Genomic DNA, 55699 nt, shown 5'->3' with positions numbered 1-55699 from the left:
TGCAGGTCGTGCAGGGGCGTCTGTTCGCTTGGCAACGGCAAGGTCGATGAAAAAGCCCCAAGATTGGCGCCAGTGGGCGCTGGTAACCCTCGGTCTGTTGGTGGTGGCGCTGATTCTGCTGGTGCCGCTGGCATTGATTTTCAGCAAGGCGCTGGCTGGCGGGCTCGACCTGCTGTGGAGCAACCTCGGCGAGGACTACATGCTCCACGCCATCGGCCTGACCCTGCTGGTGGCAGCGATCACCGTGCCGCTGAACCTGTGCTTCGGCATCTGCCTGGCCTGGTGCGTGACCCACTACGATTTTCGCGGGCGCAAGCTGCTGACGACGCTGATCGACATCCCTTATGCGGTGTCGCCGGTGGTTGCCGGTCTCTGCTACCTGGTGGTCTACGGCCTGGAAAGCTTTATCGGCCGCTGGTTCTACGATAACGGCATGCAGCTGATGTTCGCCTGGCCGGGCATCGTCATGGTCACGGTGTTCGTCACCGCGCCTTACGTGGCGCGCATTCTGATTCCGGTGATGCAGGCCCAGGGTCAGGACGAGGAAACCGCCGCCATGTGCCTGGGCGCCAGCGGCTGGCAGATCTTCCGCCGCATCAGCCTGCCGAAGATCAAATGGGCGCTGCTCTACGGTGTGGTGGTGACCAATGCCCGCGCGGTCGGTGAATTCGGCGCGGTGTCGGTGGTGTCCGGCACCATCATCAACCAGACCCTGACCCTGCCGCTGCTGGTCGACCAGCTCAACAACGACTACAAGCCCGCCGCCGCCTTCACCGCGGCAGGTCTGCTGGCCTGCATGGCGCTGCTCACGCTGTTCCTCAAGACCTTCATGGAGTGGCGCCAGCGTCGCCTGCTGCAGCGCGCCGAGGCGTGACCTGCGCCTGAATAGCGTAGAGTCTCGSGGSKGAAGCCGCTCCTACAGTTGCATCTGTGCTCCGTAGGAGCGGCTTCAGCCGCGATGTTCTTCCGACGCCGCTATCTGCACCTGATTGCGCCCGCTGTGCTTGGCGGCGTATAGCGCCTTGTCCGCACGCTCACGCAGTTGCTCGGCGTCGCTGTTGACGTCGGTGCCCGCGATACCGGCGCTGAGGCTCACGGAAAACTCTCCGCCGTCTGCGATGAAACGCAGCTCGGCGAAGCGCTGGCGAATCTCGTCGACGATCAAACGTGCTTGCTCCGGCGTGCAGTCCGGCAATACGGCGAGAAATTCCTCGCCGCCGTAGCGGCCCAGGCTGTCGACCCGGCGCAGACGTTGGCGCAGCAGGTTGGCCAGGGCGCGGATGACGTTGTCACCGGCCGCATGACCATGCTCGTCGTTCACACGTTTGAAGTGGTCGATATCCAGCATCACTACGCTGGCGCGGTCGCCGCTGCGCAGGGCGCGCTCCAGTTCGATGGCCACTTGTTCTTTGATGTCGGCGTGCTTGAGCAGGCCGGTGAGGCTGTCGCGGGCCAGGGCGTCGGAAAGCAGGCGTGCGCGCTGGGCGCGGGAGAACACGGTAGCTACTAGAGCATTGTCGGAAATCGGTTTGGTGACGAAGTCGTCGCCGGCCTTGATCAGCGCGTTCATCTGTTTGCCGATATCGGTTTCCGCCGACAGGTAGATGATCGGGATGCGCAGCCAGTCATCATTGCAGCGGATGATCTGCGCCAGTTCGGGGCCGGTGCAATGCGGCATGTTTACGTCGAGCAGCACCACCTCGGGGTTGAAATCGCGCAGGTGGGTGAAGATCCGCGCCGGTTCGCTGAGTATCTCCACCAGCATGCCGGCATCGCGCAGCACCAGACTGTAGCGGCTGGCCAGGTCCTGGTCGTCGTCGGCGATCAGCACGCGGTAGGGTTCGCCGTGCTGTTGCGAGAAGCAGCGTTCGAGGCGGCTTTCCAGCTGCGGGATGTCCACCGGCTTGCTGAACAGGCCCATGGCGCCGGCCCGCACCGCATGCAGCTGGGTAGCGAAGTCATCCTGCTGGTCGGTGAGCACCAGCAGCGGCAGTGGTTCGTCCAGGCGTTCGCGCAACTGGTGGGCGTAATCCAGACCGCAACTGGCTTCGCCGGGCAGTTTGGCGTCGATGATCAGCGCATCGGGCAGGTGCTGCTGCAGCGCGGCGTCGAGCCCTGCGGTGGAATTGAAATGCTCGGCGCGGTAACCGAAGTTGCTCAGCGTCTGGCGCATGTTCTCGCCAACCGCGGCTTCGCCTTCGAGGATGTAGATGGTGCGGCTGCCGTCTTCCTGGCGCGGCAGCTTGCGCGCTTTGCCTACCGGTTCAGTGATGGCCCCCGCGCTGGTCGACTGCTCGCCGAGTGCCTGCAAGGCAGTGACGAACTCGTTGAGGCTCTGCTGTTGGCGCAGCAGGCGCTCCATCCAGCGCTCGGCATGCTGCTCCAGCTCACGTGCCTGCTGGCCAAGCTGGCTGAAGCCGAAGGTGCCGGCACTGCCAGCCAGGCGGTGCAGCTGATGCCGCAGCTCCTGCAGCAGACGCGTGCGCTCGGCTTCATCGGCGTCCAGCAGTTGTCTTGCCTGTTGCGCCAGCTGGGGCAGTTCCTGGCTAAGGCGCTCACTGAATTGCTGACCAAGCTGTTGCAAGTGTTGTTGCAGCGCCTGCGGGATGGCGCTGCCTTCGTGTTTATCCATTGCTCTGGTTCCAGATCTGCCGTACCTGAGCGGCGAGCTGCATCGGGTCGAATGGTTTGATGATCACGCCATGGGCGCCGAGGCTGTGGTAGTGGGCGACCTCGTCAGGCTGCACCTTGGCGGTCATGAAGGCCACCGGAATGCGTGCGGTATCGACCAGTTGGCCAATCAGCTCCAGGGTCTTGGGCCCATCCATGCCGGGCATCATCACGTCGAGCAGAATGAAATCCGGCGCGAAGCCCTGCACTTGGTCGAGCGCCTCCTGGCCACTGGCACAGCTCAATACCTGAAAGCCGCCGACGGCCTCCAGCGCGACCTTGGCCACGGCCTGGATCGAGGGATCGTCCTCGACATGCAGGATGCGTTTGAGCTCAGTCATCACGGTCTCCCCGGCCGTTGGCTGCTATCTGCAGTGTGGTACAGCTTTGTTAGCCTTGCGTAGGCTTCATGTCTCGCTTTCATCGACGCGCGGCAGCTCGAACCAGAAGGTCGCGCCCTGGCCAGGCACCGAGTTGAAGCCGATACGCCCGTGCATGCGCTCGATGATTTCCTTGCAAATCGCCAGACCCAGGCCGGTGCCGCCTTTCTGCCGGGTATCGCCGGCGTCGGCCTGAGAGAACTTGGCGAAGATGCGCGAATGGAATGCCGCGGGGATACCCGGGCCATGATCGCGCACGTTGACTCGCAGCTTGTCAGCCATTGTCTCCAGGCTGACCTGCACCACGGCCCCAGCCGGTGAGAACTTGGCGGCATTGGACAGCAGATTGGCCAGCACCTGAGCCAGGCGCTGAGTATCGACCCGGACTTCGACATAATGCTCTGCATGCAGTTCGAGGCGTACCTGATGCTGGTCGGCATACGGCTGGTTATGCAGCAGTGCCAGTTCCAGCAGTGGTTTGAGTGGCCTGCGCTGGAGGTCGAAATGCATCTTGCCGGCGACCAGCTTTTCCATGTCCAGCAGGTCATTGATCAGCGCGCTCAGGCGCTGGCTGTTGGCCTCGGCGATGCTCAGCATGTGCGCCATGGCCTGCGGCACGGCGCCGAGTGCGCCACCGTTGATCAGGCCCAGCGAGCCGGCGATGGCGGTCAGCGGTGTGCGCAGTTCGTGGCTGACGGTGGAGACGAACTCGTTCTTCATCTGCTCGATGCGTTTGCGTTCGGCGATGTCACGAATCACCGCGATGAAGCGCACCTGGCCCTGGTGGCTGATCTGCGACATCGCCAGTTCCAGCGGGAAGCGTTCGCCACCCAGGCGCAGGCCTTCCATCTCGCGAATCTGATCGCTGGCGCAGCCGTGGCGCAGGGTGTCACTGGCCATGCCTGGAATCAGCGTGGCGATGTCGCGCCCAGCGACCTCGGTCTGGCTGTAGGCAAAGATGCGTTCGGCCGCGTGATTGAAGGTTTCGATAAGGCCCTCCTCGTCGAGAGTGACGATGGCATCGATGACGTTGTCGAGCAGGGTGCGCAGGTAATGCTCGCGTTCGCGAATCGCTCGCTCGGCGGCAACCCGGTCGCTGAAGTCTTGGATCTGCGCGACCAGATGCACGGGCTGGCCTTGGGCGTTGCGCACCAGAGCGCTGCTGAGCAGTACCCAGAGCACCTGGCCCTGTTTGTCCAGATAGCGCTTTTCCATCTGGTAGGCGCTGATGCGCCCGGCCAGCAGGTCGTCGACGTTGCGCAGGTCCGCACCGAGGTCGTCGGGGTGGGTGATGCGCTGAAAATCGAGGGCGAGCATTTCCTCGCGGCTGTAGCCGAGCATGCGGCACAGCTCGTCGTTGACTTCCAGCCAGCGTCCGTCGATGGCTACCAGCGCCATGCCCTGTGGTGCGGTGGCAAAGGCGCTGCTGAACAGCTGCTGGCTCAGGCGCAGGTCGTCTTCCATGACCTTGCGCTCGCTGATGTCCCAGATGAAACCGTCGACCCAGACCAGGCGCCCCTGGGCGTCGTGCTCGCCGCGACCTTTCTCGCGAACCCAGACGCTGTGGCCATCGGCGTGACGCAGGCGGTAGGTCAGCTCGAAGGTTTCCTGGCGAGCGATGCTGTCGTTGGCGAGGTAGGTGATCGGCAGGTCGTCGGGATGGACGATGCTGGAGAAGCTGCGCACGCGATTGTCGATGAAGTCGCTGGGCGGGTAGCCAGTCAGGCTGAGAATCTCGTCGCTGACGTAACGCATGCTCCAGTCGCTGTCGTTGGCGCAGCGATAGACCACGCCGGGCAGGTTGGCGACCAGGCCACGGAAGCGACTTTCGCTCTGCTGCAGTGCGCGAGTGGCCTGCTGCAGGGCGCTGATGTCGCTGGCGATGCCGAGAAAACCGGTGATCTGTCCGCTGGCGTCGAAGATGGCGTTGGTGGTGAGGTTGACCAGGCGCTGGCCGCCATCCTTGTGCAGATACGTCCATTGGCGGGTTTCCGACTCGCCATTACGTACGTTGTGAGTGAAGACCTGGAAGCCGCTGACCGGATGCTCGCAACTGATGCTGAGCTGCTGGGCCCGAGCGTCGATTTCGCTGGGCAGATGGAAGCGTTCGGGCGTCATCTGGCCGATCACGGCGTCGCTGCTATAGCCCAGCAGGCGCTCTGCGCCAGAGTTGAAGAGGGTGACCAGGCCGTTCGGATCGGTGGCGATGATGGCAACGCCGCTGGCCGAATCCAGCACGGTCTGCAGGAACGCTCGCGCCTCGATCACCGCATCCTCGCGCTGCCGCGCTGCGCTGATGTCCGTGTGGGTGCCATACATCAGCAGCGGTCTGCCTTGCTCGTCGCGGCTGGAGAGGCGGCCGCGCACCTGTACCCACAGCCAGCGCCCGTCTCGGTGCTGCATGCGTATCTGCCGGTCGTAGAAGGCTAACTCGCCAGCGAAGTGGCGTCGCAGCATGCGTTCGCTAGGCTCGCGATCATCCGGGTGACAGAAGCGCTTCCAGGTTTCGACACTGGTGGGCTGCAGTTCCTCGAGGTGGTAGCCGAGCATCTGCGCCCAGCGCTCGTTGAACACGGTGGCGCCGCTCTGCACATTCCACTCCCAGGTGCCGACGTCGGTGCCTTCGATGATGCTGGCAAGGCGTTCGAGCAGGTTTTGCCGTGCCTGTTGCTGCTGCTCGCGCTCCAGGGTGGCGCCGACCCAGCGGGCGAACAGGCGCAGGAATTCGCGTTCGTTCTCGTCGAACTGACGGTCACGGGCTTGCTGGTCGCAGAAGGCCAGGGTACCGACTCTGCGGCCATCGACCCAGATCGCCGTACCGATATAGCTTTCCAGGGCGAAGCGGGCGTAGCAGGCATGCTCCCGATAAGGTGAGCTGGCCATGCGCTCGATACTGAGAATGTCGTCCTGGGCGTAGGTCAGGCTGCAATAGGTTTCGTCTAGGGCGAAGGTCTGGCCGTCCTCGAGCTGCGTGTCAGGACAGACCTGGACCAGGACGCGGTAGTGATCGGCGTCGATCATGCCGATCACGCCGAGCGGCATGTCGAAGTAGTTGGCCCCCATGCGCAGCGCTTCGCGCAGTTGTTCCTTGCCGCTCAGGCTCGATAGTGCAGAAATCTCGTTGAGTGCGTGCAGCGCGCTCTGCTGGCGTTGCATCAGGCGCTGGGTACTGCGACGTGTCGCGCGTAGCAGGATCATCAGCAAGGCTTCGGCGCCGCACCAGGCGAGCAGCCATTTGACTACCAGCCAGCGTTTGTCGCGTTCATGCACGGCATAGAGTTCGCTGACGTCACGCCAGGTCAGCACCGTGGCCATGGCCGCAGAGCCGGGCTGTGGCGAGGTCGCCATTGACAGCTGGCTGAGCAGGTAGTGTTGCCCGCCATCCTCCAGCAGACGCTGGCTGTTACCCTCGCTGGGAGAGGGTAGAAGATCCGCTCGTAGCCAGATCTGCGCCTGTGGACGTGTCTGCTGGACCAGACGCCACGCAGGCACTTGATCGGCTTGCATGCCGGCCTCGGCCGCAGCATTGAGTAGTAGCGCGATGCCAGCGCCGAGCTCCCGATCCAGTTGCGGCAGATCCTCGAGCACATCCATCGCCACGCTGATGGCGCCGACCTGGCGTTGACCGTTTTGCGTATCGATCAGCAGCGGCGCCGCGGCACGGATGCCGATACTGTTGTTAGCAAGGTTCAGTTCTGCACGACTGTCGCCCGTACGCAGGGCTTGCAGCAATAACGGGCGCATGGCCTCCTGGGTGTCACCAAAACGCTGCGGCTCGTGTACCCGCAGCAGGATGCGTGCGTCGTCTTGCAGATGGACGTAGAGGCGAAACGGCCGGTGCACCTGCATGTTGCGCCAGCGCGGTGCCAGGCGGGTGTAGAGCTGGTTGCGGATGCGGGTCAGGTCGCCTTGGTCATCCATGGGCAGGACCGACGCCTGACGCACCAGCTCGGCTACCCAGGCGTCGGCGGCGATGGCCTCGGCCAGCAACTGCGCACGCTCGCGCAGGCCGTGCTGAACGCTTTGCAGTGCCAGACGTTGCGCCTCGGCCTGCTTGTTCATCTGCAATTGCCACAGCGCCTCACGCTCGTGCAGTGCCTGGCGCCCGAGGAAGGCGAAGAACAGCGCAAGACACAGACTGCCGCCGACCACGATCCAGCGAATGGCAATCGGCCGCGAATTGCTGGTCATCGTGCGCCTGTCCGCGCCAGGCCAGCGAGACGCCTTAGGCGCTCGATTTCCGGCGCTTCGGCGCCCAGCAGTTCGGCACTGGCCAGGCGCATGACCACCGTGTCACGTCGTGTATTGCCAGGGGGTAGGGCGTAGCAGGCACCGATCAACTCGCGCAGTGCGATAGGCAGGCGCCAGTGCGCCTTGAGTCGATTGGCCAGTTGGCTGCTATGACGTTGTAGGGCGGTGTCCAGAGTTTGCTCGTCCAGCTCTCGGCCGGTACTGCGCCAGCGTTGCGCCTGATCCAGCAGGGCCAGTTCGCCCATACGCTGTAGCAGTGCGGCGCTGTGCAGCGGCGCCGGATCAACCCGGCTGCTACGCGCCAGCTCAGCAATACGCTGGCGCAGGCGCAGGGCATGGACGAAATGCGCATCGCCCTGGCGCTGCAGCTCGGGGTCGCTCAGTACCGCCTGCGGCCGAAGCGCGAGGCCTTGAATCAGATTGATTGCAGTGGCCTGACCGAGGCGTTGCACCGCTTCGTTGAGGGTCACGCAGGGCTGCCCGGCGCTGTTGTAGTTGCCACTGTTGGCCGCTGCGATCAAGCGCGCGTGAACGGCTGGGTCGTTCTGCCAGAGGTCGCCGAGCTGCTGCAGATTGTCGAAGGGTTGAGGCACATCGCGCAGACGCTGGTACAGGGATTCACGCAGTGGCAGTTCGAGAGCGTCATCGGTCAGGCTTGCAAGTTGCTGGAGAAAATCCCCGACGGTGTCGATTTCACCGGCGATGATCTGGGCATTCGCCAATAGCGGCTGGAGGCTGGCGACTACCTTGGGCACCTGAAAGGGTTTGCTGATGAAGGCGCTGATATTCAACGGGCGTATGGCTAGCACGCTGTCGCGGTCGGCGCGCGCTGTGACCATGACTAGCGGGATATCCTGGCTGCGTTGACGCACCGCTTCCAGCAACTGGATGCCGTTACCGTCGGGCAGGTGCCAGTCGCTGATGACCAACTGGGCCGGCTGCCGCTTCCAGGCTGCAAGGGCATCGACGACGCGACTCTGACAGTCGACCTTGGCACTCGGGCACAGGCTGAGGACGATCTGTTTGAGCAGGTCGGCTATCCAGGGATCGTCTTCGAGAATCAGCACGCGCATGCTCAGTTCCTGGTGCTGGGGTGGCTGTCCTGTGTTTCGCCTGGGGTGTTGGCGTCAACGGGGTTGACGGGCACCGGCTGTGGGCGACCGAAGTGATAGCCCTGACCATAGTTGCAGCCTAGCTCACGCAGAAAGTCGGCCTGGGCTGGTTGTTCGATACCTTCGGCAAGGACCTTGAGGCCCAGGCTTTTGCCCAGTGCGATCACGGCACGAGCGATGGCGGCGTCTTCAGCGTCGTTGGGCAGGCCGCGCACGAAGCTCTGATCGAGCTTGAGCTTGTCCACGGGCAGACGCTTGAGGCGCGCCAGAGAGCTATAACCGGTTCCGAAGTCGTCGATGGCCAGGCGTACGCCCAGGGCACGCAGGCTGATGAGCAGTTTCTGCGCTGCATCCGGGTCTTCCATGATCGCGCTCTCGGTGACCTCCAGCTCCAGCTGCTCAGGCGGCAGGCCTGTTTCTGCCAGTACCTGTGCCACTTTCATATCGAGTTCACCGCGACTGAACAGGCGGCTGGAGACGTTCACCGCAACGAAGCTCAGTGCACGACCTTCGGCGTTCCAGCGCATCATCTGGCGGCAGGCCTGCTCCAGAACCCAGGCGTCGATGGCGCCGATCATGCCGTTGTCCTCGGCAATCGGGATGAATTCGCCTGGGGGAATCAGCCCGCGTTGCGGGTGTTGCCAGCGTACCAGCGCCTCCATGCCTACCTGGCGGCCGTCACGCAGGTCGTGTAGCGGCTGGTAGTACACGCGCAGCTCGTCGTTGTCCAACGCATGGCGCAGGCTGCTGGCCAGTTCCACGCGTTGCCGGGCGTAGTCGGTCAGCTCCTGCACGTAGAAGGCATAGCCTTCGCGACCGCTGCTCTTGGCCTTGAACAGCGCCGAGTCGGCGTTACGCAGGATTTGCTCGACGCTGTCGGCATCTTCGGGGAACAGACTGATGCCGATGCTGGCGCCGATGTAGAGCTCGTGGCCGCCGAGACGAAAGGATGTTTCCAGGCTGCGCAGCAGGCTTTGTGCAAGTTCGGCTGCCTGGGCTGCGTCGGCGCAGTTTTCGCTGAGTAGCCCGAACTCGTCGCCGCCTAGCCGGGCCAGGGTGGTGCCAGTGGGTAAACCTTGCTGCAAACGCTCGCCGACGGCCTTGAGCAACAGATCGCCGACGTTGTGGCCGAGGCTTTCATTGATGTGCTTGAAGTGGTCCAGATCTATCAGCAGTACTGCGCCGCGAAGCTCCTCGACCTTGCTGCGCTCCAGCGCATGAGCGACGCGCTCGGTGAACAGCAGGCGGTTGGGCAGGTTGCTCAGCGGGTCGTGGTGGGCCAGGTAGTCCAGCTCGCGTTGCGAGCGCTTGAGTGCGGTGATGTCGGAGAACACCGCCACATAGTGGCTGACGCGCCCCTGTTCATCGTGAATAACGCGGATGCACTGCCACTGCGGATAAATCTCCCCACTTTTGCGCCGGTTCCATACCTCGCCACTCCAGCCTCCACAGTTCTGCAGCGCGTGCCACAGGCTCTGATAGAAGGCTGTGTCATGGCGGCCGGACTTGAGCAGGCTAGGGTGCTGGCCGAGGATTTCCTCGCTGCTGTAGCCGGTGATGCGGCTGAAGGCCGGGTTGACGTGCACGATGCTCTGTTCGGCATCGGTGACCAGTACCCCTTCCTGAGTCGCATCGAACACCGCAGCGGCCTGGCGCAGGCTATCGTCGGTGGCGCGTTGCTGGGTGATGTCGCTGGCGATGCCAATGAAGCGCTGCGGTTGGCCGTTTTCATCACGCAGCAGGCGGCCGCGCGAGTGAATCCAGCGATAGCTGCCGTCGGCGTGGCGCAGGCGGTAGATGTTTTCGTAGGGCTGCTCGCTCAAATCGGCGTTGAGCGCATGCAGCGCGCGCTCCACGTCATCCGGATGCAGGCGCGCGGCCCAATCTTCGCGGGTATTGCCCAGGGTTTGCGGGGTGAGGCCCAGCAGCCTGGCATAGCCCTCGGAGAAGAACACTCGGCGGCTGCTCACGTCCCAATCCCACAAGCCGTCGCGCGTGGCATCCAGCGCCAGGCGCAGGCGTTCCTCGTTGCCGGCCAACTCCAGGCGTGCGCGTCGATGTTGTTGCGCATGACGGTGTAGCACCAGATAAAGCAGTGAGCTGGTGAGCGCGACGAAGAACAGGCCCTTGAAAGATTGCAGGCGCTCCTGTTGCGCCATGGACAGGCCGAGGGCGGTCAGCAGTTGGTCGCTCAGCAGTATCCAGAGGCAGGCCAGCAACAGATAGCCCAGAGTCAGACGCAAGGCGTCGGTGTCGATACGCATGGGTAGGCTACTACGCTCCCTGTAAATGCGGGTCAGTATAGATGGGGGTGGGACTGAAACATTCTCATCTAAAAGACCAACTGGTTTTCTGGCATGGGTCAGGGATAATGTGATCAGGTTTGTCCTTGTAGGACAAACCGCGTTCCCCCTTCAAGAGGCAACAGCGCCCATGTGGTACAACGGTTTACTCGACCTGTCGGTCTGGCAGCTGGTGGCTGCGACTTTGCTGATGACACACGTGACCATCGTCAGCGTGACTGTCTATCTGCACCGCTACTCTGCGCACCGTGCACTGGAACTGCACCCCGCGCTCAAGCATTTCTTCCGTTTCTGGCTGTGGTTGACCACGGGCCAGAACACCCGCGAGTGGACCGCGATTCACCGTAAACATCACGCCAAGTGCGAAACCGTCGACGACCCGCATAGCCCGGTCATCAAAGGGCTGAGCACCGTGCTGCGTAAAGGTGCCGAACTCTATCAGGAAGAGGCGAAGAACCAGGAAACGCTGCGCATCTACGGCAAGAACTGCCCGGATGACTGGATCGAGCGCAATGTCTACAGCCGCTACCCGATTGGTGGCGTGACATTGATGGCGATCATCGACCTGGCGCTGTTCGGCGTACTCGGCATGACTGTCTGGGCGATCCAGATGATGTGGATTCCGGTATGGGCTGCAGGTGTCATCAACGGTCTTGGTCATGCTATCGGCTATCGCAACTTCGAATGCCGCGACGCTGCCACCAATCTGGTGCCCTGGGGCATCCTGATCGGCGGTGAGGAGCTGCACAACAACCATCACACTTACCCTAACAGCGCCAAGCTGTCAGTGAAGAAGTGGGAGTTCGACATGGGTTGGGTCTGGATCAAGCTGTTCAGCTTCCTCGGCCTGGCGAAGGTGCAGCGCGTGGCGCCGATTGCGCATCGGGTCGAGGGTAAGGCGAGTCTGGACATGGACACTGCCATGGCCATCCTCAACAACCGTTTCCAGATCATGGCGCAATACCGCAAGTTGGTGATCGTGCCGTTGGTCAAGCAGGAAGTGGCCAAGGCTGACGAGTCCGTTCGTCACCTTTTCCGTCGGGCAAAACGCCTCTTGTCGCGTGAGCCTAGCCTGTTGGAAGAGCAGCATCATGCGCATATCGCCGATATGCTGGCGCAGAGTCAGGCTCTCAAGGTGATCTACGAGAAGCGCCTGGCGCTGCAGCAAATCTGGGTCAAGACCAGCAGTAACGGCCACGACATGCTCGAAGCCATGAAACAGTGGGTCCACGAGGCCGAGGCCAGCGGCATTCAGTCGCTGCGTGAGTTCGCCGAACAGCTCAAGACCTACTCGCTGCGACCGTCCAGCGCGACTGCCTGACCGCCGCTCGCGACAAGCAAAGGCCCGCCGAACTGGCGGGCCTTTTTGTTTGTCCAACGGCTCGCACTATGCTCAATTTCAATGCGAGGCGAAGGACGGATGGCCGCTGTAATGGACGATCAGGGCAAGGCTGTTTCCGAGTTGGAAGAACTGACCTTGGCTCTACTGCACAGCCGTGCCGAAGTAGAGCGTCTCGGTGTTCGCGAGCAGCTGTTCAGTAGCTTGCTTGGCAGCGTCAATGCCGTGCTCTGGGCCTTCGACTGGAGCGAGCAGCGGATGATTTATGTCAGTCCTGCTTATGAGCGAATCTTTGGCCGTTCTGCCGCGCTACTGTTGGCCGACTATGGCGAGTGGCGCAACAGCATCTATCCCGACGATATCGACTACGCCGCCGAAAGCCTGGCCAAGGTATTGGAAACTGGCGCGGTGGAGTCGCGCGAGTACCGCATCATTCGCGCCGATGGCCAATTGCGCTGGCTCAGCGACAAGTGTTTCGTCAGCCCCCAACTGGGCACCGAGCAGGGGCATGTGATCGTCGGTATTGCCGAAGACATCACCGAGAAGAAGCGCCTGGAGGGCGAGTTACATCGCCTGGCAACCACCGATGTGCTGACCCAGAGCAGCAACCGCCGGCACTTCTTCGAGTGCGCCCGCCGTGAGTTCGAGCACGCGCGCAAGTTCGGCAGCCCGCTGGCCTTCCTGCTGCTCGATCTCGATGACTTCAAGAAGATCAATGACCAGTACGGCCACCAGATCGGCGACGAGGTGTTGCGGCGCCTGGCGCAGTGCGGCAGCAACACTTTGAGGCGCGGCGATCTGTTCGGGCGTATCGGTGGTGAGGAGTTCGCGGCGCTGTTCCCCGGTTGTGAGCAGGATGTGGCATTGCAGGTGGCTGAACGGCTGCAGCGCGAGGTGCAACGCCTCGGTTTCCAGCATGAAGGTCGGCACTTCGGCATTACAGTCAGTCAGGGCCTGACCAGCCTGCTGGCCACTGATGTCAGTCTCGACGCGCTCTATGCACGTGCCGATGCCGCGATGTACATGGCCAAGCGCCAAGGCAAGAATCAGATCGTGCTAGGGTGATGGTTGGCGATTTTCCGCCTGAGAGCTGGTTGTCATGGGCGGAAAATTGCCGATCATCTACTGTCATCGGTTAGCCACCGACTCGTCGAAAAAATGTAACCTACTGTTCTAGAAGCCTTGCGCGTCGACTTTGCCAAGCTGGCGCGCTATCTGCATAGGCCCCGCAAGATGCCGGCTAGGATGTCGGCGCACAATAACAACGACGAGAGCACTCACCATGCGCCACTCTGCCCGCCTCATTCCGGCCGTCCCGCTGCGTTCGCCGTTGTTTCGTTCTTCCTGAATTTTTCATGCGCCCATTCGAGCCCGGCTTTGCCGTGCCATGGCTCATGGGTGTGTGTGCCCTATTCGTTCTGGCCTGCCTCTTCGTGCCGAAGTCTGCGCCGGACGATGCGTCACCTTAAACACACTGGAGAGAAACATAATGAGAAAGACCTCCCTGGCACTGGCCGTAGCCGCCAGCACCCTGGGCCTGAGCCAAGTAGCGTCCGCCGACCTGATCGGTGACACCAAGGTCAGCCTGGAAGCGCGTAACTTCTATTTCAACCGTGATTTCCGTGAAGGTGCAGGTCAGTCCAAGCAAGAAGAGTGGGCGCAGGGTTTCATTCTGCGTATGAACTCTGGCTTCACTGAAGGCACCGTTGGTTTTGGTGCTGATGCCATTGGCATGTATGGCTTCAAGCTGGACTCGGGTGATGGCACCGCAGGCAGTGGTCTGCTGGTCCCTGACCGCTCTTCGGGTGGTTCTCAGGACAATTACTCTGGCCTCGCTGTAGCGGCCAAAGCCAAGGTTTCCAACAGCACTCTGCGTGTTGGTCATATGCAGTTCAAAAACCAGGCGATCGGCTCCAGCGACAGCCGTTTGCTTCCGCAGATTTTCCGTGGCGGTAACTTGGTTTCTCAGGAGATCGAAGGTCTGACACTGGACGCTGGTTATTTGGATGAGGTGAATAACCGCAACTCGCAAGATTATGAAGACATGACGCTGAACACCTACTCGTTCAGTGGCATTCAGTTCAAGGGCGTGAACCAGAGCAACGAGTTCATCTTCGCGGGCGGTAACTACAAGCTGACCAACGACCTGACTGCTGGTTACTACTATTCCAACCTGGAAGACATGTACAAGCAGCACTCCTTCAATCTCGTGCATGTGCTGCCCTTGGGCGACAAGCAGAGCTTGAAAACTGATCTGCGTTACGCGCGCTCCACCGATGATGGCCAAAGTAACGTCGATAACAAAGCCTTCGGTGCCATGGTTACCTATGCGCTGAGTGGTCACTCGTTCGGTATCGGTTACCAGCAGATGGACGGCGATACTGGCTTTGCCTATGTCGGTGGTACCGATCCGTTCCTGGTCAACTACGTTCAGATCGGTAACTTCGCTGCCAAGGACGAGAAGTCTTGGCAGGCTCGTTACGACTTTAACTTCGCTTCCATTGGCATCCCTGGCCTGACCTTCATGACCCGCTACCTGACCGGTGACAACATCGATCGTGGTGCTGGTGTTTCCGAGGGGCGCGAATGGGAACGCAACACAGACATCGCTTATGTCTTCCAAGAAGGTGCTTTGAAAAACCTTGGTGTTCGCTGGCGTAACGCTACTATGCGAAACAACTTCAGCCGTAATATCGACGAAAACCGCCTGATCGTCAGCTACACCCTGCCGCTGATGTAAGGCGAGAGGTTTTGGGAGGCCTGCCAAGGCCTGAGTCCCGAAAGCCAATCAAAAATGCCCGCATCCTATGGATGCGGGCATTTTTTATGGACGGCTGGTGACGGCTCAGCGTGGGGTGTCAGCTGGTGCTGCCGAAGTCGCGAGAATGGCGCTGGCCAGCGCCATGTCGTCGGCTTCCTGCAACTGCGGGTTGGCGCTGCGCAGTTGCTGCATCGCGGCTTCCAGGTGCGGGCCGCGGATTTCGCCGTTACTGGCGACGAAGCTGCTCGCGTCCTCTTCGGCCGCGGCGACCAGCTTGCGATCCTTGAAGGTCAGGTAGGTCGAGGCGGTGGTTGCGCCCGACGAAAGAATGTCGCGCAGCATGCCATCGGCTGCTGCGGTCTGGGCGATCAGAAAGGCACTGAACGCCAGTGCGGCACGGCTCGTTACACGCATAATGAAACTCCTTAGGGGTGGCTCCTCTCCTAGGAGTCGCGCAAGCCGCTGGTGGTTCCTTACAGGCGATGGCCGGTTGCCAGGCCGATCAGTTGCTGAGCTTGCGCATTCGTTGCTGATGACGCCACCAGAGCAATGCCGAGAGTATTGCCAGTGCGCCGAACAGCAGAAATTGCCAAACCCAGGGTAGCTCCGGGAACAGATAAGTCAGTGCACCGACCGCGACGGCCACCAGGCCGATCCATAGCAAGTAGCCTCCGGCGCCGAACACCTCGAGAATCAGCAGCAGGGTGGCCAGGGCCAGCCAGTCCCAGAACGACAGATGTTGCAGGTAGGTGATCATGGGAAGACGCGGCTACCCATACTCAGACTGTTCGCTGATCGCCGTTCGGTGTGCATCGCATAGACTCCATTGCCCGATCAATCAATCTAAGCACAGTCGCCCGGGCTCTGCCGCCGACCCCTTCGCAAGGTGGGCAGATGCCAGGCCATACGTGGGAGCCAGGGCATGTTTACGCGTTCACTGATGGCGTTTTTGCTTGCCGCTCTGTTGCTGGCCGGACAGGGCGCGGTGGCCGGTGAGCTCCTGAATGCCCTGCACCGTGCTGCGCCGCAGTTGGAGCAGCGTGCGTTGCAAGGAGCACTACAGGCGCTGCGGTGCGCCGAGCGCGAAGGTGCGGGTGAAGGCAGGCGGTTAGCCGTGATCGATTACTCGCGCTCTTCGCTGGAGCGGCGCCTATGGGTTTTCGATCTGACGCACGGGCGTCTGCTGCAGCGTGAGTTCGTTGCCCATGGTCGCCAGTCTGGTGAATTGTTTGCCGAGCATTTCTCCAATCAGCCTGGCAGTAATCAGTCCAGCCTCGGTCTGTTTCGTGGCGCTGAAAGCTACAAGGGGCGGCATGGGCATTCGCTGCGCCTCGATGGTCTGGAGCCCGGCTTCAATGATCAGGCGCGTGCCCGTGCGCTGGTGATCCATGGTGCTGATTACGTGGCGCCGACATGGGCGCAGAAATATGGGCGCATGGGGCGCAGCCTGGGCTGTCCGGCGGTGCAGCAGGAGGTGATTGGTGTGCTGGTGGATCAGCTCAAGGACGGCCAGTACCTGTTCGCCTGGCATCCTCAGATAAGCGATGAGCGCTATCGCGATTGCGCGAGCGTCAGCGTTGCTCGCTCTGTGGAGTGACGCGTAACACTTCCTCGATGGTGGTCAGCCCAGCAGCGACCTTCTGCGCGCCGGACAGGCGCAGGCTGCGCATGCCGTCCTTGAACGCGGCGCGGCGCAGGGCGGCAAGGTCGGTGTCAGCGTTGATCAGTGGCTTGATGGCATCGTTGATCAGCATGATCTCGTAGACGCCGGCGCGGCCGCGGTAGCCGGTTTCGCGGCATTCCAGGCAGCCGACGGCGTGATGCGCCTGGCTTGGCGGCGGCGAGCTCCAGGGCCGGGTCAGACCGTTCCAGGTGTCTTCGTCCAGTTGCACGGGCGCCTTGCAGTGCGGGCACAGGGTACGCACCAGGCGCTGGGCCATGACGCCGAGGATGGTGGCCTTGAGCAGGTAGTGCGGCACGCCCAGTTCGAGCAGGCGAGTGATGGCGCTGGGTGCATCGTTGGTGTGCAGGGTGGACAGCACCAGGTGGCCGGTCAGCGCTGCCTGGATGGCCATCTCCGCGGTTTCCAGGTCGCGGATCTCGCCGACCATGATGATGTCCGGGTCCTGGCGCATCAGCGCGCGCACACCGCTGGCGAAGTTCAGATCGATGTTGTGCTGCACCTGCATCTGGTTGAAGGCACCTTCGATCATCTCGATCGGGTCTTCGATGGTGCAGACGTTCACCTCCTCGGTCGCCAGCTGCTTGAGGGTGGTATAGAGCGTGGTGGTCTTGCCCGAGCCGGTGGGGCCGGTAACCAGGATGATGCCGTTGGGCTGGCTGGTCATGCTGGCCCAGCGGCGCAGGTCCTCCGGGGAAAACCCGAGTTGATCCGGGCTTTTCAGCAGTACTTCCGGATCGAAGATACGCATCACCATCTTCTCGCCGAAGGCGGTCGGCAGGGTCGATAGGCGCAACTCCACTTCGTTGCCATCCGGGGTCTTGGTCTTGACTCGGCCATCCTGCGGTTTGCGCTTCTCGGCGATGTTCATGCGGCCGAGGTTCTTCAGGCGGCTGACCACTGCCATGGTGACCTGCGCGGGGAACTGGTAGACGGTGTGCAGCACGCCGTCGATGCGAAAGCGCACGGTGCCCTGTTCACGGCGCGGCTCGATATGAATGTCGCTGGCGCGTTGCTGGAAGGCGTACTGGAACAGCCAGTCGACGATGTTGACGATGTGCGCATCGTTGGCGTCCGGCTCCTGGTCCTGGGCGCCGAGGCTGAGCAGTTGTTCGAAGTTGCCGACGCCGCTGACCTTCTGGTCGGTGGCGGTGGCGCCGCTGACCGAGCGGGCCAGGCGATAGAACTCGGTGGTGAAGCGCTGAATGTCGCTGGGGTTGGCTACCACGCGCTTGATCGGGCGCTTGAGCACGTGCACCAGGTTGGCTTCCCAGCTATGCACCAGCGGCTGGCTGCTGGCGATGGTGACGCTTTCGCTGTCCACTGCCACTGCGAGGATCTTGTGACGCTGGGCGAAGGCGTAGGACATCAGCGGGGTGATGGCCGGCACGTCGATCTTCAGCGGATCGATGCGCAAGTAAGGTTGCCCGGCGAAGTTGGCCAGCCAGGTGGTGAGGGTTTCCAGGTCGAGTTTCTTGCCCGGCCTTTGCTGATCGTCCACCTGCTGCGCGGCCAGAAACTCCAGTGGATGCTGGGCGTTGTTCAGTGAGCTGCGGCGGATCGCCAGGCACTGCTCAGCTACATCCTGATCCACCCGGCCCTGGGCCACCAGCTCGCGTAGCAGGTCGCCAAGATCCAGTACACGGTCGGGGGCAGTGGCGGTGAAGGCGGACATGCGGGCTCCTCGGGGTCGGCCTGAACAAGGGTAGCAGGTCGTTCTTCAACGACCTTTTAGCCGAGCTAGGATGCCCGAAAAGTGCCACCAGGGCGAAGTGCCCGACGTGATCGATTGCCCGCTTCAGGCCACCTCCGTCACCAGGTTGTGATCCAGGTGCTGCCAGGTGACCTCCCATACGCACACCAGGCCGCGCAGTTTCTGCGCGAGCACGCCGGCTCGATGCAGCGAGATACCGGGCAGGCGCAGACTGATATGCAGGTCATCTTGCAGGCGCTGCATGTGAAGGGCTTCGGGGAGCAACTGCAATTGCGCGAACAGGCCGAGTAGCCGGCACATGACGTCGGCCTCGGCGTCGGTGCGCAGTTGGTATTCGACACAAGCATCGGGGCGATCCTGCCAGGGATCGCGGCGATTATGGGCGGACGGAAATGGCGTGGTATCAGGCATGGCGGCAGCTCAGGCAGGTTTTGCCTAAGTTTCCGCCTTATTTCGGCAAAAGTTCTGCCTGGTTTGCTGTGTTGATGGCGTTTATGTGGATAGACTTACCTGAATAAGTGGCTGGTGAGGAATTTTTATGTCCATTGCGCTGGATGCCTACGATCAACGCATTCTTGCTTTGCTACAGGAGGATGCAGGCCTCTCCACGGCGGAGATCGCCGAGCGCATCGGCCTGTCGCAGTCGCCCTGCTGGCGTCGTATCCAGCGGCTCAAGGAGGAGGGGGTGATCCGCAAGCAGGTGACCCTGCTCGATCGCAAGCGCATCGGCCTGCATACGCAGGTGTTCGCCCAGGTCAAACTCAACGCCCACGGACGCTCCAACCTGACCGAGTTCGCCGAAGCCATGCGCGAGTTTCCCGAGGTGCTGGAGTGTCACGTGCTGATGGGCGCGGTGGACTTCATGCTGCGCATCGTCACCCGCGATATCGAGGCCTATGAGCGCTTCTTCTTCGAGAAGCTGTCGCTGGTACCAGGGATCCAGGAGGTGAACTCGATCGTGGCGTTATCGGAGATCAAGTCCACCACCAGCCTGCCGCTCACTTAAGGCTTGATCACCACTGGCGGCGATTGCTCGACGTTGCGCCTGCTGGGTGGCGTGAGCCCCATGGACACATAGATGCTGGTCAGTTGATCGACGCCCATGTCGGCAGGGCGTATCCATTCTTCTGGTACGTAGAGCAGGCCGCCACCGACCGGAATCGGTGCGGTGGGGATGAGGATGGCGCAGTAGGGGCGTCCCTCCAGTTCGACGCTTTCCGAACTCGGGCGCAGGGCGAGCACCGCTGCGCCGTCGCCGCCGAAGAAGCACCAGACCGGCGCCATGGTGGTGATATCGGGGTTCTTGCTCTTGTCCAGGAGGCCAACGAATCGATCAGCCAGGTTGTAGAAATTGCCGATCAGCGGGGTACGCCGCAGGGTGCGGTCGATCAGCCAGGACAGCGGGCGGCGCAAGCCCAGTTGTACCGCCAGGCCCAGTGGGTAGAGGCTGGCCAGCAGCACCAGACTGCCCAGCATGTAGGCCAGATAACTGTTGCTGGAGAAGGGCTGGCCGAGGGCTGCGAACAGTTGGCCGATCAGGGTCGAAGGTCCGACCAGGCGATTAAGCAGGCTGAATATCCAGGCAAGCAATGCCAGGGTCAGTGCCAGCGGCAGTAGCGCGAGTAGACCCGTCAGCCAGGTGGTAACGACGGATTTCAGGCTGCGTCTGAGCATGTAACGGTTTCCTTGACGATCTTGGCGGTGACTTTACGCCAGGCACGGCAATTCTGTGCAGTCTTGCCCGTGTGCGTGGTCGGCGAAATGGCTACAGCACTTTTCGTCAGATTGTTTCGAACAAAAAAAGCCCGGCACTAAGGCCGGGCGTAGTGGGTACACAAGGTACCGAAGTAGTAGCGTTTGGTCGAACCGTTACATGCCAAGCATATTTGGCAAGGCCAGGGACACCGCAGGTACATAGGTGATGATCACCAGGAAGCTGAGCAGCAGCATCAGCCACGGCATCGCCGCGCGGATCACTGCCGTCAGTGGCATCCCCGTCACCGCCGAGGTGACGAACAGGTTCAGCCCCACTGGCGGCGTGATCAAGCCGATCTCCATGTTCACCACCATGATGATGCCCAGGTGGATCGGGTCGATGCCCAGCTGCATGGCGATCGGGAACAGGATCGGCGCCAGGATCAGGATGATCGCCGACGGCTCCATGAAGGCACCGGCCACCAGCAGCACGATGTTCACCACCAGTAGGAACTGCCACGGCTGCAGACCCAGCTCCACCACCCAGGCGGTGATCTGCTGCGGAATCTGCTCGGTGGTCAGCACGTGAGCGAAGAGCATGGCGTTGGCGATGATGAACATCAGCATGATGGTCAGCTTGCCGGACTCCAGCAGCACCTTCGGGCACTCGCGGATGGTCAGGTCCTTGTACACGAACAGGGCAACGAAGCCGGCGTACACCGCCGCCACGGCCGCGGCCTCGGTCGGGGTGAACATGCCGGTGTAGATACCGCCGAGGATGATCACCATCAGCAGCAGGCCCCAGAACGCCTCACGGGCGGAACGCAGCCACTCGCGGAAGCTGGCACGCGGCAGGGCCGGTAGCTTCTTGATGCGCGCGACGATGTAGATCGCGATCATCAGCACCAGGCCGAGCATGATGCCGGGGATCACACCGGCCATGAACAGCTTGCCCACCGACTGCTCGGTAGCAGCGGCGTACACCACCATCACGATCGACGGCGGAATCAGGATGCCCAGCGTACCGGCGTTACACACGATGCCGGCGCCGAAGGCCTGCGGGTAACCGGAACGCACCATGCCGGCGATGGCGATGGAGCCGACCGCAGCTACTGTCGCCGGCGAGGAGCCGGACAGCGCAGCGAACAGCATGCACGCCAGTACCGCACCGATGGCCAGGCCGCCACGGATGTGGCCGACGCAGGCGTTGGCGAAGTCGATCAGGCGACGTGCCACGCCACCGGTGGTCATGAACGCACCGGAGAGCAGGAAGAACGGAATCGCCAACAGGGTGTAGTGCTCGGAGGTCTCGAACAGCTTGATCGCCAGCGAGCGCACCGAGTCCGGGCTGAACAGCATGATGGTGATCGAACCGGCCAGACCGAGCGACGCAGCGATCGGCACGCCGATGAACATCAGCAGGAACAGCAGCAGGAAGAGGAACAGAACGGTCATTGCTTGGGCTCCTCGTGCTCATTGATTTTCAGCGCATCGGCGGCTTCGTCAGCCAGGCCGAGGCCGGTCTGCTCGTTGCGCAGGATACGGACGAGGATTTCCAGGAAGCGGATGAACACCATGGCGTAGCCGAACGGCACGATCATGCCGATGTGCCATTGCTGGATGCCGTAGTGGCCGAGGTCTTCGGCGCCGATACCGGCCTTGAACAGGGTGCTGACCCAGTCGAAGCTGCCGACGGCGATCAGGCCGGCGTAGCCCAGGCAGGCCGAGCAGGCGATCACACCGATCACGCGCTGCACACCGCGCGGGGCGAGTTTGACCAGAGCGTCGACACCGATGTGGCCGGCGGTGCGCACGCCATAGGCCAGGCCGAAGAAGATCAGCCAGCCGAACAGCGCTTTGGTCAGCGCATTGCTCCAGGTCATCGCCTGGGCCATGTCGAGAATGGCGTCGCCGATAGCGAGCAGGGTCTCGTTACCGCCGAAGGTGTCACCCAGCCAATAGAACAGGGTGTAGAAGTTGTTGAGGATCACGTAGACGAAAGTGATCAGCGTCATGGTCGCCAGGAGGAAAGCGATAAAGCCTTCCTCGAAGTGCTCCCAGACGCGCCGCAAGGCGTTCATGGTCGGTTCTCCCGAATGGAAAGGGCGTAGGGTGGGACGGCAGCCGGCCCACCGGTAACTACGTTGATCGACGCCCTTCGCAGGCGTCGTGGTGGGTCAGAGCGACGCTCTGCCCACCCTACGGCTCTCCGGCCTTATTACTGGTTGGCAGCTTGCGCGGCCTTGATCAGGTCAGCGCCGATCTCGCCTTCGAACTTCTTCCATACCGGCTGCATGGCATCGCGCCATTGGCCGCGCTGCTCAGGCGTCAGGGTCAGGATTTCGGTGGTACCGCCTTCGGCGATGCGCTGCTTGTCGCCTTCGTTGAGGGCGTCAGCCTGCTTGTTCACCTCGACGGTGACTTCGGCGATGATCTTGTCCAGCTCTTCGCGTACGTCAGCCGGCAGACCGTCCCAGAACTTGGTGTTGGTGATCAGCATGTAGTCCAGCAGGCCATGGTTGGACTCGGTGATGTACTTCTGAACTTCGTGCATCTTCTGGCTGTAGATGTTCGAGTACGGGTTCTCGGCACCGTTGACCACGCCAGTCTGCAGGCCTTGGTATACCTCGGCGAAGCTCATTTTGCGCGGGTTGGCGCGCACGGCCTTGAACTGCTCTTCCAGTACGGCGGAAGCCTGTACGCGGAACTTCAGACCACGGGCGTCTTTCGGCTCCAGCAGCGCCTTGTTGGCCGACAGCTGCTTCAGACCGTTGTGCCAGTAAGCCAGGCCGGTGATGCCCTTGTCGGTCATGGAGGTCAGCAGTTTCTGGCCTTCCGGACCTTTCTGGAAGCGATCAACAGCTGCCATGTCGTCGAACAGGAACGGCAGGTCGAATACCTGCAGCTGCTTGGTGTAATGCTCGAACTTGGCCAGGGACGGGGCGATGAGCTGAACGTCGCCGAGCAGCAGCGCTTCCATTTCCTTGCCGTCGCCGAACAGCGAGGAGTTCGGGTAGACCTCGACCTTGACCTTGCCAGCCAGACGCTCTTCAGCCAGTTGCTTGAACAGCACTGCACCCTGACCTTTCGGGGTGTGCTCGGCAACCACGTGGGAGAACTTGATGACGATCGGGTCGGCAGCGTGAACTACGCCAGCGATGGACAGGGACAGGGCGCAAGCCAGCGCCTTGGCAGTCAGTTTGAACATGCGGATGCTTCCTCTTGTTGTGTTTATCGCATTTGCGCCGGGGCGCAGCTGACGAACGGACAAGAGCAAGTCTAGGCGGCTTGGAGGAAAACGCCGGTGGCATTAGCGAGGCCTGGACTTGTACTTGTGGGTTCGCTTGACGTTAGCCTAGAGCAACCCTTGTGCCAGTCTGCGATATGCCGACCTTGCGTGCCGTGCAAAGGCCCATGGCTGCGGGCTTCTATGCTTCTCTACCGGCCCTCTGATCGGCGTATGAGCCCGCCAGCGTCAGGTATGGATGGCTGAAAATGGCGGTTTGCCGCCAGTCAGTCGAAGTCCTCTGGCGAGCTTCCGCCAGCGCCTGAGAAATTCAACCCATGTTTGCGCAGTTTGTCGTGCAGCGTCTTGCGTGGCACGCCCAGCGCTTCGGCCAGGCTGCGCAGCGAGCCGTGCGGGCGGCTCAGCTCGGCAGCGATCAGGGCGCGTTCGAAGGCTTCGACTTGTTCGCTGAGCCCGCCGTTGACCGGCGGCAGGTTTGGCGCGTTGCTGTCGAGAGCCAATTCCAGGCCCAGGGCGAAGCGCTCGGCGGCGTTCTGCAACTCACGCACGTTGCCTGGCCATGGATGACGCAGCAGCAAGGCGCGCTGTCCCGGCTGTAGCTCTCGCGGCGCCAAGGCGTGGCGGGCGGCCGCCCCATCGGCGAAGTGCTGGAACAGCAGCAGGGCGTCCTCGCCGCGCTCGCGCAGCGGTGGGATGGACAACGGTGCGACGTTGAGGCGGTAGTAGAGGTCGGCGCGGAAACGCCCGGCATCGGCGGCCTGACGCAGATCTTCCTTGGTGGCGGCGATCACGCGGATATCCAGCGGGATCAGTTGATTACCACCGAGGCGCTCGACCACGCGCTCCTGCAGCAGGCGCAGCAGCTTGACCTGCACATCCATGCTCATGCTCTCGATCTCGTCGAGGAAAAGGGTGCCGCCGTTGGCGAACTCGAACTTGCCGATGCGCCGTTTCTGCGCGCCGGTGAAGGCGCCGGCCTCATGGCCGAACAGCTCGCTTTCCACCACCGACTCGGCCAGTGCACCGGCGTTGATGGCGACGAAGGGGCCTTCGCGGCGGTTGGACAGGTCGTGCAGAGCGCGTGCGACCACCTCTTTGCCGGCTCCGGTCTCGCCGAGAATCAGTACGTCGGTGGCGATGCTGGCAAGTGCACCGATCTGTTCGCGTAGGCGCTGCATGGCCGGCGATTGGCCAACCAGGCGGCTGGACAGTTGCTGGCGGTCATTGAGCGCCATGCGCAGGCTGCGGTTGTCCAGCACCAGGCGGCGCAGCTCCAGCGCACGGCGTACGCTGTCGAGCAGGTCATCGTTGGCGAAAGGTTTTTCCAGGAAGTCGTAGGCGCCAGCGCGCATAGCCTGCACGGCCAGCGGCACGTCACCATGGCCGGTGATCAGCAGCACGGGCAGCTCGGCATCACGCTCGCGCAATTGCTGCAGCAGTTGCAGGCCATCGATGCCGGGCATGCGGATATCGCTGACCACCACGCCTGGCCAGCCTGCGGGAATGCGCGCGGCCAGGCCCTGCGCATCGCCCAGACTGATGACCTTCAGCCCGGCCAGGTCGAGCGTCTGGCTGAGTGCCTGGCGCAGATGGGCGTCGTCGTCGATCAGCAGTACCTGAATGCGGCTGTCGATGGCGCTGTCGCTGGTCATGGCGAGGGGTCCTCTGAAGGTTGCAGGTTGACGCCGGGGCTGGCCAGGCGCAGGCGCAGGGTGATCAGTGCACCGCCGGCCGGATGATTGGCCAGCAGCAGTTCGCCGTCCAGCGCACGCACCAGACTATCGCAGATGGCCAATCCGAGCCCCAGGCCCTGGGCGCTGGTCTTGGTGGTGAAGAATGGCTCGCGCGCGCGCGCCAGCGATTCGGGCGAGAAGCCTGGGCCATTGTCACGCAGCAGCAGGTGGAGGTGCTCGGCTTGAAGTTCGATGCTGATCCAGATGCGTCTAGGAGGGGCTTTATCGATCAGCGCATCGAGCGCATTGCCGAGCAGATTACCGAGCACCTGGCGCAGGCGCGTCTCGCCGGCCTGGACCCAGAGCGTGGCGTCCGGCAGGTCGCGGATCAGCTCTACATCCATCGCCCGGCGGCGTTTGGCCAATAGCGCCAGGGCATCGTCCAGCGCTGGTTGCAGGGCAACCCGCTCCGGCGCGTGGCGGTCGCGGCGGGCAAAGGAGCGCAAATGGGTGATGATCGAGGCCATGCGCTCGGTCAGCTCGCTGATCAGCTTGAGGTTGGCGCGAGCATCGTCGCTGCGCTGATGATCAAGCAGGGTGCTGGCGTTCTCCGCGTAGCTGCGGATCGCCCCGAGCGGCTGGTTGAGTTCGTGGCTGATGCTGGCGCTCATGGTGCCGAGCGCCGACAGTTTACCGGCCTGGACCAGCTCGTCCTGAGCGCGCACCAGCTCCTGCTGAGCCTGTTCACGCTCGAGCACTTCCTGCTTGAGGCGGCTGTTGAGCAGTTCCAGATCATGCGTTCGTTCTGCGACGCGCTGCTCCAGTTCGGCTTTGGCGCGGGCGTCGAGGGCAATGCGCTCCAGGTAGTGACGGCGCCGAAGGATCAGCAGGCCAAGCAGCAATAGCAGCGCCAGAAGTGCTGCCGCCCCGACGGCCACGGCACTGCGCACGGGGCGATCGAGCAGGATGCGTGGGGCGAGAATGCTCACCGTCCAGCCGGTTTCTTCCAGGGCACGGCTTTGCGTCAACCAGGCGTTGGGGTCGATATCGAGCAGGGGCGGTGCCTGAGTCGGGTAGGGTTGGTTGGCGGCGATGGCCGACTGCTCGACACGGTCCAGCGGACGGCTGGAGTGGAAGCGCCAGTCCGGGCGCGAGGTAAGAATGACCACGCCGTTGGTGTCGGTCACCAGCAACTGTTCCGGCGTGTTGCCCCACAGGGTCTCGGTGTGGTCGAGGTCGACCTTGACCACCAGCGCGCCGATGTTGTGCTCGTCCTCGCGCACCGGGTAGGCGAAGTAGTAACCGCGCTTGCCAGACGTTGTACCCAGGCCGAAGAAGCGCCCCAGGCGCCCGGCCAATGCTTCGCGGAAATACGGACGGAAGGCGAAGTTGCCGGCGACGAAGCTGTCGGGTTTGTCCCAGTTGGAGGCGGCCAGGGTGACGCCGCGCGGGTTCATCAGGTAGATCACGTCGGCGCCGGTCTGGCTTTTCACGCGGGCCAGCAAGCGGTTGGCGTTGTCCAGGGCGGCGGGGTCTTCAGGGGCATGCAGGGCGGCGCGCAGGCCTGGCAGGTCGCCAAGAATCTGCGGCAGCACTTCGTAGCGGCGCAGCGTGCCGAGCAGGTTGGCCACATACAGATCGAGGGTTTGCCGATTTTGTTCGATCAGCACTTCGCGGTAGTAGCGCTCGGCCAGGAAGTGGACCGGCCACAGCAGTGGCGCAAGCAGCAGCGCCAACAGCACGAGGCTGCGCCAGCGCAGGCGACGGGGAGTGGCAGTGTTCGTGCTCATGGCAAACCGTGCAGAAATGATCGGCGCATTATGCACGTTAAGCGCGCGGCCGGTGATGGGCACTGGCCGCGCGGATGAAACGCAGGGACTCAGTTCATGCGTTGCAGGCAGGCGTCCAGGGCGGTCTGCCAGTCCGGTAGGCGAACCTGCCAATCCTGCTCCAGGCGGTTGCCATCCAGGCGTGAGTTGAGTGGGCGCTGCGCCGGCGTTGGGTACTCGCTGCTGGGGATGGGGCGCAGCCTGGCGCAGGGCTTGCCGGCTGCACGCAGGCGTTCGGCGATGGCACTGGCGAAGCCGAACCAGCTGGTCTCGCCTTGGCAGGTCAGGTGGTAGGTGCCCCAGTGATGACGCCCCTGCTGCCACTTGTCGATCAGCTCTGCGGTAGCGCTGGCGATACTGCCAGCCCAGGTCGGTGCGCCGATCTGGTCGTCGACCACGCTGAGCTCGTCGCGCTCCTGCAGCAGGCGCTGCATGGTCAGCAAGAAGTTGCGCCCGTGCTGCGAGTAGACCCAGCTGGTGCGCAGGATCAGGTGATCGCAGCCGCTGATGCGCAGCGCCTGTTCACCGGCCGCCTTGCTGGCGCCATAGACGCCCAACGGATGTGGCGTATCGGCTTCACGGTAAGGCGTGGTCTTGCTGCCATCGAAGACGTAGTCGGTGGAGTAGTGAATCAGCGGAATGTCCAGTTCGAAGCAGGCATCGGCGATGGCACGCGGCGCATCGGCATTGATGGCGAAAGCCAGCTCGCGCTCCTGCTCGGCCTGGTCGACGGCGGTGTGCGCGGCGGCATTGATCACCAGCGCCGGTCGCTCGCGCAGGATGATGTCGCCCAGGGTTTCCGGACGCGACAGGTCGAATGCCTGCCGGCCGAGACTGATCAGTTCATGCTGGCGCAGGGCCAATTGCAGTTCACGGGCGACCTGGCCGGTGTGGCCGCTGATCAGAATCTTCATGCGAAGGTCTCGGCATCGGTAAGGCTCAGGCCCTGCTGGTCTTTGGCCGAGAGTTGCGGCGTCAGTCCGTCGAGCGGCCAGTCGATGGCCAGTTGTGGGTCGTCCCAGCGAATGCAGCGCTCGTGAGTGGGCGCGTAGTAGTCGGTGGTCTTGTAGAGGAATTCGGCGTATTCGCTGAGTACCAGGAAACCGTGGGCGAAGCCCTCCGGCACCCACAGCTGGCGTTTGTTCTCGGCGGACAAATGCACGCCGACCCACTTGCCGAAATTCGCCGAATTGCGGCGTACGTCGACCGCGACGTCATAGACCTCGCCGGCACTGACGCGCACCAGCTTGCCCTGGGCCTGCTGCAGTTGATAGTGCAGGCCGCGCAGCACCCCGCGCGCGGAACGCGAATGGTTGTCCTGGACGAATTCACGGGTTACGCCGGTGGCTTCGGCAAAGCGCCGTGCGTTGAAACTCTCGTAGAAGAAGCCGCGCTCGTCACCGAATACCTGGGGCTCGAGAATCAGCACTTCCGGCAGTGCAGTTGCGATCACTTTCACAGCGACTCCTCCGCCAGTTTATAGAGGTACTGGCCGTAGCCGGTCTTGCCCAGCGCCTTGGCGCACACGAGCAGTTTGTCGCGGTCGATCCAGCCCTGCTGATAGGCGATCTCCTCGAGGCAGGCGACCTTCAGGCCTTGGCGTTTTTCCACTGTTTGTACGTAGTGCGAGGCATCGAGCAGGCTGTCGTGGGTGCCGGTGTCTAGCCAGGCGAAGCCACGGCCGAAGCGCTCAACGCGCAGGTTGCCGCGGGCCAGGTAGGCATTGTTCACGTCGGTGATTTCCAGCTCGCCGCGTGGCGAGGGCTTGACCGCCTTGGCGATCTGCACCACGTCGTTGTCGTAGAAATACAGGCCGGTCACGGCAAAACTGGACTTGGGTTGCGCCGGCTTTTCCTCGATCGACAGCGCATTGCCAGCCGCATCGAATTCGACCACGCCGAAACGTTCGGGATCGCTGACCCAGTAGCCGAAGACCGTGGCGCCGCTGTCGTGGCTGGCTGCGCGCAGCAGCTTCTCGGTGAAGTGCTGACCATGGAAGATGTTGTCGCCGAGGATCAGGCACACCGAGTCGTTACCAATGAACGACTCGCCGATCAGGAAGGCCTGCGCCAGGCCATCAGGCGAGGGTTGCTCGGCATACTGCAGTTCGACGCCGAACTGGCTGCCGTCGCCGAGCATCTTGCGGAAGTTAGGCAGGTCTTCTGGGGTGGAGATGATCAGAATCTCGCGAATGCCGGCCAGCATCAGCACCGACAACGGGTAATAGATCATCGGCTTGTCATAGATTGGCAGCAACTGCTTGGAGACGCCGAGGGTGATGGGGTGCAAGCGAGTGCCGGAACCGCCGGCGAGAATGATGCCTTTCATTATTCCTGCTCCTTGGAGCCTGTTTAGGATCTCGCGAGCTAGAGCCATGCAAGGCAAAAACAGGCGAGGAAGCGGAGTTTACGAGTTGTAAATGAGCATTCTGAGGCTGTTTTTAACGCAGCAGGGCCGACGCGCATCAGATCATCAATAGGCTCCTTAGAGTGCGCCGAGTCGCTGACCTTGATAGCTACCATCCTGCACGCGGCGGCACCAGTCGAGATTGTCCAGGTACCACTGCACCGTCTTGCGCAGTCCGGTTTGGAAGGTTTCCTGCGGTACCCAGCTGAGCTCGCGCTCGATCTTGCTGGCGTCGATAGCGTAGCGCTGGTCGTGGCCGGGGCGATCCTGCACGTAGGTGATCAGGTCTTCATAGTGCGCGATACCGGCCGGCTTCTGCGGCGCCAGCTCCTCCAGCAGCGCGCAGATGGTGCGTACCACATCGAGGTTCTTCTGCTCATTGTGGCCGCCGATGTTGTAGGTCTCGCCGACCTTGCCCTCGCTGACCACCTTGAGCAGCGCTCGCGCGTGATCTTCCACGTACAGCCAGTCGCGCACTTGCTGGCCGTTGCCATACACCGGCAGCGGTTTGCCCGCCAAGGCGTTGAGGATCATCAGCGGGATCAGCTTTTCAGGGAAATGATAGGGGCCGTAGTTGTTCGAGCAGTTGGTGAGCAGCACCGGCAGACCATAGGTGCGCTGCCAGGCGCGTACCAGATGGTCGGACGCCGCCTTGCTCGCCGAATAAGGCGAGCTGGGCGCGTAAGGGGTGGTTTCGGTGAAGAGATCGTCGACACCGTGTAGGTCGCCGTACACCTCGTCGGTGGATATGTGATGGAAGCGAAAGGCCGCCTTGCGCTCAGCGCTCAGGCCAAGCCAGTAGGCGCGGGTGCTTTCCAGCAGGCTATAGGTGCCGACGATATTGGTCTGGATGAACGCGGCCGGGCCATCGATGGAACGGTCGACGTGGGACTCGGCGGCCAGGTGCATGATGGCGTCCGGCTGGAACTCGGCCAGTATCGCCGCAACGCATTCGCTGTCGCCAATGTCGCCTTGGACGAAGCGGTAGCGCGGGTTGTCATCAACGGGGGTGAGCGACTCCAGGTTGCCGGCGTAGGTCAGTTTGTCGAGGTTAAGTACCTCATGTTCGGTGTTCTGAATCAGATGACGAATCAGAGCCGAACCGATGAAGCCGGCGCCGCCGGTAACAAGAATGCGCATCTGCTCATAACCTCGCTATGTAACCTTTCGCCATACCCACGAGCCGAGTGCGGTAAGTGCAATGAACAAGCGACGGATGTGGGCAGGAGCAAAAACAAAAAAGGCCTGCATGAAAGCAGGCCTTGATATTAGATGGTGCCGGCACCAGGAGTCGAACCCGGGACCTACTGATTACAAGTCAGTTGCTCTACCAGCTGAGCTATACCGGCACTGAAGGGCCGCCATTATATCCATTCATCGGCCTGAGTAAAGCCACCTTCGAGCCAGGTTTTTCCGGGCTCGGCTATCAGCAGCTTTTGGCTTATGCACAAAGAGAAGGCGCGCGCGACGGTCGCGCACCGGCTCTGTGCGTTAGATCACTATTTTTCGCAAGTTATTGTTTTTGTTAGGGCTTCGAGGGCTGTTCGAAAAATGATCAGATGTCTACGAGGCAATTACCAAGTGGCTTTGCAGCATTTGCCCAGAAAGGATCAACAGAGTTATCCACAGCTTCTGTGTGCAACTCAGTCGCGCTCGGCCAGTAGCAGCAGGTTGCGCGGGCTCAGTTGGTAATCGCAGAAGATGCCTAGCTTCACGTGGTAGCCCTGCTCCTGCAGATACAAGGCGCGGTCGAGCAGTAGCCAGAGTTCAAGTGGCCGGCGGAACAGGTTGCGCAGCAACTCCAGGTTGCGCACTTCGGCCAGGCGTTGCCAGCCGCGAGCTTCCAATGCCGGCCAGTCCTGCTCACCGGGCAACGGCACGTCGCGCAGCTTGGCGAGGTCATGACAGAAGTTGGCGAAAGGTTTGCTGAACCAGTCGCTGGGCAGCGATGGTGTTGGCAGGTATTCATCGATGCCACGTAGCTGGCGCTGCAGCAGGTCGAAAGCCAGGCGCCAGGCCATCGACTGACTGCGTTGTCTGCGCACACGAGCGCCAGCGGTGACGGTTTCGCTCAGTGGCAGGCCGAGATCGTCACGTGATAGCTGCAGGCTTGAGCCCTGCGCCGCTGCTGACAGCGGTTGGTACTGCTGGCCGGCGATACGGTTGTAGCAGCAGGGCGCCACCGCCAGCTGGGTGCAGCCGTTGCGACTGGCCAGTTGCAGCAGGCGTACGTGCAGGTCGCCGCAGGCGTGCAGCGCCACTGGCGTGTGCTCTTTGCGCAGGCGCTCGCTGCAATCATCGGCCAGCACATCCTGCTGTAGATGGGCGGCAGCCAATCCCAGGCGCTTGCTCAGTGCGCTACCGGACTCGATCAGTGCCGGATCGTATTCCAGGCAGGTCAGATGCTGGTCATCATGAGTCAGCCAGCGACCGAGGTGGCCTTTGCCGGAACACCAGTCGAGCCAGTGCGCGGGGCGCTGGCGAAACTGCAGATGGTTCGCGAAGGCCTGGATCTGATCCAGCTTTCTGCCGGGTACATCGACGCTGAAGGTGTGCGCACGCGGAGGACTGTCCAGGCTTGGAATCTCACCGAGCCCGCTAAGCGCTTGCGCTCGGTGGGCCAGCTCAGGGAAGGGCGCTGGCCCACCGAGCGCGAAAGGGCTGTTGTCGCTGGCCTCGGCCTGTTCCAGGGAGCGGCTGCGTAGCCAGGCGGCGAGCTCTGGCAGCTCGCTTTCCCATGGCAGTTGCAGGTAATGAAACGGCCGAGGGCGCCAGAGCGCCTGATGCTGCAGAAGAAAACTGTCCAGGGCCTGGAAGCGAGCGAGCAGATCGCCTGAGGTAAGAATGGGCTCGGACATGGTGCGTATGCGTCTGGTTGAGCCGGGCTGCCCGCATCAAGAGGGCTGCCCGGTTGGCTTAGCGACCCTGGCAGGCGTCGACGCGTAGCCAGCGTTCGAGCAGGCGGAAGGCCTGTACCAGCACGAAGGTTATCGCCAGGTAGAACATCGCAGCGGCGAAGAAGATCTCCACTGGCAAATAGGTGCGAGCGATGATGGTCCGAGCCATACCTGTCAGTTCCAGCAGCGTCACCGTGCTGGCCAGTGCGCTGGCCTTGAGCATCAGAATCACTTCGTTGCTGTACGCCGGCAAGCCGATGCGAGCGGCGCGTGGCAGGATGATGTAAAGCATCGCCTGCGGTCGCGACATACCCAGCGCCCGTGCCGCTTCAATCTCTCCGGGCGGTACGGCCTGAATGGCGCCGCGCAGGATCTCGGCAATATAGGCGGCTGTGTGCAGCGTCATGGTCAATACGGCGCACCAGTACGGGTCGCGCAGGTAGGGCCAGAGTGGGCCCTGGCGGACGGCATCGAACTGGGCCAGGCCGTAATAGATCAGGAACAGCTGCACCAGCAGCGGCGTGCCGCGGAAGAAGAAAATGTAGCCATAGGGCAGGGCGCGCACATACCAGTGCTTGGATGCGCGGGCGATGCCCATCGGCAGTGCGAGGATGAGCCCTGCGACGACAGCGATGGCCACCAGTTCGAGGGTCAGCAGCGCGCCTTCGGACAGGCGTGGCAGCCATTTGATAATAACTTCCCAATTCATGAGGCGCTCCGGACGAAGCCGCGGCTGGCGCGCTTTTCAAGGAAGTGCATGCCGATCATGGCGAGAACGGTCAGGCCCAGATAGATGAAGGCGGCAACCATGTAGAAGGTGAAAGGCTCTTTGCTGGCGGTCACGGCGATCTGCGAGCGACGCATGATCTCTTCCAGGCCAATTACCGACACCAGCGCGGTGTCCTTCATCAGAATCATGAACAGGTTACCCAGGCCGGGCAGGGCGATGCGCCACATCTGCGGCAGGATCAGCTTCCAGAGAATGCGACCCTTGGACATACCGAGCGCCTGGCCGGCTTCGCGGTGGCCCTTGGGGATAGCCAGGATGGCGCCGCGGAACACTTCGGTGGCGTAGGCGCCGAAGCACAGGCCGAGGGCGATGGTGCCTGCGGCGAAGGCGGAGAGCTCCAGGCTCTCGACACCAAGCAGATCGGCCAGGCTGCGCATCAGGCCGACCGTGCCGAAATAGATCAGCAGTACCCAGAGCAGTTCGGGAATGCCCCGCACCAGGGTGGAATAGCTGCCGCCGAGCCACTGCAGCGGCTTGTACGGCGAAGTCTTGGCCAGCGCACCGAGCAGGCCGAGCACCAGACCTACAGCCAGCGCGGACAGCGCCAGTTTGATGGTCATCAGGGTGCCGGCGGCCAGGGCGGGGCCGAATCCGTGGAGGTCAAAAATCATCGGAGGGCTCGGGCAACTGCGCCGCCCAATGGGCGGCGCGGTGCCTTCAGGTCATCAGTAGATGCTGAACGGGAAGTACTTGTCGTTGATCTGCTTGTAGGTGCCGTCTTCGACGATGGCTTGCAGAGCGGCGTTCAGCTTCTCGCGCAGCGGATCGCCCTTGCGTACGGCGATACCGATCTTGTCGTTGTCGAATACAGGGTCGCCCTTGAATTCGAACTCTTTGCCGGCGTCGCTCTTGAGCCATTCCCAGTTGACGAAGGTGTCGGCCAGAACGCCATCGAGACGGCCCGAAGCCAGGTCGAGGTAGGCGTTTTCCTGAGTGTCATACAGCTTGATGTCGACCACCTTGCCCATGTTGTCTTCCAGCCAGGTGCCGGCGATGGTAGCGCGCTGGGCGCCGATTACCTTGCCTTTGAGGCTGGCGGCATCGGTCTTGAAGTCAGCCGACTTCGGTGCGATGAACTGCAGTTTGTTGGTGTAGTAGGGTTCGGTGAAGTCGACCGCGGCCTGGCGCTCTTCGGTGATCGACATCGAGGCGATCAGGAAATCGAACTTCTTGGCGTTCAGAGCCGGGATGATGCCATCCCAGTCAGAGGTGACCACTTCGCACTCTGCCTGCATCTTGGCGCACAGTGCCTGGCCGATTTCGATATCGAAACCAGTGACCTTGCCGCTAGCGTCGATCAGGTTGAAGGGCGGGTAGGCGCCTTCGGTGCCGAGTTTCAGTTTGTCAGCTGCGACAGCGCTGGTGCCGAAAGCCAGAGTAGCGGCTGCGGCCAGCAGGATCTTCTTATAGTTCTGCATGCATGTTGCTCCGTGTTAGCGATTGCTGGACATGAATTGTTTACAGCGTGCCGAGTTCGGGTTGTCGAACACCTGGGCGGGTGGCCCCTGTTCCTCGACCAGGCCCTGGTGGAGGAACACCACCTCACTGGAAACCTGGCGAGCGAAACTCATCTCATGGGTCACCAGCAGCATGGTGCGACCCTCATCGGCAAGCGCGCGAATCACATTAAGCACTTCTTGTACCATCTCCGGGTCGAGGGCAGAAGTTGGCTCGTCGAACAGGATTACCTTCGGCTGCATGGCCAGGGTGCGAGCGATGGCCGCGCGCTGCTGCTGGCCGCCGGAAAGCTGGTTGGGATAAACATGGCGTTTGTCGGCGATGCCGACCTTGGCCAGCAGCGCCTCAGCGATCTCGATGGCTTCGGCCTTGCTTTGGCCGAGCACGCGGCGCGGCGCCTCGATGATGTTGTCGAGGACGCTCATGTGCGGCCACAGATTGAAGTTCTGGAAGACGAAGCCGATCTCGCTGCGCAGGCGGTTGATCTGCTTGTTGTCGGCAGCAACCAGATCGCCATTCTTCGCGGCCTTGAGCTTGAGCTCCTCGCCGGCGACGAAAATCTGACCCTGATGCGGGTTTTCCAGCAGATTGATGCAGCGCAGGAAGGTGGATTTGCCGGAACCGGAGGAGCCGAGAATCGAGATGACGTCGCCGTCTTTGGCCGTCAGGGAAATACCCTTGAGCACTTCGAGATCGCCGTAGCGTTTGTGCAGGTTGCGGATTTCCAGCGCGGGCGTCGCCTCGGCCATGGGGTGGGGTCCTCTTCTTCTTCGAATGCGCTCCGGCGTACGGCGGGCCGTCCTGGCTGGCGGCCAAGCTAGCATAGCGTTTCCGTGACCGCCAAGCCGTTTGCCGGGCGATAGAGGCTCGCTGGGTCGCAGGTGTCGCCTGGTTACAGTTGCTTGTCGCGCAGGCGAAATAATGGCACGAGAAAATTGCCGGAGACAGAAAGCAAAAAGCCCCAGCGCATGGCTGAGGCTCTTTGTCATATATCAATGGTGCCCAGGGACGGAATCGAACCGCCGACACGGGGATTTTCAATCCCCTGCTCTACCAACTGAGCTACCTGGGCCAACGGGGCGCTATTAGACGGATTTGAAGGATCAGTGTCAAGCGCAGGTTTGAAAAATATTTAATTATTTCGGGCGCTTAGGTTCGTAAGCGGGAAAAGCGGGGTGGGCGCGCCGGGTGCTGCATGTGCAGTAATGCAGTGGTTGTCGCGGCTAAAGCCCCTCCCGCAGGTGTCGTCACTCGCTCGGCGGTACATAGCCTTCGGCCTGGGCGTATTCCTCGCCTGAGAGGAACTTGTCCATCTCGGCCTGGAGGAACTTGCGGTCCTCGGCGTTCATCATGTTCAGGCGACGCTCGTTGATCAGCATGGTCTGGTGCTTCTGCCACTCGTCCCAAGCTTGCTTGGAAACGTTGGTGAAGATGTCTTCGCCTTTGGGGCCAGGGTAGGGCGCGCGATCCAGGCCGGGCAGTTCCTGTTTGTATTTGCGGCACTGTACGGTGCGGGTCATGTCGGTTCTCCAGCGGTAATGGCTTGCGCCGCGCGTTTCAGCAGTTTCTTCACCGGGGCGGCGAGGCCCAGGCGCGGCGGGGTGGCGAGGTTATACCAGAGCCAGTCGGCCTCGGCCACGCGGCCCGGCTGTTCGGTTGCCTCGACTAGCCAGGGTTCGATGGCCAGTTGGAAGTGGCTGAAAGTGTGGGTCAGGCCTTCCAGTTCGCGGCGTTCGCCTAGGGTCAGTTGTTGCTGCTGGGCGAGGTCGTGGAGCTGCTCGAGGTCGTCCAGCTCCGGTAGGCTCCAGAGTCCGCCCCACAGGCCTGTCGATGGGCGGCGATAGAGCAGGATGTCACCAGCAGCGTTGACCAGCAGCGGCATCAGGGTGCGTCTTTGCGGCAGTGTCTTGCGCGGCTTGGACACCGGGTAGCGGATTTCCAGGCCGAGCAGATGGGCCTGACAGCCGCTGCGCACCGGGCACAGCAGGCAGGTGGGTTTGCTGCGGGTGCAGAGGGTTGCGCCGAGGTCCATCATCGCCTGGGTGTAGTGGTTGACCCGTTCGTGCGGGGTAAAGCGCTCGGCCACGTCCCACAATTGCTTGGCCACTTTCGGTTCGCCGGGATAGCCCTCTTGCGCGACGTAGCGCGCCAGTACGCGCTTGACGTTGCCGTCGAGGATGGGCGCGCGTACGCCCATGCTCAAGCTGGCGATGGCGCCGGCGGTGGAGCGGCCGATGCCGGGCAGTTCGCTGAGCGCCTCGACGCTGCGCGGGAACTCGCCACCGTGCTCGCGCATGACGATCTGTGCGGTCTTCTGCAGGTTGCGCGCGCGGGTGTAGTAACCCAGGCCCGTCCAGTGGTGCAGCACTTCGTCTTCAGGCGCTTCGGCCAGATCCTTCACGGTCGGCAACGCGGCCATGAAACGATCGAAATAGCCGAGCACGGTGCTGACCTGGGTCTGCTGCAGCATGATCTCCGAGACCCACACGCGGTAGGGCGTGATGTTCTGCTGCCAGGGCAGATCCTTGCGCCCGTGCTGGTCGTACCAGGCCAGTACGGCGCCGTTGAATTGCTCGGGGCTCATCGGTTGAACAGGCCCTTGAGTGCGTCTTTCAGTTCCGGGCTGACCTTGTCGCCGAGCTTCTCTTCCAGCTTCTCGGTCAGCTTGTTGCCGGCCAGGCGTGCGGCGATCTTGCCGAGGCCGTCCTGATCCAGGCGGCAGGCCTTGGCGCCGAGCTCCAGCGGGCCACGGCAGCGCAGCGGCCATTCGATGCCGACGTAGCGCTCGTTGACCTGGCAGGCCGGGTCCGGCATTTCGCGCTGGTCGCCTTCCAGGGTGATGCCAACCTTGTAGTCGAGGCCGAGCACGCGCAGGTCGAGATCACCGTTGCCGCTGACTGCCAGGCCCGGCACCTGGGCCTTGAGGTCCGGGTTATGGGCGACGCCATCGCGCACGCTGAGGCTGCCCTTGAGTTCGCGGAAGGGGGTGTCCTTGCCGGTCGGCGGGTTGCTCAGTGTCTTGCGGTTGAGGGTGGCGATGCCACGGCATAGCTGCTGTTCGAGGTTGGCGTCGACCAGCACGCCGTCGTTGAGGACGAAGCTGGCGTTGCCATTGAGCGCTTCGATCCAGGCCTTCTGGCTGTTGCCGCGCGTGTTGAACTTGGCGTCGAGGTCGAGCAGACCCTTGATCGGCGAGGGTTGATCATCCTTCTTCAGTAATGGCTCCAGCGGCATGCGACTGAGGCGTTGTTCCAGGCTGAGCATAGGCTCGGCCTGGCGCACGTCGATACGGCCGTTGCCGACGAAGCTGCCACCCTGCAGTTTGCCACGCGCCTCTTCCACCGTGATCAGGCCGCCACGACCGTTTGCCTTGAGATTGACGTCGCTGAGCTGATGCTTGTCGTAGGTGAGCTGGGCGAGGCTGAGCGCCAGTTGCATGTCGAGCTTGCGCAGCTGATCCACCGGCAGCACTTTCTCGTCGCTCCAGGCCTGCTGGGTGGGTTTTTTGGGTAGTGGGGTAGAGCCATCCTTGCCGGCGTCGGCGATGCTGTCCTTGACTTCGGCCTTGCGTGCAGCAGCGGCGCTGTCCTGGGTTTTGGGTGGCAGGTAGCGGTTCAGGTCGAGCTTGTCGCCCTTGAGGTCGACGCGCAGCGCCTGTTTGCTGACATCGGCCACGCCGAGCTGGCCAGTGAAGGTGCTGCCGTCGAGCTTGAGGTTGAGCTCTTCGAACATCATGCCCTGGCTCGAGCCGTTCAGGCGGCTGACCAGTTCGAACTGGCTGAGGCTATCGCTGGCCTGCATGGCGGGCAGTTCAACGCCGACACCTTCGAGGAACTCGCGCAGGTTGAGCGAGGCAATGGACAGGCCGCCGGAGATCTTGGCGTCCTTGTCCAACTCGCGTGCCTTGATTTCTCCGAGGGCGCGCAACTGGTTGGCTGAGAGCTTCAGCCCGTTCCATTCGGCGATATTGGCTGCCTGGTCGAGCAGCAACTGGCCCTGGGCGGAGAAGTTGAGGGTCTTGCCTTTGAGCGGTTCCCCCGAGGCTTCGCCGGCCAGCTTGAGGTCCTCGAATTGATAGCGCTTGAGTGCGCGATCAAAGCGCAGTTGGCCTTCAACCTCGCTGCGTGCGCGCAGTACTGGCTGGTTGGTGCCGAAGAAGGCGCTGAGCTTGACCGGGATGCTGGCGCCTTCGCGGATGGCGCCGGTTTTCAGCTCGATATTCTCGACGGTGAATTGCTGGCCCTTTTGAGCATCGCTGTAGTCGACGCGCGAGTTGCTCAGGGTCAGGCTGTCGATGTCCAGCTTGAGCGGTTGGCCGGCCGGTTTGTCGCTCGGCTGGGTAGGCGGCGTAGTTTCGCTCGGCGCCGGCTCGCTGGGCGTTTGCTGTGGCGCACTGGCCTGAGCGGGGCGGCCGACACCTTCCCAGTTGCCATGGCCTTTGTCGTCACGCTGCAGATTGAGGTTGAGGCCATCGACGCGGATGTCGCTCATCTGCACTTCCTTGCGCAGCAGTGGCATCACGCGCACTGACAGGCCGATCATGCGCAGGTCGGCGAAGGGCTTGTCCGGGGTGTCGGCGCTGGCCAGAGTGGCGTCGGTCAGTTCCAGGCCCAGCCAGGGGAACAGGCTCCAGCCGATGTCGCCCCTGAGCTGCAGGTCGAGATTGGCCTTGTCGTGGGCGATCTGGCGGATTTCGTCCTTGTAGTCGTTAGGGTCGAACAGATGGGTCAGGGCGAATAGCAGCGCCACTACGATCAGCAGCAAGCCGAGAAAGAAAAGGCCCAGGATCTTGCCTAGCGCTTTCATGGACGGGTCCTTGGTTTTGAGAGCTGGAATGGCGGTGTGCAGACGACTGCCGATTATAGCGTCATGCTGCTATGCCCAGGCGCCTGCTTGAGGCGTTGAATGGGGATCGGCTCGAGCTTGGATCGGAATAGGTTCGAGCGGTTCCCCGAAGCTGCGGCCTGCAACGGACCAGTGTGTGTATCGACGCCATCTATCATGCAATAGATGAGGCCTTTTGGGTTTTTGCGAAAAAAACAATAAATCTGCATGTTTTGATAAAAATTGACTTCTTGCGCGGCGATTTGTCGCGCCCTGGTGCTACTCTCCGCAAGCTTTTGCCTCGTCGAGCTGACGCTATTGCCCTTGCTTGCTCGTAACCATAAGAAGAGACCTACCTATGACTGACGCCTTTGCATTGGATGGTGCTGCTGCGAAGCCGGCATTCCTGTCCAAGGAACGCATCATCGCGCGCCCCGGTTTCAACCGTTGGCTGGTTCCGCCAGCCGCTCTCGCCATTCACCTGTGTATCGGCATGGCCTACGGCTTCTCGGTATTCTGGCTGCCGCTCTCCAAGGCGGTCGGTATCACCGCTGCCACGGCTTGTGCCCCGGAAATGGGCTTCTTCGAGCAGATCTTCGCCAGCAACTGCGACTGGCAGATCTCCATGCTCGGCTGGATCTACACCCTGTTCTTCGTTTTCCTCGGCTGCTCGGCTGCCATCTGGGGTGGCTGGCTGGAGCACGCTGGCCCGCGCAAGGCGGGTGTGGTTTCCGCGCTGTGCTGGTGCGGCGGTCTGCTGATTTCCGCGCTGGGTATCTATACCCATCAGATCTGGCTGCTATGGCTGGGCTCGGGGGTAATCGGCGGTATCGGCTTGGGCCTGGGCTACATCTCGCCAGTATCGACCCTGATCAAGTGGTTCCCGGACAAGCGTGGCATGGCCACCGGCATGGCGATCATGGGCTTCGGTGGTGGTGCGATGGTCGGGGCACCGCTGGCGGCAATCCTGATGAATCACTTCGCCTCGGCTGAAGGCGTTGGCGTGTGGCAGAGCTTCGTGGTCATGGCGGTGATCTACTTCATCTTCATGATGGGCGGCGCGCTGTCCTACCGCGTACCGCCGACCGGCTGGAAGCCGGCAGGCTGGACCGCGCCGGCAGCCAAGGCCAACAATGCGATGATCACCAAGGGGCACGTACACGTTAATACCGCGTGGAAGACTCCGCAGTTCTGGCTGGTCTGGGCTGTGCTGTGCCTGAACGTGTCGGCGGGTATCGGCATCATCGGCATGGCCTCGCCGCTGCTGCAGGAAGTTTTCGCCGGCAAGCTGATCGGTATCGATCTGGCATTCAACGAGCTGAATGCCGCGCAACTGGCCGAGATCGCCGCGATTGCCGCCGGCTTCACCGGTCTGCTCAGTCTGTTCAACATCGGCGGCCGCTTCTTCTGGGCCTCCTGCTCGGACTTCATCGGCCGCAAGGGCACCTACTTCGTGTTCTTCGGCCTGGGCTTCGCGCTCTACGCCGCGGTACCGATGCTGGGTCACCTGGGCAGCCTGGCGCTGTTCGTGCTGGCGTTCTGCATCATCCTGTCGATGTACGGCGGTGGTTTTGCCACCGTGCCGGCTTACCTGGCTGACCTGTTCGGCACGCAGATGGTCGGCGCGATCCACGGTCGCCTGCTGACTGCCTGGGCCGTTGCAGGTGTGCTCGGTCCGGTGCTGGTCAACTACCTGCGCGAGTACCAGCTGAGCATCGGTGTGGAGAAGGCCGCGGCCTACGACATCACCCTGTACATCCTCGCCGGCTTGCTGGTGCTGGGCTTCATCTGCAACGCCCTGGTACGTCCGGTGGCGCCGAAGTACTTCATGACCGAGGCCGAGCTGGCCGCCGAGCGCGCCCATGGCGAGAAATCGGCACCGGCAGCGAGCGAGCTGGAGTGGTCGGCTGACCCGTCGACCAAGCCGGTGGCAGTCGCCGCCTGGCTGGTGGTGGGTATTCCGCTGGCCTGGGGTGTGTGGATCACCCTGCAGAAGACCGTCGTGCTGTTCCAGTAACGTCGTGCTTGTGAAAAGCCCGTGCAGGCCTGGCGCCTGCGCGGGCTTTTTCGTTTCTGCCCGTCCGACCATCGCCGGTAGCCGTTGCCGCCCCGGCACGCCTATAATGCTGGCCTTTTTCCGTTAGTAATTCGTGGAGCTGGTGATGGCCGAACGTACGGCATTCGTCGAGCGCAACACCCTGGAAACCCAGGTCAAGGTCTCGATCAACCTGGATGGCACCGGCAAGGCCAAGTTTGACATTGGTGTGCCTTTTCTCGAGCACATGCTCGACCAGATCGCCCGTCATGGTCTGATCGACCTCGATATCGAGTGCAAGGGCGATCTGCATATCGACGACCACCACACCGTCGAGGACGTCGGCATTACCCTCGGCCAGGCCTTTACCAAGGCCATTGGCGACAAGAAGGGCATGACCCGTTACGGCCATTCCTACGTGCCGCTGGACGAAGCGCTGTCGCGCGTGGTGATCGACTTCTCCGGGCGTCCGGGCCTGCAGATGCACGTGCCGTTCACCCGCGCGGTGGTTGGCAACTTCGATGTCGATCTGTTCCAGGAGTTCTTCCAGGGCTTCGTCAACCACGCCCTGGTCAGCCTGCACATCGACAACCTGCGTGGGCACAACACCCACCACCAGATCGAGACCGTGTTCAAGGCCTTCGGCCGCGCGTTGCGCATGGCTGTCGAGCTGGACCCGCGCATGGCCGGGCAGATGCCGTCGACCAAGGGCTGCCTGTAAATGCAGACGGTAGCCGTAATCGACTATGGCATGGGCAACCTGCACTCGGTGGCCAAGGCGCTGGAGCATGTCGGCGCTGGCCGCGTGCTGGTGACGTCCGATGCCAAGGTGATCCGCGAAGCAGACCGCGTGGTGTTCCCCGGTGTCGGCGCGATCCGCGACTGCATGGCCGAGATCAAACGCCTGGGCTTCGATGAGCTGGTGCGTGAAGTCAGTGCCGACCGCCCGTTCCTCGGCATCTGCGTCGGCATGCAGGCGCTGCTCGAGCGCAGCGAGGAGAACGACGGCGTCGATTGCATCGGCCTGTTTCCCGGCCAGGTACGCTTCTTCGGCAAGGACCTGGCCGAGGAAGGCGAGCGCCTGAAGGTGCCGCACATGGGCTGGAACGAAGTGGCGCAGGCGGTCAAGCATCCGCTGTGGCACGACATTCCCGACCACGCGCGCTTCTACTTCGTGCACAGCTATTACATCGAAGCCGGCAAGCCGCAGCAGGTGGTCGGTCGCGGTCACTATGGCAAGGACTTCGCCGCCGCGTTGGCCGAAGGCTCGCGCTTCGCCGTGCAGTTCCACCCGGAGAAGAGCCATACCCACGGCCTGCAGTTGCTGCAGAACTTCGCCGCCTGGGATGGTCGCTGGTAATGGCTCGCGCCAAGGTCCCCGTTCTCGCGCTCGAGCCTGCCCAGGAGCAGGCCGCGCTGCTGATGTTGCAGCGCTTTCTCGATGAGCGTTTCGAGCTGCAGCTGGGCACCTTCGAAGTGCAGGAAGTCCTCGACCAGATCACTCGCGAGCTGGCGCCGCACTATTACAACAAGGCGATTCTCGATGTGCAGGCGCACCTGAAAGACAGGTTCGAAAGCATCGAGAGCGACCTCTGGGCGCTCGAGAAGAGCTGAGCGCCATACCGAATTCAAACTTGAGCAGGTTCAACCGATGCTGATTATCCCCGCTATCGATCTCAAGGACGGCGCTTGCGTGCGTCTGCGTCAGGGCCGTATGGAAGACTCCACTGTGTTCTCCGATGATCCGGTGAGCATGGCCGCCAAGTGGGTCGAGGGCGGTTGCCGCCGTCTGCACCTGGTCGATCTCAACGGCGCCTTCGAAGGCCAGCCGGTCAATGGTGAAGTGGTCACCGCCATCGCCAAGCGCTATCCGACCCTGCCGATCCAGATCGGCGGCGGCATCCGCACCCTGGAGACCATCGAGCACTATGTGCGCGCCGGCGTCAGTTACGTGATCATCGGCACCAAGGCCGTCAAAGAGCCCGAGTTCGTCGCCGAGGCGTGCAAGGCGTTCCCTGGCAAGGTCATCGTAGGCCTGGATGCGAAAGATGGTTTCGTCGCCACCGACGGCTGGGCGGAAGTGTCCAGTGTGCAGGCGACCGACCTGGCCAAGCGCTTCGAGGCTGACGGTGTGTCCGCCATCGTTTATACCGACATCGCCAAAGACGGCATGATGCAAGGCTGCAACGTCGAAGCCACTGCTGCACTGGCTGCCGCCAGCCGCATCCCTGTGATCGCTTCCGGTGGTATCCACAACCTCGGCGATATCGAGAAGCTGCTGCTGGCGCGTTCGCCCGGCATCATCGGCGCCATCACTGGCCGTGCCATCTACGAAGGCACCCTGGATGTGGCCGAGGCGCAGGCCTTCTGCGACAACTTCAAGGGTTAATGGGCAGGGTGCGCAGTGCGCACCGCTGACGGTTCATTGGTGCGCGCGGCGCACCCTACGAGAGAAGTCGAAATGGCATTGGCCAAACGCATCATTCCTTGCCTGGACGTGGACAACGGTCGCGTGGTCAAGGGCGTCAAGTTCGAGAACATCCGCGATGCCGGTGACCCGGTGGAAATCGCTCGTCGCTACGATGAGCAGGGCGCGGATGAGATTACCTTCCTCGACATCACCGCCAGCGTCGATGGCCGTGACACCACCCTGCACACCGTCGAGCGCATGGCCAGCCAGGTGTTCATCCCGCTGACCGTCGGTGGCGGCGTGCGCACCGTGCAGGACATTCGCAATCTGCTCAATGCCGGTGCCGACAAGGTATCGATCAACACTGCCGCCGTATTCAACCCTGAGTTCGTCGGTGAAGCCGCTGCACGTTTCGGCTCGCAGTGCATCGTCGTCGCCATCGACGCCAAGCGTGTTTCCGCGCCGGGCGAGCCGGGCCGCTGGGAAATCTTCACCCATGGCGGGCGCAAACCGACCGGCCTGGATGCCGTGGTGTGGGCGCGCAAGATGGAAGAGCTGGGCGCCGGTGAGATCCTGCTCACCAGCATGGATCAGGACGGCGTCAAGAGCGGCTACGACCTGGGCGTGACCCGCGCCATCAGTGAGGCCGTGCGCGTGCCGGTGATCGCCTCTGGTGGCGTCGGCAACCTGCAGCACCTGGCCGATGGCATCCTCGAAGGCAAGGCCGATGCCGTGCTGGCCGCAAGCATCTTCCATTTCGGCGAGTACACCGTGCCGGAAGCCAAGGCCTACCTGGCCAGTCGCGGTATCGTGGTGCGCTGATCTGTAGGCGCTCGGGCCGCAAGCGGCTCTGAGCGCCACGTATCGCCCGAATGACGCTGCTTTCGGGCAAAGCTGCGGGCGAGTCGACGGCAAAGTGCCAGCGATCTGGCTACCATTGACCTCACATCCCTGAATCCTTGGCTCCCGCTATTGCGGAGGGTCATCTTTTGCTGAACATTTTCGACACGGAGTCTGCATGTTCCTTCTTCGATTCGTGACCATCCTGGCCCTTACCTGCGGTCTGAGCCTTGCGCGCGCAGAGTCGCTGGTGCTGCTCACTGAGAACCTGCCGCCGTTCAACATGTCGGTTGGTGGCAACAACTTCGCGCGTGATGACAACGTTACCGGTATCAGTGCCGATATCCTGCGCGCCGTCTGCGAGCGAGCCGAAGTCGATTGCAAACTGATCCTGCGCTTCCCCTGGCAGCGCGTTTACCAGCAGACCCTGGATGATGCCGGCTATGGCCTGTTCTCGACGGCGCGCACGGCTGAGCGTGAAAAGCTGTTCAAGTGGGTCGGGCCGATCGCGAGCAACGATTGGGTGCTATTCGCCAAGGGTGATAGCGCCATCCAGTTGGGCTCGCTGGAGGATGCCCGGCGTTACCGCATTGGTGGCTACAAGGGCGATGCCAAGACTCGTTTTTTGCTCGACAAGGGCATAGAGGTGCAAACGGCGCTGCGTGATACCGAGAACGTGCGCAAGCTGGAGCGCGGGCAGATCGATCTGTGGGTCACTTCTGATCAGGCGGGGCGTTTCGTCGCGCGCCAGGAAGGCGTGGAGAACCTCAAGATGGTGCAGAAGCTGCACACTGCCGATCTCTACCTGGCGCTCAACCTGCAGACCTCTGACGAGCTGGTGCAGAAGTTGCAAAGTGCACTGGATTCGCTGCGAGCCGAGGGTGCGCTGAAGAATATCGAGGCGCGCTACTGAGGCAAACTGCCAGTAATCGCTGGGCCGGGGAGGGCACGGCGGTTATCCTGATGCGGTCTGCCTTTTCACAGAAAGAGAAATGTCATGTTCAAACGTCTGCTGACCGCGTTCGCTGGCACCCTTATGGTGCTCGCTGGTGCGGTGCGCGCCGAAGTGGACCCGAACTACACCGTGGTCCTGCTGACCGAGAACTTCCCGCCCTACAACATGGCGATCAACGGTAAGAACTTCGCTCAGGAAGACAATATCGACGGCATTGCCGCGGATGTGGTCAGAGAGATGTTCAAGCGTGCCGGGATCAAGTACAACCTGACCCTGCGTTTCCCCTGGGATCGCATCTACAAGCTGGCGCTGGAAAAACCGGGTTATGGCGTGTTCGTTACCGCGCGCCTGCCGGAGCGTGAGCAACTGTTCAAATGGGTTGGCCCTATCGGTCCTGACGACTGGGTACTGCTGGCCAAGGCTGACAGCTCGATCAATCTGACCAGCCTGGATGAGGCCAAGCAGTATCGCATCGGTGCCTATAAAGGCGATGCCATCTCCGAATACCTGACCGACAAGGGCGTGGAGCACAGCACCTCGTTGCGTGACCAGGAAAATGCACGCAAGCTGGTGGCCGGGCAAATCGACCTCTGGGCCACGGGCGATCCTGCTGGCCGCTACCTGGCCAAGCAAGAAGGTGTCTCCGGTCTGCGCACGGTGTTGCGCTTCGACAGCGCCGAGTTGTACCTGGCGCTGAACAAGGAAATGCCTGACGAGATCGTCGCCAAGCTGCAGGCGGCGCTGGATCAGATGCGCAGTGAAGGCTTCGTCGACGCGACGCTGAACAACTACCTGTAAGCACCGAACACGCGACCGGCCACGAGCCGGTCGCTTGCCATGGATGGCAGAGCCACTGAGTGCCAATGATCGGGCTCGGGCCCATGCAAGGATGTCGCTAGCCATAACCAAAATCATGCGAGCGGTACGTCTTATGCTGAATACTCTGAAGAAAAGCCTGTTTGTCGCCTTGTTCATGCTCTGCGGTTCCGCGCACGCGGAGTTGCCGCAGGATTACAAGGTGGTGCTGCTGACCGAGAATTTCCCGCCCTTCAACATGGCGGTGGACGACAAGAACTTCGCCCGTGACGACGGCATCGACGGCATCAGCGCCGACATCGTGCGTGAGATGTTCAAGCGTGCCGGCATTGGCTACACCCTGACCCTGCGTTTCCCCTGGGACCGCCTGTATCGCCTGACGCTGGACAAACCCAACTACGGCCTGTTCTCCACCACCTACACCGAGGAGCGCAAGCCGCTGTTCAAGTGGGTTGGCCCGCTGGCCAAGACCGGTTGGGTGCTGCTCGCCGCGCCGGGTAACGACATCAAGGTGTCGAGTCTGCAGGACGCGGCCAAGTATCGTATCGGTGCCTACAAGAACGATGCCGTCAGCCAGAACCTGGAGAGCCAGGGCCTGGCGCCGATCAACGCCCTGCGTGATCAGGAGAACGTGAAGAAGCTGGTGCGTGGGCAAATCGACTTGTGGGCCACTACCGACCCGGTTGGCCGTTATCTGGCCAAGCAGGAAGACGTCACCGGCCTCAATACCGTGCTGCGTTTCAGGGAGGCCGAGCTGTATCTGGCCCTGAACAAAGACACCCCGGACGAGGTGGTCGAGCGTCTGCAGAAGGCGTTGGACGAGCTGCGCAGCGAAGGCTTCATCGACGATATTACCGAGAACTATCTGTAACCTCTGTGGCTCTAGAGCTCCGACCCTGGCGTCGGGCTCGGTGCGCATAGCGCACCCTACGAGGTGTGTAAGTCGCAGCAAAGCAAAAGCCCGGACAGTTGTCCGGGCTTTTTCGTATTGCCGTATCGTCTCAGTTGCCGCGTGTGACGCTCAGCCCCTTGAGCAGGTTCAGCGCCTGGCTCAGCTGGTAGTCGTCGTCCTGCGGACGCTCGGTGCGTGCGGCCTGGGCGGCCTTGCTCGGGCGATCCGCGCCGCCGTTGCCATTGCCCAGATGGCCCTGCAGATCCGCTTCCTTGATGCCTTCACTGTCCTGCTCGCGGGTGAGCTTGGCGCGTGCCACTTCGATGTCAGGGATGATGCCCTGGGCCTGGATCGAGCGGCCGTTGGGGGTGAAGTACAGCGCCGTGGTGAGCTTCAGGGCGCGATCGTTGTTCAGCGGTAGCACGGTCTGCACCGAGCCCTTGCCGAAGCTGTCGGTGCCCATCAGTACCGCGCGCTTATGGTCCTGCAGGGCGCCAGCGACGATTTCCGAGGCCGACGCACTGCCGCCGTTGATCAGCACCACCAGTGGTACACCTTCGCTGGCATCGGCCGGGTCGGCGTTGAAACGCAGTTCGGAGTTGGCCAGGCGACCTTCGGTGTAGACGATCAGGCCGCTCTTGAGGAAGTGGTCGGTCACTTCTACGGCTGCCTGCAGCACACCGCCCGGGTTGTTGCGCAGGTCCATGACCAGGCCGCGCAGCTTCTTGTTGCCGTTTTCCTGGCGCAGTTTGGTCAGCGCCTTGCCCACTTCCTCGCCGGTGTTGACCTGGAATTGCGAGATGCGCAGATAGCCGTAGCCGTCTTCGAGCATCTGGCTCTTCACGCTGCGCACCTTGATCACCGCACGGGTCAGGGTCAGGTCGAACGGGCGACCGCCGTCACGCACCAGGGTCAGCTCGATCTTGCTGCCGGCCTTGCCGCGCATCTTGTCCACGGCTTCCATCATCGACAGGCCCTTGGTCGGCTGGCCGTCGATCTTGACGATCAGGTCGCCAGGCTGGATGCCGGCTTTCGAGGCGGGCGTGTCGTCGATGGGTGAAACCACCTTGACGAAGCCGTCCTCCATGCCGACCTCGATGCCCAGGCCGCCGAATTCACCGCTGGTGCTTTCCTGCAGCTCGGCGAAGGCTTCCGGCTCGAGGTAGGCCGAATGCGGGTCGAGGTTGCTGAGCATGCCCTTGATGGCATTTTCCAGCAGGGTCTTGTCGCTGACTGGCTCGACGTAAGCGGCCTTGATGCGGTCCATAACCTCGGCGAAGGTACGCAGATCATCCAGCGGCAGAGGGGCCTTGCCGCTCGCCGCCTGTGCTGGCGCGGGGGCAGGCTCGGCGGCGTGCAGGGCTGGAGCGCCGAGCAGCAGCCCGAGGGCCAGGGCCAGGCAGGTGGGGCGGAAGCGATGAGACATGAAAAAACTCCTAAATGGATGAGGCGCTATCAGGCTCTCGGCCTGATTATCCCTGCGCGCGGCACCACTGTGCCGGATCACTCGGACGACCGTTCTGGCGAATGGCGAAGTACAGTGCCGATGTTTCCTGACCACCGCTGCTACCAACGGTGGCGATGGGCTCGCCGGCTTTGACCACATCTCCGGCACTCTTGAGCAGGTTCTGGTTGTGGCCATATAGGCTCAGATAACCATTGCCATGGTCGAGAATGACCAACAGACCGGCGCCACGCAACCAGTCGGCGAATACCACTCGACCACCATGCACGGCGCGTACCTGGCTGCCGGCGGGTGCGCCGATCAGCACGCCGTCCCATTTAGTACGAGCGTCGCCGCCACGTGGGGTTCCGTAGCGTGCTACCAATCGGCCATCGACGGGCCACGGCAGCTTGCCGCGTGCACTGGCGAAAGGTCCGCCGTAGATAGCGCCGGACGTCACCAACGGACCGCTTGGTTGGCTGCTCTGCTGTCTGCCAGGCCGCGCCTGCTCTGCCTGCTGCGCTGCCAGGGCGCGCTTGCGCGCTTCCTCGGCTTCACGCGCCTGGCGGGCCAGGGTTTCCTCGATGGTCTTCAGTACACGGCCCAGTTCGGCCTGCTCCTGCTGGCGCGCCTTGAGTCGCTGGTCGCGGGTGGCGAAGTCGCTGTTTAGCTTGGCCAGGGCCTGCTGGCGCTCCTTGCGCGCCTCGGCAAGCTTGGCGTGACGTTCGTCCAGGCCGGCCTTCTGCGCCTGCAACTGGGCCTGATGGCTAGTGATTTCCTGCTCGACGTTGGCCAGCTGGCGCAGAGTCTCGTTGAATGCTGCGAGCTGCTCGAGGCGAGCCTGACTGAGGTAGTCGTAATAGGTGAGGGTGCGCGAGAATTTTTCCGGGTTCTGCTGGTTGAGCAGCAGCTTGACGTACTCCTGGCGGCCGCTCTGATAGGCGGCGCGGGCCTGGATGGCGATCAGCCGCTGCTGTTCAGTGCGCGCGCCCTGGAGTTTTTTTTTCTCCTGATCCAGGCGCTGGATTTCTTGCTCGCTGCCCTTGAGCTCGCGCTGCAGTTCCTTGACCTGACCTTCCAGGTCGCCCATCTCGGTCTCGGTCTTCTTCAACTGCTGCTGCACACCGGATTTTTCCTGCTGCAGTTTTTTCAGCAGTTTCTGCAACTCGGCCACGTCCTGGCGTGCTGCTTCCAGCTGGCGCTGGGTATCGGCACGCTCGTCGGCGATGGCCGGAGCGATCAGGCTGCTGAGCAGAATCAGGACAAGGATGCGAAGCATGGGCGAGGCGACACCGGAGGGCGAATTGAGGCCTAGTATGCCCGCGCTGCCGGGCAAAAAAAACGCCCCAGGCCTGATGGCGCGGGGCGTTTCTTGTTTTCTGTCGATTACTGCAGCTCGACGATAGTCTTGCCGGTCATTTCGGCCGGTTTTTCGATGCCCATCAGCTTGAGCAGGGTTGGCGCCACGTCGGCCAGTACACCGCCTTCGCGGATGCGTGCCGGACGTTCGCCGACGTAGATGAATGGCACCGGCTCGCAGGTATGCGCAGTGTGCGCCTGGCCGGTGCACTCGTCTTCCATCTGCTCGACGTTGCCGTGATCGGCGGTGATCAGCGCTTCGCCGCCGACCTTCGCCAGCGCCTCGGTGATGCGGCCGACGCAGCTGTCGAGGGTTTCCACAGCCTTGACTGCTGCCTCGAACACACCGGTATGGCCGACCATGTCGCCATTGGCGTAGTTGACGATGATCACGTCATAGCGCTGATTTTCGATCGCATCGACGATCTTGTCGGTGACTGCCGGCGCGCTCATTTCTGGCAGCAGGTCGTAGGTGGCGACGTTCGGCGACGGAATCAGAATGCGCTCTTCACCCTCGAACGGTTCTTCGCGGCCGCCGGAGAAGAAGAAGGTGACGTGGGCGTATTTCTCGGTCTCGGCGATGCGCAGTTGGGTCTTGCCGTTCTTCGCCAGGTATTCGCCGAGCACGTTGGTCAGCGCTTCCGGAGCGAAGGCGCTGGGCGCTTTGATGCTCGCCGCGTACTGGGTGAGCATGACGAAACCGACCTGCGGCGCGCGTTTGCGTTCGAACTCCTTGAAGCCGGGCTCGACGAAGGCGCGAGTCAGTTCGCGGGCACGGTCGGCGCGGAAGTTCATGAACACCACGGCGTCACCGTCCTCGACCTGCACCGGCGTGCCGATGGTGGTGGCCTTGACGAACTCGTCGCTCTCGCCGCGCTCATAGGCGGCCTGCAGGCCTTCAACGGCAGTGGCGGTGTTGAACTGGCCAGCGCCGTCGACGATCAGCTCGTAGGCTTGCTGCACGCGATCCCAGCGGTTGTCGCGGTCCATGGCGAAGTAGCGGCCGGTGAGGCTGGCGATGCGGCCTTTGCCGAGGCGGGCGAAGGCGGCGTCGAGCAATTCGATGGATGGCTGCGCGCTTTTCGGTGGGGTGTCGCGGCCATCCAGGAAGGCGTGCAGGTAGATCTTCTCGGCGCCGCGCTTGGCGGCCAGTTCGGCCATGGCGACGATATGATCCTGGTGGCTGTGCACGCCGCCATCGGAGAGCAGGCCGAGGATGTGCACGGCCTTGCCGGCGGCCACGGCGTTGTCCACGGCCTGGTTGATCGTGGCGTTGTCGAAGAACTCACCGTCACGGATCGCCTTGGTCACGCGGGTGAAGTCCTGGTACACCACGCGGCCAGCGCCGAGGTTCATGTGGCCGACTTCGGAGTTGCCCATCTGCCCGTCCGGCAGGCCGACGTCCATGCCGCTGCCGGAGATCAGGCCGTGCGGGTAGGTGGCGCGCAGGCGGTCGTACACCGGCGTGTTGGCAGCGTAGATGGCGTTGTACTCGGGTTTGTCGCTGTGACCGAAGCCGTCGAGGATGATCAGAACCAAGGGTTTTGGCGTGGCACTCATTAAACTGGCTCGCTCTGCGTCTGAGGGGGCAATGGAACAGCCCGGCATTTTAGGGCCAAGCGCCTGGCGCGTCACTGCCAGACGGGGTTTGGCCGACCTGTGGGCCTGTGTATACTGGCCGGCATTTTACCGTCCTGGGCCATATAGATGTTCGCCAACCTGATTGAATTCATCATCAACCACTACGTACTGAGTGGAATGTTCGCCGTTCTGCTGGTGTTGCTGATCGTCACCGAAATGCGCAAGGGCGGGCAGAGCCTGTCGAGCCGCGAGCTCACTGCGCTGGTCAACAGTGACAAGGGCATGGTGCTCGACGTGCGTGCGCAGAAGGATTTCTCCGCCGGCCATATCGTCGACTCCCTGCACATCCCCTACGACAAGGTGGTAGCACGCATCGCCGAGCTGGAGAAGCACAAGGCCAAGACCATCGTCGTGGTCGACGCCATGGGCCAGCACGCTGGCAGCATTGCCCGCGAACTGAAGAAGGCCGGTTTTACCGCTGCCAAGCTGTCTGGTGGTATCGCCACCTGGCGTGGCGACAACCTGCCGCTGGTGAAGTGATATGGCCAGCGTGGTCGTCTACTCCAGCGATTGGTGCCCCTACTGCATGCGTGCCAAGCAACTGCTGGCCAGCAAAGGGGTGGACTTCGAGGAAATCCGCGTCGACGGCCAGCCGGCCATCCGCGCGGAGATGACCCGCAAGGCCGGGCGCACCTCGGTGCCGCAAATCTGGATCGGCAGCACCCACGTGGGTGGCTGTGACGACCTCTATGCCCTGGAGCGCGCCGGCAAGCTCGATGCGCTGCTGCAGAGCCCCGCTTGAAACCTCAACGTTAAGGAAGGCAAACGCCATGACCGAGCAAGCCAACAGCGGCGCAGCCGCTGACGAATCGCAGAATCCGCAATTCTCCCTGCAGCGCATCTACGTCAAGGACCTGTCCTTCGAAGCGCCGAAGAGCCCGGAAATCTTCCGCCAGGAGTGGACGCCGAGCGTTGGCCTGGACCTGAACACCCGCCAGAAAGCGCTGGAAGGCGACTTCCACGAAGTGGTGCTGACCCTGTCGGTGACCGTGAAGAATGGCGAAGAAGTCGCTTTCATCGCTGAAGTGCAGCAGGCTGGCATCTTCCTGATCAAAGGCCTCGACGCTGCCTCGATGAGCCACACCCTCGGTGCGTTCTGCCCGAACATCCTGTTCCCTTACGCTCGCGAAGCGCTGGACAGCCTGGTGACCCGTGGCTCGTTCCCGGCGCTGATGCTGTCGCCGGTGAACTTCGACGCACTGTACGCCCAGGAGCTGCAGCGCATGCAGCAAGCCGGCGAAACCACCGCTCACTAAGTGCGGCTCGGTTGCATGAAAAAGCGCCCTTCGGGGCGCTTTTTTGTGTCCGCTCGCGGCCTTAGTCGGCGCCAGCGAAGCCGTTCTGCCGCCAGGCTTCGTAAACGGTGACGGCCACGGTATTGGATAGATTCAGACTGCGGCAACCGGCGCGCATGGGCAGGCGTACGCGCTGTTCGGGTGGCAGGGCGTTGCGCACCTCTTCTGGCAGGCCACGGCTTTCCGGGCCGAACAGGAAGGCGTCGCCGGGCTGGTAGGCGATCTCGTGGAACGGTTGCGAACCCTTGGTGGTGAAGGCGAACAGGCGCGGCTGGCCGAGGCTTTCGAGGCAACTCTGCAGGTCCGGGTGGCGCTTGAGCGTGGCGTATTCGTGATAATCCAGGCCGGCGCGGCGCAGGCGCTTGTCGTCCAGCTCGAAGCCCAGCGGCTCGATCAGATGCAGCTGGCAGCCGCTGTTGGCGCACAGCCTGATAATGTTGCCGGTATTGGGCGGAATTTCCGGTTGAAAGAGGATGACGTGGAACATGCAACACTCCGAGCGCTGGGACGAGCGCCATTCTACGCCGCCTGAAGATCCACGGCCGCGTTTGCGCTGGCGTTTCATGGCATCGGTGATGCTGATCGCCTTTCTCGTCGGCATGATGATTGGCCGGGTGTTCGATCCACCGCGTCTGCGTATCGAGGATGCCGAGGCCTGGGAGCAGGGATTGCAGCTCTGGTTCAACCGTGAGCCGGTGGGCCAGGCCGAGCATGTTGATGGCGCTCTGGTGTATCGCTACGAAGATGCCTACGGGAAAGTGCGCGAGGGGCAACTGAAGCTGCCGCTGGGCCTGGTGAACTGGCGCGTGGAGCGCGACGGGCGGGATCTGCTGCTGGTGCTGGTATCGCCCCGTCCGCTAGACGGGGAGTGGCGCGGTGCGCAAGAGGATGGACGTTGGCGTGCACGACTGGCACTGCGTCCCAAATAAAGAAGGGGATTCCCCGGCCTGCCTGTACCAAGGTCCCCGAAACGGGTGGCGCCGCGCTCGTTGGCCGAGCAATGGCGCGTTACACATGACGCGCGGTGGCGTCGAATAAAGAAGGGGATTCCCCGGCCTGCCTGTACCAAGGTCCCCGAAACTGGGATTGCCTTAGCCTATGCAGGGCGTGTGCCAGTTTTATTACCAGCGCCGCAAGTCGCGGTTTTTCGGGGTTGAGGCCCGCAGGCGAGGGCCTGCGGCGCCATTTTCAGCGCCGCTGTGCACCAGCGTGCAGCGTGATGCACCGTTGGCGCACCACGCTGTGTTCCCGCTGTTAGCGCGGCAGGAGCTGCAGGGTGGCCTGACTGTTGGCTTTGACGTCGTCGTCGCTCAGGTGCTGTGGCTGATACTCGCCAGTTACGTGGGCGGTCGCCTGATCGCCATAGTGGGCATCGAAAGGCACGCCGCTCTGGCCAACAGGAATACCACCCAGGGCCTTGTCGGCGTCACCCAGGTCGACCAGACGCCGGGTCGAGGGGCCGTAAACCACCGGCCAGGGCGCCGGCCCTACCTTGTGCGACAGGTTGTTCGGCGTCTCATGGCCGCCCGGTGCGGCCAGCGGGCCAACATTCAGTAGCCAGGCCAGTGGCTGCTGTTGGCCAAGCGGGTGACTATGGGTAAGGGTATGACCACGGCCCCAGCTCCAGGCTGCGGGATCATCGCCGAGAACGCTGCGCAGGTGGTCCAGGCTGGCACGCCAGGCGTCGGCGACGATCTGCGCGCGGCTCTCGCGTTGCTCGCTGCCCTGGCGATTCCACCAGGGTGAATCGGCATTGGCGGTCAGGCGCGGCAGGGCCGTGTCGAGCACGCGGGTCTGCAGCAGGCTGTCGAAGAACACCTCGCCCAGCTCGTCGGCCATGGCTTCGTGGGCAAGCTGATAGGTCAGCTGGTTGAACAGGGTGGCGGCCACGGAGTCGAGCTCGTGGTCGCCATTCCACTTGGCCAGTTGCTCCACCAGTGCGCGCTCCTCATCGTTCGCCGCTGCTGCGCGCAGCTCGTCGAGGATCGGCACCAGCAAGCGCGGACCATAGCCGGTACCAGGATCGAGCTGCAGCGCCTGGCTGTTCTGCGTGTCCCATTTCACCGAGGCATCGTTCAGGCGCTGGTTGAGGCGCTGACCGCGGTCCGGCAGGTTGTAGTAACCGGGAATCTCGATGCCGCTGGCCGGCACGGGCTGGTAGTTGGCCGAGAGTATATAGCCGCGCTCGGGGTTCTCTTCCTGCGGGTTGGCGCTGAAGGGGTGATAGCCGAGTTTGTCCGCTTCAGCGCTGGCGCCATCGAGGATGAAGGTCGGGTTGACGCCATCCGGGCGCAGCGGCAGCTTGGCCGCGGCCCACCAGGCGATGTCACCGCTGGCGCTGGCCCAGAGCACGTTGAGGCCGGGGGCCTCGATCTTCTCGACGGCGGCGCGGGCCTTGTCCAGGCTATCGGCGCGGCCCAACTGGTAGAAAGCGTCGAGCATCGGGTTATCGGTTTCGAGGAAGGCCCACCACATGGCGATCGGCGTGCTGCCGCTGGTCTGGCCCAGGGCGTCGTTGATGATCGGCCCGTGCGGTGAGCGGCGCAGGGTGATCTGCACTGGTTCGGCGCCCTTGACCTTGATGCTCTCCGTACGTTGTTCGAGGTCGACCCAGTTGCCCTGGTACCAGACCTGGTTGGGGTTGTCCGGATTGGTGCGCTCGGCGATCAGGTCGAGGTCGTCGTTCTGGAACATGGTCAGGCTCCAGGCGAAGTCACGATTGTGGCCAAGCATGGCGCTGGGAATCAGTGCGTGGTGGTAGCCATATAGCTCGTAACCGGGCGCCTGCAGGTGCGCTTCGTACCAGACGGCCGGCAGCGAGAAGCGAATGTGCGGGTCGCCCGCCAGCAGCGGTTTGCCACTGGCGGTGCGGCTGCCGGATATCACCCAGGCGTTACTGCCTTCGAACTGCGGCAGACCGGTGCCCTCCAGCGCGCTGCTGCTGAGTTGGGCGAGGGCGGAAAGATCCTGCCAGTCGCCGGC

52 protein-coding genes and 2 tRNA genes (2 of these 54 cut by a window edge) are annotated in these 55699 nt (G+C 62.5%); 20 read left to right on the top strand and 34 right to left on the bottom strand.

All coding sequences use genetic code 11. From position 1 onward, the window contains the following. Both cysT and cysW read left to right on the top strand, forming a co-directional pair. Nucleotides 1–50, top strand: partial view of a sulfate ABC transporter permease subunit CysT gene (gene cysT, locus RTH74_RS14240; RefSeq protein ID WP_055985283.1) — the final stretch only. 790 nt of this gene lie to the left of the window's left edge; the window shows 50 of its 840 coding nt (coding positions 791–840); the start codon falls outside the window, past its left edge; it ends in the stop codon at nt 48–50. Beyond that, nucleotides 47–874: a sulfate ABC transporter permease subunit CysW gene (gene cysW / locus RTH74_RS14235; RefSeq protein ID WP_316915076.1), complete on the top strand. Its 828-nt coding sequence runs from the start codon at nt 47–49 to the stop codon at nt 872–874. Before cysT ends, cysW begins: the two co-directional genes overlap by 4 nt. Nucleotides 875–949: 75 nt before the next feature. Here the strand turns inward: cysW and RTH74_RS14230 are convergent, their stop codons facing one another. From RTH74_RS14230 to dibA, 5 genes are all read right to left on the bottom strand, one after another. Then, the gene (locus RTH74_RS14230) at nt 950–2632 is read right to left on the bottom strand and encodes a diguanylate cyclase domain-containing protein (RefSeq protein WP_316915075.1); all 1683 of its coding nucleotides are present in this window, start codon (nt 2630–2632) and stop codon (nt 950–952) included. Next, on the bottom strand, nt 2625–3011 hold the full coding sequence (locus tag RTH74_RS14225) for a response regulator (protein ID WP_316915074.1): 387 nt from the start codon (nt 3009–3011) through the stop codon (nt 2625–2627). The genes RTH74_RS14230 and RTH74_RS14225 overlap by 8 nt, the downstream gene beginning before the upstream one ends. A 66-nt stretch (nt 3012–3077) precedes the next feature. Further along, on the bottom strand, nt 3078–7241 hold the full coding sequence (locus tag RTH74_RS14220) for a PAS domain S-box protein (RefSeq protein WP_316915073.1): 4164 nt from the start codon (nt 7239–7241) through the stop codon (nt 3078–3080). Then, the gene (locus tag RTH74_RS14215; protein WP_316915072.1) at nt 7238–8374 is read right to left on the bottom strand and encodes an HDOD domain-containing protein; all 1137 of its coding nucleotides are present in this window, start codon (nt 8372–8374) and stop codon (nt 7238–7240) included. The genes RTH74_RS14220 and RTH74_RS14215 overlap by 4 nt, the downstream gene beginning before the upstream one ends. A gap of 2 nt (nt 8375–8376) precedes the next feature. Next, the gene (dibA, locus tag RTH74_RS14210; RefSeq protein ID WP_316915071.1) at nt 8377–10677 is read right to left on the bottom strand and encodes a phosphodiesterase DibA; all 2301 of its coding nucleotides are present in this window, start codon (nt 10675–10677) and stop codon (nt 8377–8379) included. 169 nt (nt 10678–10846) lie between these two features. Here dibA and desA point away from each other — a divergent pair, with 169 nt between their 5' ends. The 3 genes from desA (at nt 10847) to RTH74_RS14195 (ending at nt 14795) form a co-directional block, all read left to right on the top strand. After that, nucleotides 10847–12037, top strand: coding sequence for a delta-9 fatty acid desaturase DesA (gene desA / locus RTH74_RS14205; RefSeq protein ID WP_316915070.1), 1191 nt, complete (start codon nt 10847–10849; stop codon nt 12035–12037). A 111-nt stretch (nt 12038–12148) separates the two neighbouring features. After that, the gene (locus RTH74_RS14200) at nt 12149–13120 is read left to right on the top strand and encodes a GGDEF domain-containing protein (RefSeq protein WP_099526651.1); all 972 of its coding nucleotides are present in this window, start codon (nt 12149–12151) and stop codon (nt 13118–13120) included. A 424-nt stretch (nt 13121–13544) separates the two neighbouring features. Beyond that, complete coding sequence (locus RTH74_RS14195) at nt 13545–14795, top strand: OprD family porin (protein WP_099526650.1); 1251 nt, start codon at nt 13545–13547, stop codon at nt 14793–14795. A 105-nt stretch (nt 14796–14900) separates the two neighbouring features. Here the strand turns inward: RTH74_RS14195 and RTH74_RS14190 are convergent, their stop codons facing one another. Both RTH74_RS14190 and RTH74_RS14185 read right to left on the bottom strand, forming a co-directional pair. Further along, complete coding sequence (locus RTH74_RS14190) at nt 14901–15230, bottom strand: DUF2388 domain-containing protein (RefSeq protein WP_106735195.1); 330 nt, start codon at nt 15228–15230, stop codon at nt 14901–14903. Nucleotides 15231–15318: 88 nt separating this feature from the next. Next, nucleotides 15319–15573 carry an NfeD family protein gene (locus RTH74_RS14185; protein WP_106735196.1) on the bottom strand — a complete coding sequence of 85 codons (255 nt, stop codon included), beginning with the start codon at nt 15571–15573 and terminating at the stop codon, nt 15319–15321. 165 nt (nt 15574–15738) lie between these two features. Here RTH74_RS14185 and RTH74_RS14180 point away from each other — a divergent pair, with 165 nt between their 5' ends. Then, nucleotides 15739–16413: a murein L,D-transpeptidase catalytic domain family protein gene (locus tag RTH74_RS14180; RefSeq protein ID WP_316915069.1), complete on the top strand. Its 675-nt coding sequence runs from the start codon at nt 15739–15741 to the stop codon at nt 16411–16413. Here RTH74_RS14180 and RTH74_RS14175 read toward each other — a convergent pair. Together RTH74_RS14175 and RTH74_RS14170 are read right to left on the bottom strand one after the other, a co-directional pair. Next, a complete protein-coding gene (locus RTH74_RS14175; protein WP_316915068.1) occupies nt 16388–18172 on the bottom strand; it encodes a GspE/PulE family protein in 1785 nt (594 codons plus the stop codon). The two genes, RTH74_RS14180 and RTH74_RS14175, sit on opposite strands and share 26 nt — an antisense overlap. Before the next feature lie 123 nt (nt 18173–18295). After that, on the bottom strand, nt 18296–18622 hold the full coding sequence (locus tag RTH74_RS14170) for a hypothetical protein (RefSeq protein ID WP_099526646.1): 327 nt from the start codon (nt 18620–18622) through the stop codon (nt 18296–18298). Nucleotides 18623–18749: 127 nt separating this feature from the next. Here RTH74_RS14170 and RTH74_RS14165 point away from each other — a divergent pair, with 127 nt between their 5' ends. Next, entirely contained in the window at nt 18750–19217 is a 468-nt protein-coding gene (locus RTH74_RS14165; protein ID WP_099526645.1) for an Lrp/AsnC family transcriptional regulator, read from the top strand. Here the strand turns inward: RTH74_RS14165 and RTH74_RS14160 are convergent. From RTH74_RS14160 to RTH74_RS14065, 20 genes are all read right to left on the bottom strand, one after another. Further along, a complete protein-coding gene (locus RTH74_RS14160) occupies nt 19214–19885 on the bottom strand; it encodes a DUF502 domain-containing protein (protein WP_125836212.1) in 672 nt (223 codons plus the stop codon). The genes RTH74_RS14165 and RTH74_RS14160 overlap by 4 nt on opposite strands. Nucleotides 19886–20080: 195 nt before the next feature. Then, nucleotides 20081–21361, bottom strand: a complete 1281-nt coding sequence (gene dctM / locus RTH74_RS14155; protein WP_179574791.1) for a C4-dicarboxylate TRAP transporter large permease protein DctM — start codon at nt 21359–21361, stop codon at nt 20081–20083. After that, nucleotides 21358–21987: a TRAP transporter small permease gene (locus tag RTH74_RS14150; protein WP_316915067.1), complete on the bottom strand. Its 630-nt coding sequence runs from the start codon at nt 21985–21987 to the stop codon at nt 21358–21360. Before RTH74_RS14150 ends, dctM begins: the two co-directional genes overlap by 4 nt. Before the next feature lie 137 nt (nt 21988–22124). After that, a complete protein-coding gene (dctP, locus tag RTH74_RS14145; protein ID WP_316915066.1) occupies nt 22125–23114 on the bottom strand; it encodes a C4-dicarboxylate TRAP substrate-binding protein DctP in 990 nt (329 codons plus the stop codon). Nucleotides 23115–23419: 305 nt separating this feature from the next. Beyond that, nucleotides 23420–24805, bottom strand: coding sequence for a sigma-54-dependent transcriptional regulator (locus RTH74_RS14140; RefSeq protein ID WP_021490512.1), 1386 nt, complete (start codon nt 24803–24805; stop codon nt 23420–23422). Further along, nucleotides 24802–26616: a sensor histidine kinase gene (locus RTH74_RS14135; RefSeq protein ID WP_179543690.1), complete on the bottom strand. Its 1815-nt coding sequence runs from the start codon at nt 26614–26616 to the stop codon at nt 24802–24804. Before RTH74_RS14135 ends, RTH74_RS14140 begins: the two co-directional genes overlap by 4 nt. Before the next feature lie 89 nt (nt 26617–26705). Beyond that, entirely contained in the window at nt 26706–27569 is an 864-nt protein-coding gene (rfbD, locus tag RTH74_RS14130; RefSeq protein WP_099526046.1) for a dTDP-4-dehydrorhamnose reductase, read from the bottom strand. Continuing rightward, entirely contained in the window at nt 27566–28114 is a 549-nt protein-coding gene (rfbC, locus tag RTH74_RS14125) for a dTDP-4-dehydrorhamnose 3,5-epimerase (protein WP_316915065.1), read from the bottom strand. Before rfbC ends, rfbD begins: the two co-directional genes overlap by 4 nt. Continuing rightward, nucleotides 28111–28983 (bottom strand): glucose-1-phosphate thymidylyltransferase RfbA, encoded by an 873-nt coding sequence (gene rfbA / locus RTH74_RS14120; RefSeq protein WP_316915064.1) that lies wholly within the window; start codon nt 28981–28983, stop codon nt 28111–28113. Before rfbA ends, rfbC begins: the two co-directional genes overlap by 4 nt. 156 nt (nt 28984–29139) lie before the next feature. Next, the gene (gene rfbB, locus RTH74_RS14115) at nt 29140–30201 is read right to left on the bottom strand and encodes a dTDP-glucose 4,6-dehydratase (protein WP_316915063.1); all 1062 of its coding nucleotides are present in this window, start codon (nt 30199–30201) and stop codon (nt 29140–29142) included. A gap of 133 nt (nt 30202–30334) precedes the next feature. After that, nucleotides 30335–30410 (bottom strand) — tRNA-Thr (locus RTH74_RS14110). 294 nt (nt 30411–30704) lie between these two features. Further along, entirely contained in the window at nt 30705–31919 is a 1215-nt protein-coding gene (locus RTH74_RS14105; RefSeq protein WP_316915062.1) for a methyltransferase, read from the bottom strand. 58 nt (nt 31920–31977) lie between these two features. After that, complete coding sequence (locus RTH74_RS14100; RefSeq protein WP_106733388.1) at nt 31978–32667, bottom strand: ABC transporter permease; 690 nt, start codon at nt 32665–32667, stop codon at nt 31978–31980. Further along, nucleotides 32664–33359 (bottom strand): ABC transporter permease, encoded by a 696-nt coding sequence (locus tag RTH74_RS14095; RefSeq protein ID WP_099526040.1) that lies wholly within the window; start codon nt 33357–33359, stop codon nt 32664–32666. Before RTH74_RS14095 ends, RTH74_RS14100 begins: the two co-directional genes overlap by 4 nt. A gap of 54 nt (nt 33360–33413) precedes the next feature. Then, complete coding sequence (locus RTH74_RS14090; RefSeq protein ID WP_099526039.1) at nt 33414–34166, bottom strand: ABC transporter substrate-binding protein; 753 nt, start codon at nt 34164–34166, stop codon at nt 33414–33416. A gap of 15 nt (nt 34167–34181) precedes the next feature. Next, complete coding sequence (locus tag RTH74_RS14085; RefSeq protein ID WP_099526038.1) at nt 34182–34955, bottom strand: ABC transporter ATP-binding protein; 774 nt, start codon at nt 34953–34955, stop codon at nt 34182–34184. Between the two features lie 247 nt (nt 34956–35202). Continuing rightward, nucleotides 35203–35278: transfer RNA gene (locus RTH74_RS14080), tRNA-Phe, on the bottom strand. A 175-nt stretch (nt 35279–35453) separates the two neighbouring features. Continuing rightward, nucleotides 35454–35726 (bottom strand): oxidative damage protection protein, encoded by a 273-nt coding sequence (locus RTH74_RS14075; protein WP_021490485.1) that lies wholly within the window; start codon nt 35724–35726, stop codon nt 35454–35456. After that, nucleotides 35723–36790, bottom strand: a complete 1068-nt coding sequence (mutY, locus tag RTH74_RS14070) for an A/G-specific adenine glycosylase (RefSeq protein ID WP_316915061.1) — start codon at nt 36788–36790, stop codon at nt 35723–35725. Before mutY ends, RTH74_RS14075 begins: the two co-directional genes overlap by 4 nt. Continuing rightward, complete coding sequence (locus RTH74_RS14065) at nt 36787–39012, bottom strand: AsmA family protein (protein WP_316915060.1); 2226 nt, start codon at nt 39010–39012, stop codon at nt 36787–36789. The genes mutY and RTH74_RS14065 overlap by 4 nt, the downstream gene beginning before the upstream one ends. Before the next feature lie 376 nt (nt 39013–39388). Here RTH74_RS14065 and RTH74_RS14060 point away from each other — a divergent pair, with 376 nt between their 5' ends. The 9 genes from RTH74_RS14060 to RTH74_RS14020 all read left to right on the top strand — a co-directional run bounded on the left by RTH74_RS14060 (nt 39389) and on the right by RTH74_RS14020 (nt 46957). Then, complete coding sequence (locus RTH74_RS14060) at nt 39389–41047, top strand: OFA family MFS transporter (RefSeq protein WP_316915059.1); 1659 nt, start codon at nt 39389–39391, stop codon at nt 41045–41047. 145 nt (nt 41048–41192) lie between these two features. Beyond that, the gene (gene hisB / locus RTH74_RS14055; RefSeq protein WP_099526028.1) at nt 41193–41786 is read left to right on the top strand and encodes an imidazoleglycerol-phosphate dehydratase HisB; all 594 of its coding nucleotides are present in this window, start codon (nt 41193–41195) and stop codon (nt 41784–41786) included. After that, complete coding sequence (gene hisH / locus RTH74_RS14050; RefSeq protein ID WP_099526027.1) at nt 41787–42425, top strand: imidazole glycerol phosphate synthase subunit HisH; 639 nt, start codon at nt 41787–41789, stop codon at nt 42423–42425. After that, nucleotides 42425–42679 (top strand): DUF2164 domain-containing protein, encoded by a 255-nt coding sequence (locus RTH74_RS14045; RefSeq protein WP_316915058.1) that lies wholly within the window; start codon nt 42425–42427, stop codon nt 42677–42679. Before hisH ends, RTH74_RS14045 begins: the two co-directional genes overlap by 1 nt. 37 nt (nt 42680–42716) lie before the next feature. Then, nucleotides 42717–43454, top strand: coding sequence for a 1-(5-phosphoribosyl)-5-[(5-phosphoribosylamino)methylideneamino]imidazole-4-carboxamide isomerase (hisA, locus tag RTH74_RS14040; protein WP_099526025.1), 738 nt, complete (start codon nt 42717–42719; stop codon nt 43452–43454). 72 nt (nt 43455–43526) lie between these two features. Beyond that, nucleotides 43527–44297 carry an imidazole glycerol phosphate synthase subunit HisF gene (gene hisF / locus RTH74_RS14035; RefSeq protein ID WP_316915057.1) on the top strand — a complete coding sequence of 257 codons (771 nt, stop codon included), beginning with the start codon at nt 43527–43529 and terminating at the stop codon, nt 44295–44297. Nucleotides 44298–44493: 196 nt separating this feature from the next. Then, nucleotides 44494–45228: a substrate-binding periplasmic protein gene (locus RTH74_RS14030; RefSeq protein WP_279922284.1), complete on the top strand. Its 735-nt coding sequence runs from the start codon at nt 44494–44496 to the stop codon at nt 45226–45228. An 84-nt stretch (nt 45229–45312) separates the two neighbouring features. After that, nucleotides 45313–46068 (top strand): substrate-binding periplasmic protein, encoded by a 756-nt coding sequence (locus RTH74_RS14025; RefSeq protein WP_099526022.1) that lies wholly within the window; start codon nt 45313–45315, stop codon nt 46066–46068. 133 nt (nt 46069–46201) lie between these two features. Beyond that, complete coding sequence (locus RTH74_RS14020; protein ID WP_106733379.1) at nt 46202–46957, top strand: substrate-binding periplasmic protein; 756 nt, start codon at nt 46202–46204, stop codon at nt 46955–46957. Nucleotides 46958–47087: 130 nt separating this feature from the next. Here the strand turns inward: RTH74_RS14020 and RTH74_RS14015 are convergent, their stop codons facing one another. The 3 genes from RTH74_RS14015 to gpmI form a co-directional block, all read right to left on the bottom strand. Then, a complete protein-coding gene (locus RTH74_RS14015) occupies nt 47088–48404 on the bottom strand; it encodes a S41 family peptidase (RefSeq protein WP_316915056.1) in 1317 nt (438 codons plus the stop codon). A 46-nt stretch (nt 48405–48450) separates the two neighbouring features. Continuing rightward, complete coding sequence (locus tag RTH74_RS14010; protein WP_099526019.1) at nt 48451–49701, bottom strand: murein hydrolase activator EnvC family protein; 1251 nt, start codon at nt 49699–49701, stop codon at nt 48451–48453. 107 nt (nt 49702–49808) lie between these two features. Beyond that, entirely contained in the window at nt 49809–51341 is a 1533-nt protein-coding gene (gene gpmI, locus RTH74_RS14005; RefSeq protein WP_316915055.1) for a 2,3-bisphosphoglycerate-independent phosphoglycerate mutase, read from the bottom strand. Nucleotides 51342–51488: 147 nt separating this feature from the next. Here gpmI and RTH74_RS14000 point away from each other — a divergent pair, with 147 nt between their 5' ends. Genes RTH74_RS14000 through secB form a run of 3 tightly spaced genes read left to right on the top strand, consistent with a single transcriptional unit; the run spans nt 51489 to nt 52678 of the window. Then, nucleotides 51489–51902: a rhodanese-like domain-containing protein gene (locus RTH74_RS14000; RefSeq protein ID WP_316915054.1), complete on the top strand. Its 414-nt coding sequence runs from the start codon at nt 51489–51491 to the stop codon at nt 51900–51902. Between the two features lies 1 nt (nt 51903). Further along, a complete protein-coding gene (gene grxC / locus RTH74_RS13995; RefSeq protein ID WP_037002286.1) occupies nt 51904–52164 on the top strand; it encodes a glutaredoxin 3 in 261 nt (86 codons plus the stop codon). A gap of 28 nt (nt 52165–52192) precedes the next feature. After that, complete coding sequence (gene secB / locus RTH74_RS13990) at nt 52193–52678, top strand: protein-export chaperone SecB (RefSeq protein WP_125879760.1); 486 nt, start codon at nt 52193–52195, stop codon at nt 52676–52678. A gap of 61 nt (nt 52679–52739) precedes the next feature. Here the strand turns inward: secB and trmL are convergent, their stop codons facing one another. Beyond that, entirely contained in the window at nt 52740–53204 is a 465-nt protein-coding gene (gene trmL, locus RTH74_RS13985; protein WP_179543706.1) for a tRNA (uridine(34)/cytosine(34)/5-carboxymethylaminomethyluridine(34)-2'-O)-methyltransferase TrmL, read from the bottom strand. On the opposite strand from trmL, the gene RTH74_RS13980 reads away from it, so the two are divergent. Beyond that, entirely contained in the window at nt 53203–53646 is a 444-nt protein-coding gene (locus RTH74_RS13980; protein WP_316915053.1) for a hypothetical protein, read from the top strand. The genes trmL and RTH74_RS13980 overlap by 2 nt on opposite strands. 325 nt (nt 53647–53971) lie before the next feature. Here the strand turns inward: RTH74_RS13980 and RTH74_RS13975 are convergent, their stop codons facing one another. Next, a protein-coding gene (locus tag RTH74_RS13975; RefSeq protein WP_316915052.1) for a penicillin acylase family protein crosses the window boundary here: on the bottom strand, nt 53972–55699 show its 3' portion. 651 nt of this gene lie beyond the right edge of the window; only the last 1728 of its 2379 coding nucleotides appear in the window; its start codon lies off the right edge, out of view; the stop codon is at nt 53972–53974.

The organism is Pseudomonas sp. zfem001, from assembly GCF_032621725.1.
Lineage (GTDB): Bacteria > Pseudomonadota > Gammaproteobacteria > Pseudomonadales > Pseudomonadaceae > Aquipseudomonas > Aquipseudomonas sediminis.
Note: the sequence above shows the minus strand (reverse complement) of the source record. Positions and strands in the feature narration are given on the sequence as shown.

Coding starts and splice junctions, on each gene's coding strand:
- cysW (WP_316915076.1), top strand. CDS start 47: ATGAAAAAGCCCCAAGATTGGCGCCAGTGGGCGCTGGTAACCCTCGGT.
- RTH74_RS14230 (WP_316915075.1), bottom strand. CDS start 2,632: ATGGATAAACACGAAGGCAGCGCCATCCCGCAGGCGCTGCAACAACAC.
- RTH74_RS14225 (WP_316915074.1), bottom strand. CDS start 3,011: ATGACTGAGCTCAAACGCATCCTGCATGTCGAGGACGATCCCTCGATC.
- RTH74_RS14220 (WP_316915073.1), bottom strand. CDS start 7,241: ATGACCAGCAATTCGCGGCCGATTGCCATTCGCTGGATCGTGGTCGGC.
- RTH74_RS14215 (WP_316915072.1), bottom strand. CDS start 8,374: ATGCGCGTGCTGATTCTCGAAGACGATCCCTGGATAGCCGACCTGCTC.
- dibA (WP_316915071.1), bottom strand. CDS start 10,677: ATGCGTATCGACACCGACGCCTTGCGTCTGACTCTGGGCTATCTGTTG.
- desA (WP_316915070.1), top strand. CDS start 10,847: ATGTGGTACAACGGTTTACTCGACCTGTCGGTCTGGCAGCTGGTGGCT.
- RTH74_RS14200 (WP_099526651.1), top strand. CDS start 12,149: ATGGACGATCAGGGCAAGGCTGTTTCCGAGTTGGAAGAACTGACCTTG.
- RTH74_RS14195 (WP_099526650.1), top strand. CDS start 13,545: ATGAGAAAGACCTCCCTGGCACTGGCCGTAGCCGCCAGCACCCTGGGC.
- RTH74_RS14190 (WP_106735195.1), bottom strand. CDS start 15,230: ATGCGTGTAACGAGCCGTGCCGCACTGGCGTTCAGTGCCTTTCTGATC.
- RTH74_RS14185 (WP_106735196.1), bottom strand. CDS start 15,573: ATGATCACCTACCTGCAACATCTGTCGTTCTGGGACTGGCTGGCCCTG.
- RTH74_RS14180 (WP_316915069.1), top strand. CDS start 15,739: ATGTTTACGCGTTCACTGATGGCGTTTTTGCTTGCCGCTCTGTTGCTG.
- RTH74_RS14175 (WP_316915068.1), bottom strand. CDS start 18,172: ATGTCCGCCTTCACCGCCACTGCCCCCGACCGTGTACTGGATCTTGGC.
- RTH74_RS14170 (WP_099526646.1), bottom strand. CDS start 18,622: ATGCCTGATACCACGCCATTTCCGTCCGCCCATAATCGCCGCGATCCC.
- RTH74_RS14165 (WP_099526645.1), top strand. CDS start 18,750: ATGTCCATTGCGCTGGATGCCTACGATCAACGCATTCTTGCTTTGCTA.
- RTH74_RS14160 (WP_125836212.1), bottom strand. CDS start 19,885: ATGCTCAGACGCAGCCTGAAATCCGTCGTTACCACCTGGCTGACGGGT.
- dctM (WP_179574791.1), bottom strand. CDS start 21,361: ATGACCGTTCTGTTCCTCTTCCTGCTGCTGTTCCTGCTGATGTTCATC.
- RTH74_RS14150 (WP_316915067.1), bottom strand. CDS start 21,987: ATGAACGCCTTGCGGCGCGTCTGGGAGCACTTCGAGGAAGGCTTTATC.
- dctP (WP_316915066.1), bottom strand. CDS start 23,114: ATGTTCAAACTGACTGCCAAGGCGCTGGCTTGCGCCCTGTCCCTGTCC.
- RTH74_RS14140 (WP_021490512.1), bottom strand. CDS start 24,805: ATGACCAGCGACAGCGCCATCGACAGCCGCATTCAGGTACTGCTGATC.
- RTH74_RS14135 (WP_179543690.1), bottom strand. CDS start 26,616: ATGAGCACGAACACTGCCACTCCCCGTCGCCTGCGCTGGCGCAGCCTC.
- rfbD (WP_099526046.1), bottom strand. CDS start 27,569: ATGAAGATTCTGATCAGCGGCCACACCGGCCAGGTCGCCCGTGAACTG.
- rfbA (WP_316915064.1), bottom strand. CDS start 28,983: ATGAAAGGCATCATTCTCGCCGGCGGTTCCGGCACTCGCTTGCACCCC.
- rfbB (WP_316915063.1), bottom strand. CDS start 30,201: ATGCGCATTCTTGTTACCGGCGGCGCCGGCTTCATCGGTTCGGCTCTG.
- RTH74_RS14105 (WP_316915062.1), bottom strand. CDS start 31,919: ATGTCCGAGCCCATTCTTACCTCAGGCGATCTGCTCGCTCGCTTCCAG.
- RTH74_RS14100 (WP_106733388.1), bottom strand. CDS start 32,667: ATGAATTGGGAAGTTATTATCAAATGGCTGCCACGCCTGTCCGAAGGC.
- RTH74_RS14095 (WP_099526040.1), bottom strand. CDS start 33,359: ATGATTTTTGACCTCCACGGATTCGGCCCCGCCCTGGCCGCCGGCACC.
- RTH74_RS14090 (WP_099526039.1), bottom strand. CDS start 34,166: ATGCAGAACTATAAGAAGATCCTGCTGGCCGCAGCCGCTACTCTGGCT.
- RTH74_RS14085 (WP_099526038.1), bottom strand. CDS start 34,955: ATGGCCGAGGCGACGCCCGCGCTGGAAATCCGCAACCTGCACAAACGC.
- RTH74_RS14075 (WP_021490485.1), bottom strand. CDS start 35,726: ATGACCCGCACCGTACAGTGCCGCAAATACAAACAGGAACTGCCCGGC.
- mutY (WP_316915061.1), bottom strand. CDS start 36,790: ATGAGCCCCGAGCAATTCAACGGCGCCGTACTGGCCTGGTACGACCAG.
- RTH74_RS14065 (WP_316915060.1), bottom strand. CDS start 39,012: ATGAAAGCGCTAGGCAAGATCCTGGGCCTTTTCTTTCTCGGCTTGCTG.
- RTH74_RS14060 (WP_316915059.1), top strand. CDS start 39,389: ATGACTGACGCCTTTGCATTGGATGGTGCTGCTGCGAAGCCGGCATTC.
- hisB (WP_099526028.1), top strand. CDS start 41,193: ATGGCCGAACGTACGGCATTCGTCGAGCGCAACACCCTGGAAACCCAG.
- hisH (WP_099526027.1), top strand. CDS start 41,787: ATGCAGACGGTAGCCGTAATCGACTATGGCATGGGCAACCTGCACTCG.
- RTH74_RS14045 (WP_316915058.1), top strand. CDS start 42,425: ATGGCTCGCGCCAAGGTCCCCGTTCTCGCGCTCGAGCCTGCCCAGGAG.
- hisA (WP_099526025.1), top strand. CDS start 42,717: ATGCTGATTATCCCCGCTATCGATCTCAAGGACGGCGCTTGCGTGCGT.
- hisF (WP_316915057.1), top strand. CDS start 43,527: ATGGCATTGGCCAAACGCATCATTCCTTGCCTGGACGTGGACAACGGT.
- RTH74_RS14030 (WP_279922284.1), top strand. CDS start 44,494: ATGTTCCTTCTTCGATTCGTGACCATCCTGGCCCTTACCTGCGGTCTG.
- RTH74_RS14025 (WP_099526022.1), top strand. CDS start 45,313: ATGTTCAAACGTCTGCTGACCGCGTTCGCTGGCACCCTTATGGTGCTC.
- RTH74_RS14020 (WP_106733379.1), top strand. CDS start 46,202: ATGCTGAATACTCTGAAGAAAAGCCTGTTTGTCGCCTTGTTCATGCTC.
- RTH74_RS14015 (WP_316915056.1), bottom strand. CDS start 48,404: ATGTCTCATCGCTTCCGCCCCACCTGCCTGGCCCTGGCCCTCGGGCTG.
- RTH74_RS14010 (WP_099526019.1), bottom strand. CDS start 49,701: ATGCTTCGCATCCTTGTCCTGATTCTGCTCAGCAGCCTGATCGCTCCG.
- gpmI (WP_316915055.1), bottom strand. CDS start 51,341: ATGAGTGCCACGCCAAAACCCTTGGTTCTGATCATCCTCGACGGCTTC.
- RTH74_RS14000 (WP_316915054.1), top strand. CDS start 51,489: ATGTTCGCCAACCTGATTGAATTCATCATCAACCACTACGTACTGAGT.
- grxC (WP_037002286.1), top strand. CDS start 51,904: ATGGCCAGCGTGGTCGTCTACTCCAGCGATTGGTGCCCCTACTGCATG.
- secB (WP_125879760.1), top strand. CDS start 52,193: ATGACCGAGCAAGCCAACAGCGGCGCAGCCGCTGACGAATCGCAGAAT.
- RTH74_RS13980 (WP_316915053.1), top strand. CDS start 53,203: ATGCAACACTCCGAGCGCTGGGACGAGCGCCATTCTACGCCGCCTGAA.
- trmL (WP_179543706.1), bottom strand. CDS start 53,204: ATGTTCCACGTCATCCTCTTTCAACCGGAAATTCCGCCCAATACCGGC.